Raw genomic sequence first — 56,014 nt, 5'->3', positions numbered from 1 at the left:
CAGCCTCCGCTGCGCCGGGCGGGGCTGCCTGCAACGCTCCCTGGCCACCACACTGCTGTGCCGCCTCGGCGGCACCTGGCCGACCTGGTGCACCGGTGTACGCACCAGCCCCTTCCGCGCCCACGCCTGGGTGGAAGCCGACGGCGCCCCCATCGGCGAACTCGAACCCACCGGCTACTACCACCTCACACTCAGCGTCCCCCCGCGCCCGCGATGACCCCGGTCGCGGCCGGTGTCGCTCGATCCGATCGACCGGTCCCGCCGGGCACGCGAGAACGAAACACATCCGGTGCCTCCGAGTCGTCCCCGAGGCAACGGGTCCACCCACGTTCATGCCCACCCGCGGCCGACGCCGCCCCCGCTTCGACCCCGCGGCGTTGCTCACCGACGACGCGTGGGAACGCTCCGCCTGGGACACCACCGCGCTCGACGTCGACGCCCTGGACGACGTCCACCCCCGATTCGCGATCTCCCTGCGCGTCCCCGACGTCCACCACCTCCTCGAACCCGACCGAGGCCACGGCCGCACACTCTGGCTGGGCGACACCGCCGGCACCTCCTGGGCCGTCGTCCGCACCCCCCGACCGGGTGAGCGCCGACGTCGACCGGTTCGGGCCTCGCGACCTGACGCGGGAGGTCCACGACGCCCTGGTGGCGTGGGAACAGGTCCAACGGCCCAGGCTCTGGGACTTCCACGCCACCGTCACCCCCCACGAAACCACCCACCGGGTCGGCCGCACCGACCGACCCTTCGCCCGAGACCCCGACCCGAACGGCCGATAGAACCACCGACGCGGTGCAGCGGCGGCGGAGGCCGCGAAGTCGGTGGCGGTCCCGACTCACCGGGCGGGCGGTGGGGCCGGTCGCTTCGCCCGTTGCCGTCGTCCTGTCGGGAATCCGCCTCCTACGTCCCGAACGCCGATCGGCGGCGAGGTGGCGGTTCGTTCATCGTTGTGTCGTGGCGCGGTTCGATGCCGCGGGCGCGGTTTTCTGCGGGCTGTGTCGAACGAGCCCGGCAGTACCTGGGGCGCCTGGTGCGCACCGCCGCCGAGGGCACCCCGCAACTCCTGCTGCGCTACCGCTCCGTCCACGCCCAGATCACCCACCTGACCGCCCCCGACCGTGACGGAACCGGCCCCCGCCACGGTCGGAAGGGCCCCACCGAACCCGGGAAGCCGTCCACGAGCGCCCCCACGACACTGCGGTGGACCGGAACGCCCCGCTCCGACGGGTCGGGCTGTCCCATGTCATCGAACCTTGAGCGATGTCGTCGAACCTCGACGGGCGCGGTTTCGTGTCATCGAAGGCTGATCACGCCTGAGTAGAGGCTTGCCGGGCGCCTCGAGCGCAGGCCGGAACTGTCGTGGCCGTGGAGTTGAGGAAGGGAATGTACGACCAGGCGGCACGGTGAATGCCCCTGCCGCAATGTCGCGGCAGGGGCATTCAAGGCCGGCGGGATTCGGATGCTCTGGTCCTCGAAGACCTGCGTCGAGGGCTACCTCGCCGGATTCGTGGAGCCGAGTACCCGGTTGCGACACATCAGCATTCGTAGGCGTATTCCGCCCGGCCCTTGGTCGAGTTCCAGGTGAATGTGGTGGACCTGCCGGCCCCGACGCTCTGGCAGGCAGGGTCCCAATCCCAATCGCCGGAGACGGTGAGGTTGGCCGTGTGGTTGCATATGTTCTTCACCTGTGCCCTGCCGTTGGCGTTGCTGGTCAACGAGGCACAGCCGGAGAACGACGCAACAGAAGCGGTTCCGGACGGCGCGGCGGATGCCCCAGGGCCTGCCGCCACCGCGGAGGCTGCGCCGCTCGCGGCGAGAGTTCCCGCCGCGATGGTCATGGCCAGGGGCGTCAGGATTTTGCGAGCACGCGACATCTGTGTGGTGTCCTTTCGACGTGATCCTGTGGCGGATCTCCGATGGAGATGGTGACTGCTTCCGGGCTGGTCATGACGCCCGTCTCGGTCGGGGCGCCGCTCTCACGCCCCGGCCGACGCGGTCTACCGTGCGGCTGCGGCCACTGGCGGTTCGGGCCGCAGCGGGAGCCGGCAGGCGAACAGCGGTTCCACCGTGCGAAACACATGTTTTGTGGGTTTCCCCTCTCCTCGGGTCGATCCCTTCACCGTGCCCGCCGGCGTGCGTGGCGGCACGAGGTCGGCCTTCCGGGCCGTGCTGTTCGCCTCGGAACAGATCGTGGCAGCGAGGCCCTCCGGGGCCGAAACCCTTTCGGCCGTCGCCGAAGTGCCTGTCGCAAAAGCGCCTTGGCGCGGTCCGAGGCGGGCGGAAAGGATGACCTTCGGATCACCCGGGAGGACATCGCGTGCTGCGCATCAAGCTCACGTCGGAAGACTTGGTCAGGACTCGGATCGCCGCCACCTGGGGCCCACTCGGCGAGACGTTCTTCTCCCTGACCACCCTGCAACAAAGCCAGGGAGAAGCTCTGTTCGGTGAGTGGCGCCGGAGAGTGCACGCCGGGTCGGCCGCTCGAACGCATCCGGCTTCCGCCCTCTTCCACGAGGCGTTCCTGGATCTGTTCACCGTCACGGGAGCCTCGACCTCGATCGAGGAAGGGCTCGACGCGATGCGTGCGGCCCGAGCGGACCACCTGCACACCGAACTCGCCGGAGCGGTCGAGGCCCGCGCCCACTACTCGCGCTGCACGGGACCGTGGGCTGGCACCGCCTGGGGCGACATCGCGCACGACCGCGCGGACCGCAAGGAGCTGGTGGCCTACCTCCAGGACGCCCACCGCGCTGCCGTGGCCCCCCACTGGCCGCGCGTCCTGTCACGATTACGGGCCGAGCAGGCCGGTCACGCCCGCACACTCGCCGAGCACGGAGTCGAGGGGATGCTCGCCGGGCTGCCACCCGGATTCCGCTGGCAGGCCCCCACTTTGGAGATCGGCCGCGGAGCACTCACCGGTACCGTCGAACCGGCCGGCCGAGGTCTGCTGCTGGTCCCCTCCGCCTTCTGCCGGACCAGGCCCATCACCTACACCAGCCCCACCGACGACCAGGCACCCGTCCTGCTGTTCATACCCGTCGTCCGCAACGTCACCGACGCCGCCGCCCTGCTGACGACACGGGAAAGCGGACTCGACAAAGCCCTGTCCGCCCTCTTGGGCCGCACTCGCGCGCACACTCTGAACGCCATCGGCGACGGCCCCTGCACCACCGGACAACTCGCCGAGCGAATCTCCGCATCCCTGCCCACGGCCGGCGAGCAGGCCACCGTACTCCGCCAAGCCGGCCTCGTCGCCACCACCCGACACGGCAGCGCCGTACTACACACGCTCACCCTCCTCGGAATCGCACTGCTCGACGGCCACCACTTTCAGGAGCCGACCCCCGAAACCTCCCAACGGACGCCACACCGCACAGCCGGAGGTCGATCCCCTCGAACTGGGGGGCCTTTCCACGCAGTTCCCGGAACGCCGCCGCGGCGAGGGTGAGCACCCGCCGGTCCATCGGCGGCGCCCGCTGCTCCGGCACCACCACAACGTCGACAGCCGCCCCCGTTTTCCCCTTGACCAGCGTCCTGCCAGTCGAGTCGCCCCGACGGGTAGCCGTGGCCTTCGGCCTGTTCATGGTCGGCCTGGACAGTTCGGTCGTGGCGATCGCCAACCCGGAGATCGGCCGCGACCTGAACGCCTCGACCGCCGACCTGCAATGGGTCACCAACTCCTATCTCCTGGCTCTGGCCGCCGCGCTGATCCTGGGCGGCAAGCTCGGCGACCGCTTCGGTCGCCGGACGTTCTACCTGGTGGGCGTGGTCGGCTTCACCCTCGCGTCGGTGGCGATCGGGCCGGCCGGCTCGATCGAAGGCGTGATCGCGTTCCGAGCGGCGCAAGGGTTCTTCGGCGCGCTGCTGATGCCCAACACCCTCGGCCTGCTGCGCGCCGTCTTCCCGCCCAAGAAGTTCGGTATGGCGGTGGGCATCTGGGCGATGGTCTCGTCGGTTTCCACCGCGATCGGCCCGATCGTGGGCGGACTGCTCGTGGAACACGTCAACTGGGAGTCCGTGTTCTACATCAACGCCCCGATCGGCGTGGCCGCCGTCGCCTTCGGCCTCGTGGTGCTACCGCAGAGCAAGAACCCCACCGGACACCACCGGTTCGACATCCCCGGCGTGCTGATCCTCGCGCTCGGACTGCTGCTGCTCGTCTTCGGCGTCGTCAAGGGCGAAACCTGGGGCTGGAGCGATGCCTCGACCATCGGCGTGATCGGAGCGGGGGTCGTCGTGTTGCTCGTGTTCGGGTGGTACGAGACGCGCATCGCGCACCCGCTGCTGCCGATGCGGCTGTTCCGCAACCGGGCATTGACGATCGGCACCATCGTCACCGCCGTGAACTTCTTCGTCCTGCTCGGCGTGATCTTCTTCGTCATGCTGTATCTGCAGAACGTGCGGGGCTTCACCCCGGTCGAAGCCGGCGTACGGACCCTGCCGCTCAGCCTCTCCTCGGTCGTGGCCGCCCCGCTCGGCGCGGCGATGACCGAACGCCTCGGCGCCCGGGTGAGCATGCCGACCGGCATGCTGCTCCAAGCCGCCGCCGCGTTGGGCATCCTCGCGTGGGACGTCGACTCCTCGTTCACGGTGATGTGGCCGCCGTTCATCGCGCTCGGCCTCGGCGTCGGCATGGTCATGGCGGCCTCCTCGGACGCGATCGTGGGCAACGCCCCCGTCCAGGACGGCGGCGTGGCCGGTGGCTTGCAGGCCACGGCCCTACAGGTCGGCGGCGCCCTGGGCACGTCCGTGCTCATGTCCGTCATCGGCAGTCGTGCCGGTTCGACGATGAGCGACGAGTTCACCTCCGCCGGAGTCCCGGCGTCGACCACCGAGGCCATGCTCGCCGCCAAGGACGCCGTGGCAATGGGCGTGGCACCCGTCTCCCCCGACATGCCCGCCCAGTTGCGTACCCAGATCATCGAGGGCAGCGGCCAGGCTGTTTTCGACAGGTTGTTTCGGAGCCACTCGGGCAACGTGATCGGGAGCCAGGTTGCTCCGTTCGTGGTGGGCGTGGACTGTTGTTCAGGTCCGGTTCGGGCAACGAGTTTGAGAGCCATCCCTTTCGGGTGACTTCGGGTGTGCCGGGATCGCGGTCGGCGTAGAGGCCCTCGGGTCCGCAATAGCGTGAGTGGGCCGGGCCCTCGCGCGGCCGTGTCCCTGACAGGCGTGGTGCGCGAGGGCCCGGTGGTACGCAGGTGGCAGCGCCTGTTCCGCTGCGAAGGCCATGCTCTAGCGGAGGCGGGCCAGCAAGTGGGCGTCGAGGAAGCCCCGCTCAGAGGCCGGGTCGTGGAGCAGCCGGGCGAACGTGACGAGCCCGGCCCGGGCCAGCAGCTCGGCGAACCGGTCCGCCGGCCAGCTATAGGCGGGTGTCACCTTGTGGTCGAAGCGGACCGGCTCGGGTCCGTCGGTCGCGAAGAACGAGGCCAGGAGCAGGCCCCCTGGTGCCAGGACACGCGCCTGCTCGGCGAGCAGCGCGGGTAGTTCTTCGGGAGGGGTGTGGATCATCGAGTAGTGGGCCAGCACGCCGCCGAGCGCGCCGTCCTCGACCGGCAGGGCCTCCATCCGCGCCTCGTCGAACCGCAGCGCCGGATGGGCCCGCCGGGCGTGGTCGACCATGGCCGGGGAGAGGTCGAGCCCGAAGGCGTCCAGCCCCAGGTCATGCAGCATGGCCGTCAGATGTCCGGGCCCGCAGCCGACATCGGCCACCCGCGGGTTCCCCGTCCCACGCACCAGCTCGGCGAAGATGCCGATCATGTTCCGCGAGAACGGCTGCGTCTCCAGCCGATCAGCGAACAACGACGCATACAGCTCCACGACCCCGTCGTAGGCCGACCTGGTCTCCTCCTGATACTCCACCACGGGAAGGAAGCTAACACCCGCCGTTCGCAGCTGTTCTCCCGCCCTGTGCCGAATACCGCGCCGCGGCGGATGCCGGCGACGCGATGGTCAAGTACTTGAATTGCTGAGGCAGGTTCAGAGCCGCCCGTTCCGGGCTGCTTCGGCGGCGTGTTCGGCTTCGGTGGCCCGCAGACGGAACGACTCGGATCCGGTCTGGACGAGGATGCCCTTGAACGTGAGCCGGTCCGCGATGGCCGCGCAGAGCCTCGGATCGGTGAAGGTGCGGTCCCACTCGGTGAAAGACGCGTTGCTCGCGACCGCGGTGGACTTGCGTTCCTCACGCTCGGTGAAGATCTGGAACAGCAGCTTCGCGCCCTTCTCATCAAGATTCAGGTAGCCGAACTCGTCCAAGCACAGGAGATCGACCTTGCTGTAGCGGGCGATCACCGACGAGAGCCGACGGGCCTGTTCGGCCTCGGCCAGCTCGTTCACCAGCGCGGAGGTGGTGGTGTAGCGGACCGACAGCCCGGCCTCGGCGGCCGCGGTCCCGGCGCCGATCAGCAGGTGCGACTTACCGGTCCCGGAGTCGCCGATCAGCACCAGCGGGCGGCCCTCGCGGACCCAGGACGGGTCGGTGATCAGGCCGACGACCTCGGGCGGGACGTTCGGGTTCCAGGTCGGGTCGTACTCCTCCATCCGCTTCTGCCTCGGGAACTTCGCCGCCCGGACCATGCGCTGCTTGCGGCGGGTGTCGCGGTCCACGCACTCGACCTGCAAAAGGTCGGCGAGGAACTGCTTGTAGGAGTACTTCTCCCGCGCGGCGGTCCCCGCCAGTTCCTCGAACCTGGCGCGGATGGTCGGCAGCCGCAGCTCGCGGCATGCCTCGTCGATGACCTGGTCCTCCCACTCCGAATCCGGGAGCGGGACCCGCGAGGGCGGGACGTGCCGGTCGAACACCTCCACAGCCACCTCCCGTGCCGCGTCGGCGGCGTGCTCGGCGGTGGCCGGCCCGGAGGGGGTGGGGCTCATGCGCTGCTGCCTCTCTGCTGGTGCTCGCCGTGCTGGTCACGACGGTCGGAGTGGGGAAGGGCCAGCCGCAGCAGCCGGTCGTACTTGGCCATGTCCGGCAGCGGCCTCGTGTCCGGCGGCAGCCGCCGCCCGTGCAGGACGATCACCCGCCCGCCGTCCGCCTCACCCGGCGGAAGCGCGGTGGCGTCGTCGGCGGGGCCCTCGGCGAACTTGCGGGCCTCGATCGCGACCAGGTCCGCGCTGACCGACCCGATCCGCACTGCGGTCCGCAGCGCGGCCGCCATCGCGTCGGCGGGCAGCTGCCGGTGCAAAAGCAGCACCTCGATGAGCATCCGGGTGCCCTCGCGCTCCCCGCACTTGGCTTTCGCCGCGGCCCAGAACTCCTCGTGCGCGGAGGTGAACACCCCTTCCGCGCGGGCCTGGGCCAGCGCGGCGGCCCCGGCGAACGCGCCGGGCTTGACCAGCAGGATCTCCAGGTAGTAGTCGAGGATGTCGTGGTAGGAGTAGCGGCGCGTCAGCCTGGGGTGCCGCGCGACGACCTCGCGCTTGTCGAACACCCACAGCTCGTTCGCCCGCAACCGGACCCGGACCTTGGAGCCGATGAACCGGGCCGGAACGGAGTAATACGCCTGCCGCACCGTGATCCGGCCGTTGCGGTGGACCACCGGCGTCAGGTCCGTGCCGGTCTCGAAGTCGTCCGCGGGCAGCGGCCGCAGCAGCTCGCGCTCCCGCTCGAAGTCGAACCCGATCGAGGTCGGCCGGCCGTGGACGTGCCGCGCGTCCTCGGCCAGGTCGATCGCCGCCAGCCGCTCGTTCAGCTCCGACAACGACTCGACCGCGGGCGGCGGAACGAGGTGCTTGCGGCGGAACCGGCCGCCCTCGTGCTCAACCCCGCCCTTCTCGTGCGCGCCCTCCTCGCCCGGGATGCAGTAGAACGGCTCGAAGGAGAACCACGACCGGAAGGACGCCCACCGCGAGGTCTCCGTCCGCGACCGCCCGAAACACACCGCCTTGACCGCGGGCTTGAGGTTGTCGTACCGGATGTGGACCGCCGGGCAGCCGCCCAGCGCCTCGAACGCCTCCACGTGCCCTTCCAGGAACGCCTCCTGGGACGGGGTCGCGAACACGCGGTGCACCGCCTTGCCGCTGTAGGACATGCGCAGTGTGAACAACACGCACTTGCGGCGCTCCCCGGCCAGGTCCAGCCACACGTCCGCGAAGTCGACCTCCGCCTCCTCGCCCGGTCGCTTCTCCTGCGGGACCGTCCCCTCCAGGTGCCGGCGCCCCTCCAACGCCTCGGCCTGAATCACCGGCCGCCGGAACCGCATGTAGTTGCGGATCGTCGAGTAGGACGCCAGCTCGAAGTCGTGCTCCGCCGCGAGGCGCTGCACCACCCGGTCGACCGTGTGCCGCTGCTTGCGCGGCCCGTCCAGGTCCGCCCGCAGCATCGCGTCGATGAACGCCTTCACCGGCTCCAGCACGCTCACCCGCGGCGGCGGGCTCTTCCGCTTCGGCGGCACCGGCGACACCAACGCGGCAGCCACCGTGTTCCGCGACACCCCGTACTTCTGGGCCAACTCCCGCTGCGACACACCCGGATCCACCCGGCGATCCCGCCTGATCCGCTCGTACAACCACTCACGCGACTTGCGCATCGGTCTCCTGACACGACCATGAACACAAACAGCGCAAGCCTGACCCCGCCGAACGGACCAACTTCCCCATTACGCCGAAAGCGGCATGTCTCACACGATCAGACCACGTGGCTCCGAAACTCGTTGCCCGAACTCTGGCCCTCGATCTGACTGCCGGGATGGCTCTCTAACAACCTGCCGAAAACAGGCCAGGCCTTCATGAACGGCGTACACACCGCGGCGATCATCGCCGCGGTCGTGTGCCTGGCCGGCGCCGCCCTCGCCGCCGGGCGGGCCTCGGCCGGCGCGACCCGAACCGAGCCCCGGCCGCCCCGGCCATGTACCGACCCACCGACCGTCCCGGCCCGCCTGCGGGGCGGGACGGCGGCGTGCATTCCGACGTGCAGGAAGTGATCGTGGTGGCTGTGTACAGCGGCGTTTGCACGCATGCGTCGTCGCGAGACGGCTGCCCGGAACCCGAAACTCGGGGCCGGTCAGCCCGCCCGGTCCTTCGACAGTCTCGGGAACCCGGTACGGCGGGCCGCCACCGCCACGCCCGTACCCGCCAGGATCAGGGCGAGCGCAATCCATGGCACCGCCGCGATCCCGACCGTCGCCAGGATCCGACCGCCGACGATCGCACCCGTACCTATGCCGATGTTGAAGCCGGAGTTCAGCACGGCGTCGGCGACTTCCGGCGTCGCGGGGGCCGCGCGTACCACCGCCGCGTGCAGGAGTGTGGGGAGTGCCCCGAACGCCAGGCCCCAGGCCGCGACCGCCGCAACCGCCGCGACCGTGTGCCGGCCGGCGAGGGCGAGCGCGAGGACACCGGCGGTCAGCACACCCAAAGTGGTCAGCAGGGCGCCGCGTGGGCGACGGTCGACCGATGCCGCCGCGGCTCCGACGCCCACCGCGCCGGCCGCACCGTAGGCGAGCAATACCCATCCGACCGTGGACTCGCCGAGGCCGGCGCGCTCCAGCAGTCGCACGATGTAGCTGTACGCGGCGAAATGCCCCAGCATCACGACCGTCGTGGTGCCCGCGACGACCACCACGCCGGGTGTCCGGAGCACGTCGATCACGCGTGCCCGCGCGATCGATCGGTCACCGGGCAACGCGGGCAGGGTGCGGGCCGCGAGTACCGCGAGGAGGAGGGCCGACACGGCCAGGCCCGCGAAAGCTGTTCTCCAGCCGACCGCGGTCCCGACGGCCGTGCCCAGCGGTATGCCGATCGTCAAAGCCGCCGCTTGGCCCGCGAAGACGATCGCCACCGCGCGGCCGACCCGGTCGGGGGCGACCATGCGGACCGCGTACGCCGCCGCCATCGACCAGAACACGCCCGCGAGCAGCCCTCCGACGGCCCGGGCCACGAGGGTGAGCGGATAACTCCCGGAAATCGCCGTTGCCGCGTTGACCACCACGAACCCGACCAACGTACCGATCATCAGCGAGCGCCGCGGCCGGCGCCGGGTGGCCGCGGTCAGTGGTATCGCGCCGAGCGCCATCGCGTACGCGAACGCGCTCACCAGGAACCCGGCCGCGACTTCGGACACACCCAGGTCACGGGCCGTCGTCGGAAGGAGCCCGGACGGTAGCATCTCGGTCGTCAAGGCGACGAACACCGCCGCCGACAGGGTGAGCAGCCCACCCAGCGGCCATCTGGGCTCCGAGGCGGTCGACATGGCCGAATCGGTGGGCGTTGCCGGATTGTTCGAAGCAGTGGCCGCGACGGGCGCGGTCGTCGAGGGTTGCACTTCACTGGACATGGTCGGAACGCTAGGAGTCTCACATCGGTGTGAAGGTCAAATCCGGCGACGTGGGGTGGTGCGGATGAGGATCGGCGAGTTGTCGCGACGCACCGGCGTCAGCGCGCGGCTGCTGCGCTATTACGAGGAGCAGGGCCTGCTCCGGCCGGCCCGCAGCGAGAACGGCTACCGCGACTATCCGGACAACGCCATAGCGTGCGTCCAACAGATCCGGGGGCTGATCGACGCGGGGCTGTCGACGCGCGCGTTGCGCTCGGTCATCCCGTGTCTGCAGGGCGCGCTGACCCTGCCGCCTTCGCCCGGGCCGGAACTCGTGGCGCTCCTTGACAACGAATTGGCGCAGCTCGAAGAACGCATAGCCTGCCTGACCCACAACCGCGACGCGATCCGGGACTACCTGACCACATCCCGGTGACGTCCGGGTCGCTCGACGTCGTGCGTTGCGACGCGACCACGGCGGGTTCCGCGATCGGGTTTCGCGATCGGGTTCCGTCGGCCGGGCGCGCGCCCGAGCCTCGGGCCCGCCGTGTGGACGCGGTCCTCTCGGGGTGACCGCGGGGCGCGGGCCGCGCCCCGGGGTCGCCCCGCCCGCAGTGCCTTCTGGTCGACACTGCCGAGAGCGGTGAGCGGCAGGGTCTCGCGAAGGCCGATGTGTTCCGGCGTCCAGACGCCGCCCTTGGCCCGGCGTACGTGGTCGGCGAGTTCGGTGGCAAAGACGACGAGTTCCGCCGGTGCCCCCAGGGTGTGGCTCCTCTGACGAAATGACCTCGGCGTGCGGCTCCGGCACCGGTCGCGGCGTGGCGAGCGGGTACGGCGACCGCCCCGCGCAGCGTACCCGTGCGCCCCGGCCCGGCCGTGCCCGGGCAACGTGGTCGGTCGCGCAGGGCACCGCAGTCCGGGTGGACCGAGGCGTTCGCCGGACCGGGTCAGGGCGTCCGCGCGGCGAGAGTCCGACCGGTCGGGACACCACGCCCCGCGTCACCAGGGTCAGGACGGCGAGAAGTCGTGCAAGTCCTCGTCCCACCAGTCGGGTTCCGTGTCACCCTCGTCCGCCTCGACCGGGTCGCGCATCCCGTCCTCGGAAGACCGTCCACGCGGTCCATGCTCGGACGCGCGATGACGGCCGGCCGCAAACCACCTGCGGCCTATCGGAATCTCGTCCGTCGGAACCCAAATCGTGTCCGGCACTGGTTGCACCGGACCCGCGGAACGTTCGCCGCCACGACGGTGTCGGGACGTTCGGGTCCCGAGCAACCGGCCGGCGTCGGCAGCGAGGCGCTGTCCAGTGGCGGGTTGCCGCGGTGTGCGGGCCCATGGAGGAGAGGCTTTTCCCGGCCCGGTGGAGCACCGAGTGGCCGTCGGGGGTCCACAGCTCGTCCCCGACGTGTGTGGTCAGGGTGTCGGTATCGGTGCGGGGCGCCGGATGGCAACGCTGTTCCGGCCCATGACGACTCCTACCGCGGTGAGACCGGTGCCTCCCGGCCTCATCACCGACTGCCTGTTCGCCGGACGAGGTCGTTGGCACCATGAGTCCTGTCGGCCCCGCTGGGCTGCGTGATCGTGCGACCGAAAGCATCGTAGAGCTTCCGCTGTCGACCAGACGGGCGGCGCGTGTAGGACACGGAGGCAATCTGAACGAGGCCGGCTGCGCAGCCGGGATACATAGCATGTATGGATGCTCGATCTTCGCCAGTTTCAGGTTCTCCGCGCCATCGCCTCGAGCGGTTCGTTGGCCGGGGCCGCCCGCGAACTCCACTACGGACAACCGACCATCAGCTACCACCTCGCAGCGCTGGAGGCGCACTTGGGGGCCAAGCTGGTGGAGCGCGGTCCCACCGGGGCGATCCTGACGGACCTCGGCACGACGGTTCTGGAGCATGCGGGCGCTGTCCTCGACCGGATCGAAGCGGTCGAGGCGGATGTCGAGGCCCGGATGAAACACGGCGTGTCGACGCTGCGCATCGGCGCCTTCCACTCCGCGGCCTCGCGGTTGCTCCCCCGGGCCGTACGGGACGCCGCGATCGGTTCGGGTGTGCGCGTCGAGTTGATCGAGGCCGAACCACTCGATCTGGTCGCACAGGTACGAGCCGGGTCGCTGCACTGCGCCGTGATCTACGACATCGGTGGAGCCGAGGCACGATACGGCGCCGACATACGGGCCGAAACCCTGTTCGACGATCCGTACCGGGTGTTGCTCCCCGCGTCGCACCCTCAGGCCCGGTCGGTGGGTCCTGTCGATATCGAACTGCTCGCCGACGACGGGTGGATCGTCTCTCGCGGCTCGTACGACCCCAGCGACCAGACTCTCTTCGCGACGTGCCAGTCCCTTGGGTTCCGCCCCCGGACGGTGCTCAGGACCGATGATTACGGTGTGGTCCACGGGTTCGTCGCAGCCGGCACCGCCGTCGCTCTCGTACCCGAACTCGCCGTGGAGGAGGGGTACGACGTCGTCGTCCGCCCCGCCGTGCAGGTCCTCGGCTCTCGCAGCGTCCGGTTCCTCACCCCCCAAGGCCCACGGCCTGCTCTGGTGGAGCGGGTACGAGAGGAACTGCACCGCGTGGCATCGATCCGAAGGGTGCCCTGACCGAACCGCCCCACCGGGCAGCCGAACAACCGGCGGGTGACGCGCAGCCTCCATAGACCATATGGAGCGCTGTCGAAAGCTCCTCCATACCTTGTGGTGGCGCAAGGCTGTGAGGATTTGGGCCTGGCGCGGTGGGCGCCGCGACGGGTGGGCGGGTCGGGCAAAGCGTGGTGTGCGCACCCGCTTTGGCGTACCCGTTCGCCGATCGACGGACCTGCTCCCCGCTCCGCACGGCGCCGCACCGCAACAAGTCGGCCCGGCGGCCCGTTCCGCATGATGCAAAGGACTCCCCCATGACCCGCTATGGCGCGATGTACGGCCCCGACGTCACATTCCTCGGCGTCCCTCCCTGCAACCTGGACGAACGCTCCACGTGGGATGACGCCCAGGTGGTCATCCTCGGCGCACCCTACGACGGCGGCACCTCGTACCGTTCCGGCGCCCGCTTCGGGCCCAAGGCCATTCGGCAGGCCTGCTACCTCGAACACGACGGCAGCCGGCCCTCCCTCGCGCTGGGCGTGGACGGACTTCTCGACCTGCGCGTCATGGACGCCGGCGACGTCATGATGTTCAGCGGCAACGCACAGGAGGCACACGCCGCGTTGGAACGGGCCGTGAACACCGTCTCGGCCGCCGGCAAGACGCCCCTCATACTCGGCGGCGACCACTCGATCGCCCTCCCGAACGTCACCGGCGTCGCACGCGCGGTCGGCTGGGGCCGGGTCTCGGTCGTCCACTTCGACGCACACGCCGACACCGGCGACATCTGCCACGGTTCCCTCATCGCCCACGGCCAGCCGATGCGCCGCCTGCTCGAATCGGGCGCGGCCCGCAGCGACCGTTTCCTGCAGTTGGGCCTGCGCGGCTACTGGCCCGGCCCCGACACTCTGGAGTGGATGGCCGAACAGGGCATGCGCTCCTACGAGATGACCGAGATCGTGGAACGCGGCCTGGAAACCTGCCTGGCCGAGGCGTCGCGCACGGCACTGGACGACTGCGACGGCGTCTACCTCTCGGTGGACGTCGATGTCGTCGACCCCGGCATGGCCCCCGGGACCGGGACTCCGGAGCCCGGCGGCCTGACCTCGCGCCAACTCCTGGACAGCGTTCGCCGCCTGGCCTACGAACTACCCATCGTCGGTGTCGAGGTCGTCGAGGTCGCCCCCGGCCACGACCACGCCGACATCACCGCGATGCTCGGCAGCCGCATCGTCCTCGAAGCGCTGTCCGGCATCGCCCGCCGACAGGCCGAGCAGAACGGCCGCCTGAAGACGTGGGACCGCAGGCGCCCCCTCCTCGAGCAGTACGACTCCGCCCACCGCGACTCGAACCGCCGGCACCGCGGAGCGGCGCGCGGGTGAACCGATCCGTCACACCGTGGTCGGCCCCACCGGGCCCGCAGCCGGCGCGCTCGGGGGCACCCGCCCATGGTGGTTCCGCGCCGTCTCCGCGACGACGCCGGGCGAAATCACCAGTCCGCACGCCGATGGCGCGCCCGTCGTCACGCAACCGGTCCCGTGCCGCCGCGGACACCCCACGCCCCGCCTTCACGACCCCGCACGCCCCGCTCGTCGTCACCTCCGCCCGAAACCGTCCGAGAGGAACCGAGACCTTGGGCAAGAGGAGAAGAAGCAGGGCCCGACAACCGACTCGGGGACGTCATCGAGAAGCTGAAGGCGGCCGGCACGGCAATCCTCCTGACCACACATCGGCTCGACGAGGTCGAACGCCTCTGCGGACGCGTGGCCATCCTGGTCGCGGGGAAGATCGTCGCCCGCGCACCGCCGCGTGAGATCCGTCGGCAAGTCAGCGGTCTGAGTCGCCGGGTGCTGCACGAAGTCAGCTACCCTGTCGGCAAGTTCGCCGCCGCCTTGTCGGATGCGCTCACCTGCGAGCTCCGGCGGAGCGGGCGCCTGATCCACCTTGGGAGACGGGTCGAGGAAAAACGGCGCGGCGACCGTCGCCTCATCGCCGCGCACTTCGGGGTCCGGCCGGCGCGGGCGGCCATGTCGGCGCTGTCGCCGCCTGCGGCCAGGGCGCTTCGGCGGCTCGGGCCGCGGCCGGGACGTTGCCCGGTGCGCCTCCGGCGCCGCAGCCGCGCCCGGGACGGCGGCGGTGTGCGGGCGGTACACGGCGTTCGTGTCGATCACTGGCGACAGCCCCGACTCCCCCGATCCGGGCCTGGCGCCCGGGAGTTTCACAACCGACCTGCGGAGACGGTCCGCAACGACGCCCGCAGGGACGAACGCATGGGCGCAGAGCAGCAGCACCACCACCACCGCCCGCCCCGTCCCCGGCAGGTCTTCGAGACCGCCTCGGGCGCCCGGCTGGTCCCCCGCGTCCTGGACAAACGATCGAGACGAAGGCGTTGGTGCCCAGCGCGGACCTGAAGGCGACCACCCCCGGGAGCATCGCACTCCTGGGCGGGGAGGAGCCCTTCCGGGAGATCCCATTGTGGGGAGACAGTGAAGATCTCTCCTGAACCTCGCCCGTTGCGTCGGAGCGCTACGCGGCGGCACTCGACACGGTCGACTGGGCCGAGCCGACGGCGTGCCCGGCGGCCGCGGGCTCCTTCACCCGTCGGCGTCCGTCATGAACCGGCGAGCCTCGGCCAGGTAGTCTCCGGCGTCCAGTTCCTCGAAGATGTCGGCCGCTTCCCGCAGGCGGCTTTTCGCGAGCGTCCGCCGTCCCTGTCCGAGCAGGGCCTTGCCCTGTCCGAGAAGTGCCTCGCCCTCCCCGAAGCGATCACCGCTGCGGCGAGCGATCTCGCGCGCCTTGACGTCGCAGACCTCCGCCGCCTCGAATCGGCCCAGGTCGAGGTGCCGTGAACCGGTGACGACGTACGCCAGGGCGAGGCGGTGGCCGTCGCCGCGCCGTTCGCGGATCGCCACCACTTCGAGCATCACTTCCAGGGCCTCCGCATTGCGGCCGAGCCGGGACAGGCAGGCCGCCATGGCGTTGAGAGCGGACGCCTCGCGGTCGGTGTTGCCTTCGCGTCGGGCCAACTCCAAAGCGAGGACGGAGTGTTCGAGGCCCAGTCGGGGGCGGTCGGTGCGGCCGTAGAAGATGACGAGGTTGTTGAGCACCGCGGCCTCTCCGTCGCGGTCCCCGAGGCGGCGCCGCGCGGCAAGGGCCTCGGTGAACATCGCCTCCGCCTCCCTCGTCCGGCCCAGTTCGGTGGCTGTCGCGCCCAGGCGGTTCCGGAGCCAGGCCTGTGCGGCGAGATCGCCGGTATGCCGGACCGCAGACAGGGCTTCGGTGAGCAGGGCTTCGCACTGGAGCCAGTTCTGGTTCACGGCCCGCAACACCGAGGCGGCGGCCGGAATCCGCCACGCGGCGTCGAGCCGGCCGGTAGCGATGGCGACGGTCGCCGCCGCGAGAAGATTGGCGTGCTCGACCTCCAACCAGGCGACGGCGTCGCTGCGTTCGGTGAACTGCGTCGCGGGAGCCTGAAGGGTCGAACAGGAGGCGGGCGGCAGGCCCAGCGAGGGCAGGAGGGTGGTCGCGGCGGCCTCGACCGTTTGGGCGTACCAGGTCAGCAGCCGATCCGTGGCCGGGACACGCTCGGCCGGCGGGAGCCGGTCGGCGGCCGTCTCCAGCGCGTAGGCACGCAGAATGTCGTGGAGTTCGAACCGTCCCGGTGAACGCTGCAGCAGGAGGTATTCGTCGCACAGGGCTTCCAGCGTGCCGCGTGCCGCACGCGGACCGACGTCGGCCAGGGCCGCAGCCGCCTCCGTCGTCACGTCGGTGCCGGGCTGGATCCCCAGCAGCAGGAACATCAACCGTCTGTGCGGGGGTAGGGCGTCGAAGGACAGGTCGAACACCCGCCGCAACGAACGCAGGCCGACCGTCATCGCGTCCAGGCCCCCTCGGTTCAGGTGTTCCACCAGGTCGAAAACGGTCCAGGAAGGACGGGCCCGCAGCCGCGCCGCGGCTATCGTCAACGCCAGGGGGAGGTTGCCGCAGGCTCGGGCGACCTTCGCGGCCGCGACGCGGTCGCTCTCGATCCGTTCCCCGCCCGCGACGGCCGTCAGCAGATCGACCGCATCGGCGTCGCCGAGGACGTCGAGCCGATGGATCTTCGCACCGTCCAGGCCCGTGAGACTGCGCCTGCTGGTGATCAGGACCAGGCAGCCGGAGTGGGCCGGGATCAGCTCCCTGACCTGTTCCTCGTCCCCGGCGTTGTCGAGGATGAGGACGGAGGCCCTGTCCCTCATTCGGTCTCGGAACATCGCCGCTCGCTCGCCCGTCTCGGATGGTACCTGGGCACCCGGTACTCCGAGTTGTCGAAGGAACGCCGCCAGAACCTCCGACGGGTCCGCGGGCTCGTGCTCGGGGTCGAACCCGTGCAGGTTCACGTAGAGCTGGACGTCGGTGAAGTGTCCTGACCGGACCAGGTGATGTGCGGCGTGAACGGCGAGTTGGGTCTTGCCCACACCGCCCATGCCCTCGATCGCGGAGATCACCACCGTGGTGGCCCGCGAGCCCGGACCGGTCGTGGTGGCGATCAGATCGGCGAGTTCCTTCTCGCGTCCGGTGAACACGGCCAGGTCCGCCGGGAGTTGGTGCAACACCCCGATGGGTCCGCCCGTCTTCGCGTCCCGATGGACTCTGATGCCGCTCTCGCGCCAGCGCCCGGCTTCGTCTTCGCTCACGCCCAGAGCCCGCACGATCGCCGTGACGAGGTCGAGGTCCAGGCGACGGCGCCCGGGTCTGAAGACGTCCGCGAGCGTGGAGAGCGAGAGCACGCGTGCGGGCCTCATCAGCGGCCCGACCCGTCTCGCGAGCGTGCGGTACGAGGGCATCCCCGCCCACGCCCGCAGGTCTGCCAACAACTCGACGAACTGCCCCAGATCTGCGGCGCCCTCCGGATCCGGCATCCCGCCCCGCTGCCCACTCATGACGTTCGCACCCCCGTGAATCCGTGCATCGGGCAACCCGAGTCTAGGAGCGGGGTGTACGGATTCGTACGGGAAACGTGACTCCGTCGGGCGCGGGCGACAGCCTGGCTGTGCCGCCACTTCGGCGGCGGAGGCGGAGAAGACGACCGCCGCCTCGATTCCGGGGGAATCATGGCTCGTTCGCCGGCGATGACGCTCCACCCGTGCAGCCATGCCACGCCACACACCACATCACGTTGCGCGTGCCACCCGCGGTGCCATCCGGATCCGTACATCGCACGGCGCGGCGCGACTTCAGTCTCCTTCACCTTCATGGAAGAAGAGGTGCACCGTGTTCCGAAAGATGATCACCACCCTGGCCGTCGCCGCCGCCACCGCGGCCGGCGTGGTATCCGCGGCCCCGGCCCAGGCGGCCGACCGCTGCAGCCCGACAACCCGCTACGGCGAGCGCATCTGCGTCACCGGCGTCATCTACAACCGTGCGGACGACGTCAGTTCGGTCCTGTTCACGCTCACCGGGCCCTGGACCGACTACCGGGTCTCCGCGAACGGAAAATCCGCGCTCTACTACCCCGGAAACAACGCGCTCGGTGTGAACGGCCATCTGACCACGAGCGTCTGCGTGTCCGAGGCCACCACCCATTGGTTGGCCTGCGTGTGAGTGCCGTCGCCGGCCGCGAGTGACGACCGGGCTGGGGTCCGCCCACCGAGCCCCGGCCCGGTCGCCTGCTCACGTCCCCACCCCTCCGACGTGTGCGCTTTCGTGCCCGCCATCCGACTGCCGAGAGTGAGGGGCCCCGCGTTTCCCGCCCCCATGGCTTCGGCCCGCAGCGCGCCGATCATGAACCGCCCCGGGCGAGCCCGACCCGCCTGCACCGTGAGACACGGTATGTGGCGTGCGCCGTGCCCCGGTATGCCCGGCCGGTCGCCGGGATCGGGCACCGTTCGCGTGTCTAGAGCGTCAGCGGCAAGGTCATGACCGACATCGGCGTGATCATCTCGAACAGGCCGCACGCCGTATACACCGCCGTGCGCCACCGGCGGGCGGGGCCCAGGCCCAAGTCGGCACGCGCCAGTCGGGCGACCCGGATCCGCGAGGCGTCCATGCCCGCGACGACGTGCTCCCTGAGAAATCCGAGGTCACGTTCGTCCCGCAGGGTTACCCGAGTACCGGCCGCGTCCCGCAGAATGACGTCGACGGTGGTGCCCGCCGCGCCGGGATACAGGCGTGCGCCGCGGATCAGGCGCAGGTCCGCGAGGTCGATCGTCCTGGTCCCCGTCCAGGTCCGGGTGCTCAGATAGCGGTCGTTCGGCCCGTGCAGACGCATCGGTTTCCGGGCCACGTTCGCGCCGCGCAGAAAGACGTAACACCCCATGCCGCCGGCAATGTCGGCCAGGGGTATCCAACCGTCCGCTGTCGTCCGGTCCTGGAACGGGGCGGTGCCGAAGGCGAACGCGGCTGCGGCCGCGACGACCGGGAAGACGGTCCAGCGGGCCCGCGTCATCGACGACCGGGCCGGACGCGACTGCTGGGTCGTCACCGGCACGAGGGATTCCGCCATGTCCGCCATGGCGCGACGCCAACTCACCGCCCCACGTGGCGAAACACGGGATCCCCTCGCCCCGGACCGCAGGTACCCGGGTGTTCGGGGTGGTGCGGAGTCGTTCGGCGATGGTGCGGGCGTGTTCGGTCGCCTGGACGCGGGCCTCGGCGAGGAGGCGGTGGGCGAGCGGCCTGAGTTCCGTCGTCGCCGGGTTGACGTCCGCCGCGGCGAGTTCGGCCCGGGCGGTGAGCAGGTCCAGGCCCCAGACGTCGGCGAGCATGCGATGCACGTACGGCGTGGCATGGTCCCAGCCGGCGCGCGGGGTCCCGGGGGCGTAGCCGCCGCCCCGGGCTTCGACCAGCAGCGCCGGGCGGCCCGGCCGGCCGGGCGTCGTGGCCCGGGGACGACCCCCGGCACCGGGGCGGGCCCGGCGATGTTCGCTCTCCCACGCGCGGGTCCGATCGGCGAACGTCCGGTCTCCCGTGGTACCGCCGACACTTCGGACGCCATCCTGGGGCCGGTGCCCCGTTCCGTCGTCGACTCGGGAGAAACGCATGACCAGCCGCTACCGCAGCATCGTGGACGTCTACGTGCTCCTTCGGAGAGCCGACGGACGCATCCTGCTCATGGAACGCGCCAACACCGGCTACGCGGACGGCCGGCTCTGCCCACCCAGCGGACACCTCGAAGCCGGGGAATCCGTGATCGCCGGCGCGATCCGCGAGGCCGCCGAGGAAGTCGGCGTCGAACTCGACGAAGCCGCCGTCGACTTCGTGCACGTCGTCCACCACCGCAACGGCGACGAAGAACCACGCATCGGCTTCTTCTTCCTTGCGGACGACTGGCGCGGCCGGCCGATCAACCGTGAACCGCACAAGTGCGCGCGGCTTCTGTGGGCCGACCCGACCGACCCACCCGCCGACACCGTTCCCTACACGGCCGCCGCGCTGGCGCAGATCGCCCGGCGGAAGCCGTTCTCCCTCGACGGTTGGGGCGACCCACCGGCCGGGCCCTGATCCCTTCCACCACGCGCCCGTCGCGGAAGGAGATCGACACATGGAGCAAGACGACTTCGTCGTCGTGGGCTCCTCGGCATTTCGGCGTCGAGGTCGACGACGGTGCAGCGGGTGAAATCGCAGACCGGCCGGCTCGGCGGCGATCATCCATCGTGTCGCGGGATTTCCGTAGCGGGCGACCGTCCAGCCCAGCGGGGCAACCGCACGCGCTCCCATAGCGCTCGCCCAGGAGTACCGCCGGGATCGTCCCGATTCGGGGGCATCCCCGCGCCCGTGCTGGGGCAGCCTGCCTCTCGGCGTCGCGGGCGCGTCCGACGGCCGTGATCCTCGGCCGGCGCCGCGTCCGCCGCCGCGCGCGTCGATCGCCGAACCGGCACTGCGCGTGTTCCTGGATCCCTCCGACGCCCGCCACTTCACCGACAAGGCCGGCGCCCGCTTCACCGGCCTCCGCACCCAACTGCGCGTGCTCGCACCGTGGTTGGACGACGTGACCACCGGGGGACTGCGGGTGGTCACCGGTAGCCCGAGTATCGGCAAGTCCGCCTCGCTCGGCGCTCTGGCCTGTGCCGCGCACCCCGAGATCGTCGCGGTGGTACCGCACGTCCGCGAACGCCTGGACGCCCGCGACGGGTCGGGATGCCCCTCGATCAACCCTGGCCTGGCCGCGGTCCACGACGGACTGTTCACCGACCCTTTTCTCGTCCGTTGGTGTTCGGCAGAGCCTGATCGAGGAGAACCTGTGCCGCTGCCCGTGCGTGCCGGCCATAGTCCGCTTCGCCCAGCACCATTGCGCGACTGGCCGCGCCGTCCGCGAGAGTGGCCAACTGCTCGGCGAGTGCGTCGGGTTCACGACAGCCCAGCTCCGTCACCAAGGCGGCGATGAGCCGCACCATCCGCACTTTCTGGTCGCGGGCGTAGGAGTGGACCGCGCTTTCCGGGTCCGGGAACTCCACAGCGGCATCGATGAACGGACACCCACGAACCGGACCCGCGTCCGTCGTGAACTGGTCGAAGAGCATCAGGACCCGTTCCCGAGGGGTGAGGTCCTCGCGGTCCAGCACACTCTCCAAGGTGGCGCCCGTCAGCACGAGGCCCTGCAAGTGGGCGATGACCAGGTCGTTCTTGGTCCTGAAGTGCGCGTAGAGCGTCCGCTTCGACACCGGTGCCTTCTCTGCCACCTGTTCCATGCCGGTCGCGTTGATCCCCTGGGTCGCGAACAGCCGGGCGGCGGCGGCCAGAATGCGCTCCCTACCTCCACGTCCCCGCCGTTGAGGCGCAGTAGCCGTTGCACTCATACAGGAAGTGTACGTTCACGTTTACTTTAGTCAAGGGTTCCACCGGTGCGGCGGGTCGCAGGTCCCTTGCCGGCCGGGGTGGAGTGGCCTGGTTACTCGGTGTAGTCGGCAAGGTGGGCCAGGGCAGCGGTGTCGAAGGCGGCGACGGGGTGATCGGTGGGGGTTGCGGTGAGCACGAGGGCGTTGGTGTACGTGTCGGTGGCCGGGGAGTGGATCGCGAACCCACCGACCCTGTCCAAGCCGTACTGCCTCGGCCCCTCCGGGCGTCCTGGAACGGGACTCGGAAGTCGTCCCGCCGCCGCAGACATCCACAACTGCTGCGATCGCAGTAGGCGAGCCGGTCCCGGGACCGGCGGAGGTGGCTGCGGCGACCGGTCCCGTCCGGGACGAGCCGGCCGTCGCAGCCTGCCGAGGAAGCCGAATCGCCACGAGGCTTTCGACGCTCCGTCCCCGCCCGGCCCGGGCTCGGTCAGCCCAGGTGTCGCTCGAGGAACGTGATGCCTTCGTGGACCACCGGGGCGATGTCCGCCAGGCCGACGAAGCAGTGGTCCGCGTCGGGTATCGATCGCAGGGTGACCTCGCTGCCGCATGCGGCCAGTCGAGCGGCGAGTTGCGCGCTGTGTTCGTGCGGGACCACGGTGTCCTTCGTGCCGTGTTGCAGCAACAGCGGTGCGGCCACGTGGTCCGCGTAGGTGAGCGGGCTCGCCGAGCGCGCCAGCAGCGGCCATTGTTCGGGGCGCCCGCCGAGCAGCGCCTCGCAGGGATCGGGGCGGTGGGCCGCGCCCGGGGGCGGCAGTTCGTGGAGGGTGGACAGCAGGCTGGGCACGTTCGACACCCCGTACCAGTCGACCGCGGCCCGAACGGCGCTGCTGGGGCCGGTGATTCCCACGCTGCCTTCGAGGGGATGGTCCGGGTCGTCGGACGGGGTCAGCGCGAGGAGCGCGGTGAGATGGCCGCCGGCGGACTCGCCCCAGACACCGATGCGCTCGGGGTCGATGCCCAGTACGCGGGAGTAGTGGCGAAGGTAGCGGACCGCCGATTTGGCGTCGTGGAGTTGGGCCGGGAAGGGCGCTTCCAGGCTGTGTCGGTAGTCGATGGAAACCAGTGCGAGGCCGGCGTCGAGGATGCCGCCGAACAACAACTCCGGGGTGACCGTCGGCGGCGGGTAGCGCCGGTCGCCGTCCTGCCAGGCTCCGCCGTGGATCCACACCACCACCGGTGCGGGCCCATCGCCGGCGGGCACCGCGACGTCGAGCAGGCACGGACGGTACCCGGCGGTCGCCGCGTAGGTGAGGCCCTCGTACCGCCGCACGCCCGACTCGGTGACCACCGGGTCGCCGGGCGGCAGGTGGGTCGGTGGCCGCCAGTTGTTCTCCTTCGGGTCCCACGAGGTTTCGGGCCGGGTTTGGACCTGGGTTTCGGACCGGGTCTGGGTCATCGGTGCATCCGTCTTTCTGCTCGACACGACAAGTGGTCAAGGAACAAGGAGGGAACGCGAGGGAGCCGTTCGCGGCCGGCTCACGGCGATGTGGTGGCCTCGGCGCGGGGGCCGCCGATCCGGAGCGGGTCGCGGTCCGTCTGCCGTTCGCGGGCTGCGAGCAGGGCTCCGTACAGGGGTCCGTCCCGCCCGAGCCGCGCCGTGCTCACCTCGATCGTGTAGGGCCTGAATCGGCCCAGGTAGTGCGCGAGTTGGGCTCGCACCCCGTCCAGCAGGAGGGTTTCGGCCCGGGCCAGGGCGCCGCCGATCACGACCAGGTCGAGATCCAGCGGCGTACTGACGGCGGCGACGAAGGTGCCGATCGCCAGACCCGCTTCGTGCACGGCGGCCCGATGCGCGCCGTCTCCGGCGAGCGTCGCCCGCACGACGTCGTCCACGGTGTGCGGCGCGGGCTCGGCCGTGCGCAGCGCGGAGAGCAGGGCCCGCTCCCCGATCAGCGTTTCCAGGCAGCCGCGCGCGCCGCACCAACAGGCCCGGCCGTGCGGCTCGACGACGGTGTGGCCGAACTCGCCCGCCATGCCGGTCGCGCCGCGGTAGATGCGCCCGTCGAGTACCAGCGCCCCGCCGACACCGGCGTCCACCGACAGGAACAGGAAGTCGCGGCTGTCCACGGCTGCGCCCCGGTGGAGTTCGGCCAGTGCCGACAGGTTGGCGTCGTTGTCCGCGTGGACGGGTACGCCCACCACTTCGCCGATGTCGTGGGCCAGCGGCACGCTTCCCCAGTTGGTCGTCTGGTGCCATCCCTGTGGGATCAGGTCGCGGCCGGCCGCGTCGTCCTCGGGACGGCGAACCGGGCCCGGGACCGACACCACGCCCGCGACCGGGTCGATCGAGGACGGATCGCGCACCGCCAGCAGGCCCCGGGTCAGCCGGCCGATCGTCTCCAGTGCCTCGGAGTACGCACACGGGTGGGGAATCGGCGCCCGCGCGTCGAGGATTTCGTCGGTCGAGGACATCAGGCCCACCCTGATCCAGGAGCGGGCGAGGTCCACCCCCAGCACCCATGAGGAACGATGCGCGGCGAGCCGCACCACGTTGGCGCGGCGACCGTTGCGCACGCTGTGTTCCAATACCACGTGTCGATCACGGACCAACAGTTTGACGAGGTTGGACACGGTGGCCTCGGACAGGCCCGAGGCCACCGCGAGTTCCGTCTGCGACAGCGGCTTGGGGGCCAGACACTCCAACAGTCGGCCCAGGTTGCCCGCTCGCGGCGAGATTCGCGGGCCGCCGGCACCGGCCCGCGCGCCGCCCACCGCGGTCAACTTCCCACCGCCTCCCTCGAAACCCGCTCCGCGTCGATCTGCGTCCCGAGCGGGAAATGACAGGCCACCCGGTGGTGCGGACGCACCTGCACCGGCTGCGGCTCCTCGACGGCGCAGCGCTCCCGGGCGAGTGGGCAGCGGGTCCGGAAGCGGCACCCGCCGGGCGGCTCGATCGGCGAGGGCAGTTCGCCCGTGAGCAGGCCGTGGCCTTGCGTGTTCGCGCCGCGGCCGGGGACCGAGGCGAGCAGTGCGCGCGTGTAGGGATGGGCCGGGGCCGCGTACAGGTCGTCCACCGGCGCCTCCTCGCACAGTCGGCCGAGGTACATGACGGCGACCCGGTCGGATACGTGGCGGACCACCGAGAGGTCGTGGGAGATGAAGAGCATCGCCAGGTGCCGCCGGTCCCTGATGTCCAGGAGCAGGTTGAGCACCTGGGCCTGGACCGAGACGTCGAGCGCGGAGACGATCTCGTCGCACAGCAGCAGGTCCGGGACTCGGGCCAGGGCCCGGGCGATGCTCACGCGTTGGCACTGGCCGCCGGACAGCTCGTGTGGGCGCCGATCGAGCAGCGCGGTGCGCAGGCCGACCTGGTCGGCCAGTTCCCCCACCCGGTCGGCGATGCGTGCACGGTCCGTGTCGCCGGCGAGTTCGAGCGGGGTCGCGATGATGTCGCGGATCCGACGACGTGGGTTCAGGGACGCGATGGGGTCCTGGAACACCATGCCCACTCGACGGCGGTACGGGTCCAGTGCCTTGCCGCGCAGCCGGGCCACGTCTTCGCCGTCGAACTCGATGCGCCCGGAGATCGAGGATTCCAGCCGTGCGACGGCACGCGCGACGGTCGATTTGCCGCAGCCGGATTCGCCGACCAGGCCCAGGGTCTCCCCGGCCTGCACGGTGAGATCGACACCGGCGACCGCTTCGAACAGGCGGCCCGCGTTGCGATACCGCACCCGTAGGTCTCGAACCGTCAACAGGGCGCGGTCCGCGCCCGTTTCGCCGTCGGTGTCGTGCTGCGGGCGGGTGCGGTCGGGGGTGTCGATGCTGCTCATGGGGTACTCGCTTTCGATACGTCGACACCGCCGGCCCGGCCGGGGACGACATCGACCGCCGGGTGTGGCGCCGACGGCTCGGGGAGCCGGCAGGCGACCCGGTGCCCGCTCCCCGGCGGCACCACCAACGGTGGCCGGGCACTGCGACATCGGTGGTCGGCGCGTGGGCAGCGGCTCTCGAAGGCGCAGCCGTCGGCGGTGCGGGTCAGGTCCGGGGGTTCGCCGCCGATGGTCGGCAACCGTTCGGCGCGCACGGAGTGCAGTCGCGGCGCGGTGTCCAGGAGGGCCCGGGTGTACGGCATTCGGGGTGCGGTGAGCACCGCGTCGGTGGGGCCGAGTTCGGCTTGTCGCCCGGCGTACATGACCATGACGTCGTCGGCGTGATCCGCGACCAGGTCCAGGTCGTGACTGATCAGGATCATCGCCATGGCACGTTCGGCACGTTGGCGGTCGAGCAGGCGCAGGATCTGCGCCTGGACGGTGACGTCGAGTGCCGTGGTCGGCTCGTCGGCGATGAGCAGTTCGGGGTCGCAGGTCAGGGCCAGCGCGATCATCACGCGCTGGCGCATTCCGCCGGACATCTGCACGGGGTACTGCCGGGCGCGTCGGGCCGGGTCGGGAATGCCCACGGTGTCGAGCAGTTCGACCGCGCGGGCCCGGGCCGCCTTGCGGCCCAGACCCAGGTGGCGGCGCAGGGGCAGGGCCAGTTGGCGCCATACCGGCATCACCGGGTTGAGTGCGGTCATCGGGTCCTGGAAGACCATGCCGACCCGGCGACCGCGCAGCGCGCGCAGCCGTTGCTCGCTCAAGCCGGTGAGTTCGAGGTCGGCGAAGCGTGCGGTCCCGGTGCGGACGGCGATGGCGGCCGGCGGCAGCAGGCCCAGCAGGCTCCGACACAGCACACTTTTGCCGGACCCGGATTCGCCGACCACGGCCAGGGTGCGTCCGGCGGCCAGGGTGAAGCTCACGTCGTCGACGGCCCGTACGGCGCCGCGCGGCGAGTGGAGGTGGACCCGGTAGTCGCGCACGTCCAGCAACGGCTCGGGTCCGGTGTCGGCGCTCGGCTCAGGAGCGGTTCGCGGTGTGTTGTCGAGACGGTTCACAACATCGCTCCGCGGGAGTCGAAGACGGCGGTCAGTCGGTCGCCCAGGACGTTCGCGCACAGCACGACCAGCACGAGCACGGCGGTGGGCGTCAGGGTGACCACGGGGTGTTCGGCGAGGACCTGTCTGCCCTCGGAGATCATGCCGCCCCAGGTGGGAGCGGGCGGCGGGACGCTCATCCCGAGGAATCCCAGGCCGCCCTCGATCATCACGCCGAGGCCGAACATGGTCACCGCGTACGTGACGACCAGGCCGGTGATGTTGGGCAGGATCTCGCGCAACATCAACCGCGTGGCGGACATCCCCATCGCCCGGCAGGCGAGGACGAACTCGCGTTGTGCCAGGCTCAGTACCGGCGCCTGCACGACGCGTACGAAGCCGGGTACGAACAGCACGCCCACCACGAGGGTGACGCTGGTTGCCGAGGGGCCCACCGCACCGATCACCGCGAGCGCGAGCACCAGCGCGGGGAAGGCGAGCAGGACGTCCGCGAGCCGCATCACGATCGCCTGCGCCCATCCGGTGCTCAGGCCCGCGATCATGCCGAGCAGGGTGCCGACGACCGCGCCGATGGCGGTGGCGCCGAGTCCGACGGTCAGGCTCACTCTGGCCCCGTACACGATGCGCGCGAGGGTGTCCCGGCCGAGTGCGTCGGTGCCGAGTGGGTGTTCGGCGCCGAATCCGGCGGACAGCGCGGAGACGTCGGTGTGTTCGGGATTCTCCAGCGGCAGGACGGGCGCCAGCAGTGCGGCCAGCACGATCGTGCCCAAGACCACCGACGCCGCCGCGGTAGCGGCCCCCGGGCGGGCTCGACGGGTCGTCACCTTGTCCCGGTGGGTGGCCTCGGCGGTGGGCACGAGGGTGTCAACGGGCATGGCGAATCCTCGGATCCAGGAGGCCGTAGAGCACTTCGACGGCGAGGTTGACCAGGACGTAGAGCGCGGCGATCAACAGCACGACGCTCTGCAGGACGACGAAGTCCTTGGCTCGTACGGCGCCCAACGCGTAGGTGCCCAGACCGGGGATGGCGAAGAGTTGCTCGATCACCACCGCGCCCCCGATCAGCACGCCGAAGTTGAGTCCGACCAGCGTGACCAGCGGTAGCAGGGCCGGGCGCAGCGCATGCCGCAGCAGGATCTCGCGCGGGGTCAGTCCTTGGGCTCGGGCCGCCAGGATGTAGTCCTGCCGGAGGGTCTCGATCACTCCGTTGCGCAGCACCCGGAAGTACACGGCGGCCAGTCCCAGGGCGAGCGTCACCGCCGGCAACATCAGGCTGCGCAGGGTCTCGCCGGCCCCCTGCGCCAGGGGTGTGTAGCCGGTGGCCGGGGCCCAGCCGAGGCGGACGGCGAAGACGTAGACCAACAGCACGGCGATGGCGAACTGTGGTGCGGCGAGCAGGAACGAGGATGCGCCGTTGGCGATCCGGTCGGCCGGTCGGCCGCGACGGTAGGCGGCCCACAGCGCCGCCGGGACGGCGATGGCCAGGGCCAGTGCCTCGGCGAGGAGCATCAGCAGCAGGGAGGGTTCCGCACGGTCGCGCAGCGCGGCGGAGACGCTCTGGCCGTTGAGCGGCGAGGTGCCCAGATCTCCGGTGAGGGCGGCGGTGAGCCAGTCCAGGAATTGCTCGATCGCGCTGTGGTCGGCCCCGATGCGGTGGTTGAAGGCGGCGGTCTGCTCCGGGGTCGCGGTCGGCCCCAGGACTGCGGCGGCGAGGTCGCCGGGCAGGATTCGCCCCAGGACGAAGGTGACGACCGCGACCGCGGCCAGGACGATCGCCGCCTGGCCGAGTCGACCGGCGAGGTAGCGTGCGTTCATCGGCTCAGCCACACGTCGGTCATCGAGAAGATGTCCACGCCGCGCGAGTCGGCGGGCGGCAGGTGTACCCGGTCGGAGCCGATGAACATGCCCATCTTGCGCACGACGGGAATGACCGGCACCTCGCGCGCGAGAGTGCCGACGATCTCCCGCGCGGTGGACAGGGCCTGTGCGTCGTCGGCGATCGGGGCGAGCTTGGCGAACAAGGCGTCCGTGTGCGGGTTCGCATAGCCGCTGAGGTTGCTGAACCCGCCGGAGACGAAACTGGGTTGGAGTCCGGAGACCGTTGTGGTGTCCACGAAGAACGGCCCCAGGAGGACGTCGAAGTTCCTTTGCTGGATGGCCTGGTTGAGGGTGGGGCCGGCCGCGGTGACCTTCGCGTCGACACCGACGTCCTTCCACATCTGTTGCAGCAGCAGCGCCTGGGTCAGGTAGGCGGGCAGGTCGGGGGCGAGGATGTCCACCGACACGGGTTTGCCGTACTCGGCGAGCAGTCGGCGGGCCGCGGCCGGGTCGTAATCCGGCACGGCGATGCCCTGTTGTGCCGGGTTGTCGTCGGCCAGCAGGGCCAGGGCGGGCTTGGAGCCGTTTCCGTAGGCGGCCTTGTTGATCGCCTTGCGGTCGATGGCCGCGCTCAGTGCCGCGCGCACCCGCGCGTCGTCGAGGCCGGGGCGCTTGGTGTTGACGTTGAGACCCTCCGGTGCGAAGCCCTCGTTGAGTTGCACCTGTAGGTTCGCGCCGCGCGCCTGTTCGGCCAGGGTGGGGGTGGTGGCGACGGCCATGTCCAGCGTGCCGGACTGGACGGATTGCACGGCGCTTTGGGTGTCCGGGACGATCTTGATGAGGATCTTGTCCAGGTTGGCCTTTTCCGGGCGCCAGTAGGTGTCGTTGCGGACGAGGATGATGGCGCTGCCGGGGGCGACCCGTTCGAGGCGATAGGCGCCGGCGCCCACCGCCGCTCGGCCGAAGTTGTCGCCCTGGGCCCGAACGGCGGTGGGCGACGGGATCAGCGCCGCGGTCTGGGTAAGGGCCAGGACCGGGAACTTCGCCCACGGCTGGGTGAGGTGGAACACCACGGTGTGGGTGCCGGCCGTGCTCAGCGAGGCGATGTCGGTGACCACGCGCGGATCGCAGCCCAGACAGGTCTTGGTTTCCTGGAGGCGTTTGTAGTGGTCGACGACGGCTTGCGCGTCCAGCGGCGTGCCGTCGGAGAAGCGCACGTTCTCGCGCAGGGCGACGGTGAACGTGCGGTCCGCGTCGGAGGAGGTCGCGGACAGGGCCAGGACGGGGACGAGATTGCCGCGCCGATCCAGGTCGAAGAGCGGATCCATGATGGCGCGGGCCGCCGTGTAGTCGGTCATCGAGGTGAAGTTGGGCGCGGTGGGGTCCAGGGTCTGGTAATCGACCGGCATGCCCAGCAAAAGGGTGCCGCCACGGCGGGGCTCTCCGGTGGGCCCCGCCCCCGGGTGCGAGCCTGCACCGGGCCCGCCGCAGGCCGCGAGGAGCAAGGCCAGTGCGCCGGCGCCGGCCGCGATCGTGTGGCGTCTTCTCGGGTGGGTCAGGGGCGAACGGAGCATGAATTCCTCGCAGGGTCGTTCCGGGAAACCGGGATGGTCGATCGACCGGCGGCTCCGCACGGAATCGGGAAGCCGTCGGGACGGGTGCAAGAACGTCGACCGTCCGATCGGGTGTCGTTATGAATACTCGCTTTTCAGGTGTTCGACAAGAGTCGATTCTGCGGGGTTTCCCATCGAGACCGGAACGCAACATCAGGGCCGGTGAATTCGTTGCCTGAATTCAACGAGTGAATTCATCGATCGCACATCGGATCGCCGATTCTCGTGAAATGTGCAGGTCAGACATGATCCTTGGGTGAACCCGGCGAGGTTTTCCGATTTGCGCCTTGAAGTCAAGGAGCGTCTTCGACGGCTCGCATCACAAAATTGTCGACATCCGTGAATTCGTGTGTTGTGCTGGTGGTCGAGCATTCAGAGGCAACCGGAGGTTCCCGTGTACGAGATTGATTTCGAGACCTCGTCCGGAAGGATTCGGGGAACATCCGAAGGCGGGCCCATTACTTTTCCCGGGATTCCGTACGGGTCGGCGATCGGCGGCGACAACGGCCCGCGGCTCGACGTTCGCACCCCGTTTGCGACGTGCGCGGCCCGGCGTCCGGTCCTGGTCTGGTTTCGCGGCGCGACCGCCCGGCCGGCGGACTGCGCCGGGCCGACCCACCATCCGGGGTTCCCGCTTCCCGCCGACGACGTGGTCCTGGTCGCCGTCGACCGGCACGGCCGCGCGCTCCGGAACCTGCTCGGGGCGCTGGATTGGGTCCGGAAAGACATCGCCGGGTTCGGTGGGGATCCGACGAACGTGACGATCCTCGGCGGCGGGCGTAACGCCCTGCGGGTCACCGACCTGTTGGCGGCGCCGGACACCCGCGGCGCGTTCCACCGGGCGATCGTGCACGAGCGTCCCGCCTCGATCCCGCCGACCGCCTTCACAACGGACGTCCCCCTGCTGATCGGCGCGCGCACCGACGATGCCGGTGCGCGCGAGTGTTCCGGCCGCAGGGCGCGCAGCGCGACGCCGCCGGTCTTCCGCTACCGGTTCGACCTGCCCGCCACCGTGGGCGGCGTCGACGCACCATTCGCGCATGGCGACGGCGATCCGTCCCCAGGTGCGATCCTGCGATCGACGGACGGCGCGGCGCGCTCGCTGGCGCAGGCGTGGATCGAGTTCGCGCACACCGGCGATCCCAACCGCCCCGGCGCGTCGCCGTGGCCGCCGTATGACGTGGATCGGCGCACGACCATGGTGTTCGGCCGACACCGCGCCGGACCCGGCCCGAAGGCACCCGGCCATGCGTGGTCGGCGGCATCCGAGGCAACCGTCCCACCCGCGTCGGGCTCGGCTCCGCACGGACGGCTCTGCTTGGCTTGACGCACCGGGGCGGGCCCACAAACATGACCGCATGACGGCGCACCGAGGCGGCCCACAGGCGGCCATGCGGGCCGCGAACCTGCGGCGCCTCCTGGCTTGTCTGGAGCGTGGTCCGCTCTCCCAGGTCGAGTTGGCCCAGGCCGCCGGACTGTCCGAGGCGACGGTATCCAACCTGGTGCGGCTCCTCCTCGCGGAGCGGCGGGTGGTTCTGGCACCGGGCGTGCGCAACGGGCGGCGGACCAAGGTGGTTCGGCTCGGTGGTCACCGCTCGGCGTGGGTGCTCGGCCTGGATCTGGGCAGGTCCTCGATCCGGGTCGGCGTGATGTCGCCGACCGACGAGGTGTGGCAGATCGAGGGCCCCATCCCACCGTCGTGTCCGTATTCGGACGCGTTGGCCGTCGCCGGGCGGCTGTTCGAACGGCTGCTGGTGGAGCGCGAACTCACCCGAGCCGATCTGGTTTCGGCGGTCGTCTCCGTCCCCGGCCTGGTCCGCTCCGCACAGCACCGGGCGGCCCACGGGTTGATCTCGCAGGGATTCCATCAGTTCGCGGGCTGGGGCAGCGTCCCGCTGTCCCACGACCTGTCCGAGGTGCTGGACTTCCCGGTCCGGGTCGAGAACGACGCGAATCTCGCCGCGCTTGCCGAGCATCGCCTGGGGGCGGCCCGTGGCAGCGGCGACTTCATGTACGTACTGGCCGAGGCGGGTATCGGCGGCGCGCTGGTTCTGGACGGACGGGTGTACCGGGGGGCCACGGGCGTGGCCGGGGAGTTCGGCCACACGCTCGTCGATCCCGACGGCGTCGCGTGCTGGTGCGGATCGCACGGTTGCCTGGAGACCCTGGTCAACGAGGAGGCGTTGGTGGCTCGACTGCGTGCCGCGAACCCCGCGCCGACCGATCTGGCGGGCGTGGTGCGGGGCGCGCTGTCGGGGGAAGCCGCACACCGAGCGGCCGTACACGCCGCGGGGCGGGCGATCGGGACGGTCGTGGTCGGGGTCACCACGCCGCTGGATCTCGATCTGGTGGTCGGCGGCGGTCGGCTGGCCGGCGCGGGCAACCTCCTCCTGGACGGGGTACGGGCCCGGCTGACCGAGTTCGTGAACGTGATGCGCCCCTACACGATCGAGGTCGCCCGGTCCGGTCTCGGTCCCGACGGCCCGTTGCGCGGCGCGCTGTCGGTCGCCCGGGAGCGGCACGTTTCCGGCGCACTCGCCGGCCCGGACGACCTTGCGCCCGCCCGGCGCCGGTAGCGAACGACGACTCGTGGGCCGGGTTCGAACCGTGCCTTCGGCCTCTGTCGGGTCGTGCCGGAAGCCTCGGTGGCCGGCGAGAGATCGCCACCGAGGCTTCCGGTCACGCGCGGGATCGGGCTTTGGTCAGGGCCGCGCCGCAGCGCCCTGCGGGCGGTGCCCGCTCAGAAGTACCAGCCGACGGGTTCGTGGCCGCGGTCGACGATGTCGCTGAATCGGCCGCCGAGGAAGCCGAGGGGCTCCCCCGCTCGTTCGCACACGTCGAGCACCCGTGCGATCACCACGACGTGGTCGCCGGCCGTGAAGTGGCGCTCCACATCGCACTCCGGATGCGCGAACGCGTCGGGAATGACCGGCACCCGGTGCCGTCCGCTGACCACGTCCAAGCCGGCGAAGTGGTCCTCGCCCCGACGCGCGAAGCGCAGCGCGAGGTGTTCCTGGCGAGCGGACAGGATGTTTCGAGTTTGAACAGTTTCACCCGCTCCTCGGCCGGGGCGTTCGGGCTTCGGATCTAGCGGTCGATGTCGGCGCGCGTCTCGGGGTTGATCATGTCCGCGACGCTGGACGGGAGTTGGAGCACCCCACCACCGGGTCGGCGGGCCGGCGCAGGACCGAGAGCGGTCCTTCCTGGTAGAGCCGCCCGTCCACCAGGAGCGGGCGACGAGCGACTCCCAGTCGACCCCGGCCAGGTCGGGGCCGAGTTCGACGACGGCGGCGCCGACCGGCTTGGGGCAGGCGGCTTCATCCCCGGCGGTGTAGCCGGCGACGATCAGGCGGGGCTGGGATATCTCCAACTGCTCTCGCGTGCCCACGACTTCCAGTCGCAGGCTAAGCGTGCGGACGCTCACTTGGGCAGTTCCTCCGTGTCGGGTTCGATCCAACGGGCCGCGGCAGGGAACACGCCGGACGGACGACGGTCGGCCAACACCGGGAACTCGGCCCGGACCTCGTCCACGACCGCCGGGTCGACATCGCAGAACGTCACGCCCTCGTCGGTCCCGGCCTCGACGAGCACATCGCCCCATGGGCCGACCACGCGGCTGTGTCCGGCAAGTTCGACGCCGTCGGCCTGGACCCCGACCGCATTGCAGGCGATCAGCAGGATCTGCTCCTCGACGGCCCGGCAGGTGGTGAACAGTCGCCAGTGCTCGCGGCGGGCGGCGGGCCACGCGGCGGGGACGACGACCGATTGCGCGCCGAGGTCCACCAGGTCGCGCCACATCTCCGGGAACCGCAGGTCGTAACAGGTGGTCGCGCCGAAGCGGCCGAACTCGGTGTCCACGACGTCCAGCCGCTCACCCGGCGTCAGCAACTCCGCCTCCCGCGAGGCGTATCCGAAGACGTGGATCTTGCGGTAGGTATGGCGAATCACGCCGTCCGGGGAGAGCAGGATCGCCGTGTTGAACAGTCGTCCCTCCCGGTCGCGTTCGACGATGCTGCCGAGGTGCACGTGGGCGTTCAACGCGCGGGCCCAGGCGCGGCCGGCGCTCACGGTGGCACCGCTCAACGATTCGGCCCGGTCGGCGTAGGCGTCGAACGCGAAGTAGCCGGCGGCCCACAACTCGGGCAGCACGACCAGATCGGCGCCGCGCGCGTCGGCCACCATGCGCCCCACCCGTGCCCTGCGCGCATCGGGCGCCTCGTCCGCCCCACTGGCCACCTGGACCAGGGCGATCCTCACGACTGCCCCACCACGGACGGGGCGCCGGCGACGCCGGACCAGTGCGCGGGCGCGGGCAGGTGCAGCGCGACCAGCGTGCTGGACAGGTGGGTCGCCAGCGACTCCCCCACCCGGTCGGCGTCGCCGGTGCGCAGCGCGGCCACGATGGCGGCGTGCTCGGTCAGGACCGTACGGGTCCGCGTCGCCTCGTTCGCCACGGCACACAGGCCCATCCGCACCTGCCGCTCGCGCAACGACTCGTAGAAGTCGGCGAGCACCGGGTTCCCGCCCTGCCGCACGATCGCGCGATGAAACGCGCGGTCGCAATCGATGAAGCCGACCGGATCGTCGATCAGGGCCTCCTGCTCGCCCAGCAAGCGATCGAGTTCGTCGAAGAACTCCGGCGCGGCCGAAACCACCCTGCGCACGCACCAGTCCTCGATCAACTCGCGCGCCTCCATCACCGCCCGCACGTCGGCGTCCGAGACGGGCGGTACGAACGCACCCTTCTTCGGCATGATCTGCACGAAGCCCTCGGCCTCCAACCGCAGCAACGCTTCGCGCACCGGCGTCCGCGAGGTGCCCGCGGCGAGCGCCACCTCGGATTCGGTCAGGAACGTCCCGCCATCTCGCGGCAACTCCGAGATGTGCCGTTTCAACCAGCGGTACGTCACGTCCTGCGCGGTGCCGCCCTGGCTGTCCTGCTCGCGTACGCTACTCATGAACAACATGTATACAAGCTGACGACCAGACGTACAAGAACAGCATGCAAACACGTCCACCGGCACGCCGGGGTGGGCGAACTCGTCGCGGGCTGCCGGCAGGGCATGCGCCTGACCGGCGGCGGGGGCGAGGTCGCGGGCTGCCGCGGGCTTGGCCGTGTTGTCGGCCAGGTCGCGGCGCAGGAGGGTCAGTCGGTTGCGGAGCAGGGCCTGTTCACGGTCGACCACGCCCAGTTCGGCCGCCACCGCGTCGAGACACCATCGGGCGTGGTGGAGGTCGGTGACGTCCGGTCTCCGTACTGCCACTTCGACGCCCCGGTCGGCGGCCTCGGCGCGCAGACGGTCGGCCTTGGCGGTGTCCCGCATCGTCGGCACGACGCGGATGCCCTCGGCGGCCAGGCCGATTGCGGTGTGCAGGCCGATGCCGCTGGATGTCCCCGTCACGAGTGCGGCTTCGTTGCCCATCGTGGACTCGTGTCCGACTTGGCTTCGTCTCGGGTCGTTTCGTTGGCGGTGATGGGTTCAGCAGGTTCGGCGTGCGTACTTGCCGTTCGGCGGGGCGCTGACGTCGTGGTCGCGGCGGATGATCGAGATGCGGGAGGCGAAGGACTTGCAGGCGGAGGCGAATCCGGCGTCGTCGTACTCGACGTCGACGACCCGGTTGCCGTACGCCGAGGCGTACTGGTCGCACTCGTCGGTCGCGCCGCACTGCTCGGCGACGGCGAAGTCGAATCCGATCGCCTGGTGCCGGTCGAGCAGTTCGGTGGCGTTCTTCTGGCCGATGGCCAAGCCGTCGCGGTGGGCACGTTGGGCCAACAGGGAGGCGAAGGCGATATTGTCCGCCGGTTTGAGCAGCCCGCCGGAACGGCCGTAGGAATCGAGGTTGTCGGGTTCGACCGCCTGGAACCCCTTGGCCGCGCAGCCGTCGATCCAGGGGTATTCGACCTGGGCGAGTCTGTCCCGCTTGGCGTCGGTGGACACGTCCAGCAGGGGCTCGTGCCAGTCCTTGTCGAGGACCAGGGCGCCGGAGGAGTCGCGGAGCAGCAGGTCGGGGTGGTTGCTCTGCCACCAGGCGGTGCTGCCGGGCTGGGCCTGGAAGGCGTTGATGTAACAGATGTTGTACAGGCCGGCCGCCGGGTCCGCGCCGCTGTCGCGTGAGACGATGCGCACGCCCGCGGCCGGTTGGTAGGCGCCGCCGATTTGGTAGTCCCATTGCGCGCCGATCGGCGGGAGGACCGGTTCGGCACCGCCGGCCGGAGGTTGTGCGGTCGGTGCGGCGGTGCCGGGGGTGGTGGGGGTGGGGCCCTGGGCAGTCGGGGTGTTGTCCTCGTCCTCGTCCGAGCCCGATGAGGAGCATGCCGCCGTCAGGAGGAGGGTCGTCAGGGCAAGAGCCACGATCCGGGTGGCTGCGGTTGTGCGCATGGGAGTTCCAGCGTGTCTGTGGGTACGTCCCCGCCTCGGACACCGATGGGTCCTGGCGACTGGGTCCGGGCTTGCGGCCGCGCCGTCCTACCGGATGGGTGTACCTCTGGCGTCGGGGTGCAACGCGCTTTTACGCTACACCAATCGAATTGCCGGCCGGCCGGTTGCGGCGCGAGCGGTGCTCAGCGGCCGTCGAACAGGGCGACGGTGTCCGTGCCGGCGAAGCCGGGTGTTTCCGCTTCCGCGACCATGAGGGCGGCGATTCCGGCGCGTGGCGCCATCGGCGGGATCCTTCGAGGCTTGAACTCCGCGGCGCGTACGAGTCGCGGGCGCTCACGACGACGTCGGCACTCTCGACGGCGGTGGCGACACTGCCGGCGTCGGTCGCGTCGGCCCGGACCACTCGCAGGTTCGCGGCGGCGGGCGTCTCGATCTGTTCGGGCCGGCGGGGGCCAGGCCATGACGTCGTGCCCGCGTTCCAACGCGTGTGCGAGGACAAGGCGGCCGGTCTGTCCGGTGGAGCCGAGTACTGCGATCTTCATGTTGACCTCCGGTGGTGCCGGGAGGGGGAACAGGGTTGCGCGGCACGGTGGTTGGCGGTCCCAGGCGGCGGCTCGGTACGGTTCGGCGAGGACGGCGACGGCGACGGCCTGGGCGTGCGGGGCGGGAGCGGAGGCCAGGAAGCCGCCGCCCCCGCCAACGCCACGGCGCTACAGTTCGTCCGCCGGCCGGCCCTCGTCGCGGCCGTTCCGCGAATCGTCGGCGGTCCCGCGCTGGACGACCCGGGTCTGCGCGGCCTGCCCCTGCCGCCGCCGCTGACCACGCCCGCCGTCTCGATCCATCTCGCGTGGCACCAGCGCTACGACAACGACCCGGCCCACGCCTGGCTGCGCGCAGAGGTCCGCAGCGGCCCGCACCATGCCTGCAACCCGGACGACGACGCCGCGTCGGGACCGGCGGGTGGCCCGATCCCGGACTGAACGAGGCCGGCCGCCCCCGGTGGCCCCGCCGGCCGAAGTCACCTACGCCGTCCGCCGGTTACCGGGTCGCCGCCGTTGCCGCGTTTCGGATCCAACTGCGGAATTCGATCGCCAGGTGTTCGCAATGCCCCTCGATCATCGAGTCCGGAGCCGCAGACGGGTAGACCACGCGGACCACCACGTCCGCGCCGTCGGCGGTGTCCCTTGCCTGATGCAGGCAGTACGCGAAGGGGGTGCCGTCGTCCAGGCTCAACAGCGCGTTCATCAGCGTCACCGGGAAGGACCCGTCGAGGAACGCGGCGACCGACGGGGGCAGCTCGCCGGCCACCGACACCTTGAACCGGGTGAGGTGACCACCGATCGTCTCCACCATGCCGCCCGTGTAGTTCGGCGGCTCGACGTAGTGCTCGGGATGGGCGTCGAGGAGCAACGTCTTGTCCCGGAAGCGCCCGGTGCCGGCCTGTGACCGGAACCAGTCGGCCAGGTCGGTGCCACCGAGGCCGCGCACGGTGAACTCGGTGCGCGACTCGCGGAAGGTGCCGCCCGAAGCCTCGACGAGCCCCTTGTGAAAGCGATCCCCGGCGGCTATCTCCTCGGCGAGGAGATCCATCATCACCCGGCCGCCGGCCACGGTCTTGAGCTTCCTCAGGGCGCGGCGTGCGGCCTCGAGCTCCCACCGGTCCACGGCGGACTCGTCGAAGGTGCGGCCCATGGTGTGCACGTCGACCGTCACCTTGTCGGGCGACTGTGCGGGGGTATTGGTGCGCATCGTGTTGCCTCTCATGATTCGGCGGACCGCGGCGGTCGCGTCGAAGCAACCGGCATACGGGGTGTGTCGACCCGTGTGGCGCAGCCTTGGCCACGAGCCAAAGATGCACTCATGCATCTTGCAAGCGAGGAGCCCGGACCCAAGCGCCGTCGACACGGCGCCGAACTGAAGACCGCGGTGCTGGACGCCGCGTGGGACGAACTGAGGGAACACGGGTATGCCGCGCTCACGTTCGCCGCAGTCGCGCAACGCGCCGGCACCAGCCGGCCGGTCGTCAACCGCCACTGGGCCGCTCGGGAAACGCTCGTTCGGGACGCGATCATCCGCGCGAGCGACCGGTTCTCACTCGTCGACCCCGACACCGGGTCCCTCGGCGAGGACACCATCGCACTCCTCGAACAACTCAACGGCGCCTTCACCGTGTTCGCCGTGACGATGACCGCGCACTTGGCCGCCTATTTCGAAGAGACCGGGACCACCCCCGCCGAGCTGCGCACCTCTGTGATCGACCAGAGGTGGTCGGTGATCGAGTCCGTGACCCGGCGAGCCATCGAACGGGGTGAGATCGACGGTTCGAAACTGACCCCACGCATCGCGCGGTTGCCCTACGACCTGCTCAGACACGAAGTGCTGATGAACCTGGAACCGATGTCGTCCCCCGACATCCGAGAGATCGTCGAAACCATCTTCATCCCACTGATCACCTGACCCACCCGCCACCCATGGCTACCGCGAGAGTTGCAGAACCAACGAGGCACTACCGCGAGGGTTTCGGCAGGGAATCGAACCAGTGACGGACGACGTCGTCCCGGTCCACTCATACCGTGTTCGTAGGCGCCGCCCACCGGCTGGTGCCATCGGCTCGTAGCAACGTGCCGGAACGTCACCGTGGTCACGAGAGGGGAACATTTTCATGCGCATGCGACGTGCACTGGTAGCAGCGGCCCTGGGGGGCGTGCTCGCTCTCGGAGGCGCGGCCACCACCGCCCAGGCAGCCGCGCCGGCACCGGTATCGAAGGTCTCGGCCGGCAAAACCAACGTCGAATTGAAGGCCGGTTGGCACTTCTACCGCGCCTACTGGACCAAGGCGGCATGTCTGGTAGAGGGCGACGCTCTCGGCGGCGTCACCAAGTGCCAATACCAGCGGGGCAACGACGGCAAGATGAAGTGGTTCCTGTACCGCTGGTACTAGAGAAGCCATGGGAAGGCCGCCGCAGAGCCCCGATCACGCCCGACCCGAAGACCGCACCCCCGGAGCGTGAGACCGCCCCCCCGACCACCCGCCCCGACCGCGCCCGATGTCCGAACGGCCTGATCGCCACGCGGAGACCCTGAGGCGCCGTCCCACCCGCCTCACTCGCACCGGCGTCGCCGCGCTGCGCCCCCACCAACGCGACGCGCTCGCCGCGATCGTCCGCGAACTGGAGAACCCGGACGGCGACGCGCCCGGCGCCACGCCCCACGGCGGGCGCCGGGCCACCGCGGTGATGGCCTGCGGGACCGGAAAGACGCGGGTGGCGACCGGGGCGGCCGTGGTTCAAGGCGGCATGGAGCGAGCCGTAGGGCCCGCCGCGGCGCTGTCCCGCACAACGATCCAACGGTCGAAGTCCTCGCGCGGCTGGTTGGGATCAACGGGCTTGAGCCGGATGTGTGCGCGCCGATCGATCCACCAGATCTCGAACTCGCCGGACATGGATCTGTCACGCTCCACTGAGGGAGAGCGCTCCCAGGACCCGCACAGCGTCGGGACAAGCGGGCCGGCGCGTCACCGTGACCATGATCGAGATCAGGTGACCCGCCTTCGACCGCGCCCGACTGGAGACCCGGCATTCGAATGAACTCCGACCGCAAGCGCGGGACGCCGAGTGTCGCGGGCCACCGAAGCGATCGAATAATTACCGTTCCGGTCATGGGTGATTCGAGGACGGTGACGGCATCAGGGGCGCTGATTCGGGACGACGCGGATCGCGTTCTGCTGGTGCGCCCGACGTACAAACCGGGTTGGGAGATTCCGGGGGGCGCAGCCGAGAATGGGGAATCACCCCTTGAGGCGTGTCTCCGGGAACTCCGCGAGGAATTGGCCTTGGCGCCACCGGTGCCCCTGCGCCTACTCGTAGCGGACTGGGTGCCGGCCGGCGACCGTCCCGGCGGAATGCGGTGGATCTTCGATGCCGGAGTGCTGACGCCCGAACTGATCGGCGCGCTACGCCTTCCCCCCGCCGAGTTGAGCGGCTACGAGTTCGTGTCGGCGGACCAGGTGCCGGACTATATGCCACCACGACGGGCGCGCAGGGTGGAGACGGCTCTGAACGCGCTCAAGCGGGGGTGCCCGGTGTATCTGGAAGCGGGCGAGGAACCGGGGCTCTAGGGTCGTCGCGCGCGTCAGGGGAACCACGCGTTCGCGGAGGTCGGCGCACAGGCCGATGTGGCGATAGGGCGCGGTGGCGTCCGGGAGATCGCTCAGGCGCTGCCGGACGCGGAAGGAGTGCAGGCCGGCCGCGGCGTCGACGGCGGCATGGCCGGTCGCGCAAACCGCCGCAGCTCGTCCCGGAAATCGGGGATGGGCGAGCGAGTACCGGCCGAGCATCCGGGCCACGGGCGGCAATTTGGTCCGTGCCGGCGTCGCGCGATTCGCGGTGGCGGCATACGGGCGGCCACCGTCGTCATCGGACTCGGGCTCCTCGCGCAGATCGGCGCGGTGGGCGCCGGCTGAGCGGGAACGGGCCAGGTCTCGGGAGTTGACGGTGTGGGGCTTTGGGTGGGTGTCGCGGGCGACGGTGCGGCGCATGCGTGGTCGGGATCGGTGGCATGCTCTGACGTCGGCTGATCCGCTGCCGGCGTTGAGACGCTCGCGTAACTGTCCCGTTTCCGAAGCAAGTTCCAGGCTGCCTGACCCGGCGCGGCGACGCGTTGTTCGAACTCGCGAATGCGGTGTTGTGCGTGGACGGGCCGGTCAGGACGCTGGTCGGACTCTCCCTTGCATCCGAGTACCGGCGCGGACACGGAGCGTTGTACGACGCCGTGAACCACGGCCGGATCGACGTAGTACGCCTGCGGAAAGCGCTCGCGCGCCTGCCGCTGACCGGGTCGCGGACGGCCGGATCGTCCTCGGTCGACGTCGGCCCGTGGCTGCGGCCCAACGAATCGGTGGACACGGACGCCGCGCTCGAGTGGGCCCTGTCCGACGGGCGCCCCGGCTTGGGCAAACGCGCCGCCGCCACCCGCCCCGCCGCCGCGCAGGAGCCGGAGGAGCCGGCCGGGTCCGCCGAGTCGGAGCTGCCGGCGGCGGGCCCTGCGTCGCCGGGCGGGGGTGCGGGGATCCGGGGCCGACGGAACGGTTCGGGCCCTCGTTCCAGTTCTTGGCTCAGGCTCGGATTTCGGCTTCGAGGGCCCTTGGACGTTCCTGTATGCGCGGCGGCGGATCATCTGGTCGGTGCGGCGATTCGATCGTTGTCGACTCAGCCTTCCTACCGGCTGATTCGAAATCAGATGTCGAGGACGATCCGTTTGGTGCAGGCGCGCGAGACGCAGATCATGATGTACTCGCCGCTTTCTTTCTCCTCTTCCGTGAGAACGTGATCGCGGTGATCGGGCTTGCCCTCCACCACGAGCGTCTCGCAAGCCCCGCATATCCCTTCGGAGCAGGAGCTCAGCGTGTTCACGCCGGCGTCGTCGAGTGCCTTGAGGATGCTCCCGTCGGCGGGCACGGTCACCGTGATACCGCTGCGCTTGGCCAGGACCTCGAACGGTACGTCGCCGGCCACGGGCACGGCGGGCGGAGCCGAGAAGCGTTCCAGGTGGAGCGCGCCCTGCGGCCAGGAGGAGGCTCGCTCCTCGACGGCGTCGAGGAGCGAGCCCGGGCCACAGGTGTAGATCGCGGTGTCTTGGCAGGGGTCACCGAGTGCCGTGTCGAGGTCCATCGGCCCGGCCTCGTCGGCGGGATGCACGTGCACCCGCGAGGAGTCGAGCTCGTCGAGGAACGCCATCGAGGCCCGGCTGCGGCCGCCGTACGTGAGCTTCCAGTCCAGTCCTCGGTACTCCGCGTCCCGAATCATCGGTATCAGCGGGGTGATGCCGATGCCGCCGGCCACGAAGCGGATGCGCGAAGGCGGGTCGAACGGGAAGTGGTTGCGAGGACCCGCCACGTCGATCAGTGCGCCGACGCGCAACCGGTCGTGGATGAACCGGGAACCGCCTCGGCCATCGGCCTCCCGCAGGACGCCGATGCGGTAGGACTTCCGGTCGTCCGGGTCACCGCACAGCGAATACTGCCGGACCGAGCCGTCGCCGACCGTCAGGTCGATGTGTGCCCCCGGTTGCCATCCGGGCAGGTCCTGCCCGATGGGATCCACCAGGATGAGGGAGACGACCCCCGCGGCCTCCCATCGGATCTGTCTCACCAACAACTGCATGATTCTTTCCTCCATTTCCCTGCTCAGAAGGTCACACCGATGGGATCGAGCCGCCGTCGACACGCAATGCGGTGCCGGTGATACAGCCCGCGCGAACTTGCCGATAAGGCAACCGCCGCGGCGTACTCGGGGGGATCTCCGCAGCGGCCCGGCGGGATGGAGACGATCCTCGCCCGGGCGGCAGCGTCTGCGGAGATGCCCTCACGCTCCGCGCGGGAAGCATCCCGCCGGGGGATACGGGGAGTGTCGATCCGGCCCGGCACCACGACGTCGGCGGTGACGCCGTGGGGAGCCGCTTCCCGCGCGCGAGCCTTGTTCCATCCGATCAGGGTCGACCGGAGCGCGTTCGGGAGCCTGCGGTCGAGGGCCGCGTAACTACGCCGCCGGACAGGTCCCGCGGTGTCGCCACAGAGGTGGTCGGATGCGGTGGTTCAGGCGAGGAGGAACTCGGTGACGACCGAGTCGTGTTCCTCGGGCTTCTCCCACTGCGGCCAGTGGCCGGCGTCCGCGATGCAGGCGTACTGCGCGTCGGGGATGAGCGAGGCGAGCTTGCGGCCGAACTCCGGACCGGTGCCGGGGTTGTGGTCGCTCCAGAGCACCAGGGTCGACTGTCGGATCCGGCCGAGCATCTGCGGGGTGATGCGGTGTGGAGAGTCGGACCGGAAGCTGTTCTGCATGACGTTCGTAAGGCCCTCGCGGGTTTCGGGGCGCTGGTAGAAGAACTGCCGCAGCGTGACGAGTTCCTCGGTGACGCGGTCCGGCTCGGCCATCAGCCACTCGAGCCGTTTGCGGACCGTCTCGCGGGTCGGGTTGCCGATCGCGGCGAGCGAGCGCGCCCGAAGGGCGTCGCCGGCCGCGAGCCGCTCCGGCGTGACGCGCCCATCCTCGACCTCGGCGCCGGCGGTCGTGTTGAGGATGATCTTTCCGACGCGGTCGGGGTAGTGCAGTGCCGCCCACATGCTCACCCAGCCACCCAAGGACTCGCCTTCGAGGTGGGCGGTGTCGGCACCGATCGAGTCCATCAGGTCGATGAGCTGTTCGGCGTAGGTCGGCACCATCTCGGTGGTGAACGGTCGGCCCGAGGAGAAGCCGTGCCACAGCAGGTCGATGGCGATGACGTGGAAATGCTTGCTCAACCGCATGATGTTGCGGCTGTATGCCTCGGCGTGGCCGCCGTTCCCGTGCATGAGGATGAGCGGCTCCCCCTCGCCGGCCTCGATGACACGGGTCTTGAACTCCTTGCCTCGGTACCCGATCGAGGCACCGACCAGGTCGTTCCACATGCTGTTCACGGACATCGGTCCGCCTCTCTTGCTGCGAGAACTCGACGATCGACCCGTCGAGTCGGTCAGTAACGCTGGTGTCCCCACACCTTGTCGCCGGTGTGGTTGGTGGAAATGTGCGTCGCGGGGTCGATCAGCAGACCGCCTGCGCCGTACTCGAGCCTGAAGCCGGACGGCGTCTCGAGGTAGGAAGAGATCATCCGGTCGTTGACGTGCCGACCGAGTCCGACCACCGGCTTGGCACCCGAGGCGTATACGCGATCCAGCGCTCGGCCGACCATGTCGATGTGCGTCGGCTCGAGCATCAGGTGGCTGACCGAGGGCGCCGCAGGGTCACCCTGGATCAGGGCGAGGCTGTGATGGCGCTCGTTGACGTGCAGAAAGTTGATCAGCCGCGGGGGCGCGATCAGGTAGTCACTGAGCCCGAATCCGAGGACGTCGCGGTAGAACTCGTTGCAGGCATCGAACTCGACGGTGCGGAGCACGATGTGCCCCACCCCGAGCGTGCCGGCGACGAACTCCACTCCCGCGGGTGAGTGGAACGGATCCGGATCGGCGCTCGGGCCCCAGTAGAACTCCACCCGGTTGCCGTCCGGATCGTGGCTGCTGTAAAGCTCCGCGACCCCACGGTGTCGAGCCACCTGCGGCGTCTCCTCGACCACGTCGAAGCCGTGCGTCGTGAGATGGTCGACCAGCGCCGCGAGTGCGTCATGTGACGCGGTCTCCCAGCCGAGGTACGCGAGTCCCTCCTCGGCGCCTGCCGCGACGGCGATCCGCCACGAGCGCTCGTCCATGCGAAGGCGCAGTTCCGTCTCGGCCGCGTCGGCCGTGGATACGTCTTGGAGTCCGAGAATGCCTGTGCCGAATGTTCGCCAGTCCTCGAGTCGGGCGCTGGTGAATCCGACGTAACCGAGCGCGCGAATATATCGGTCCTGTTTCATGACGGGTCCCCTATCCAACGATCAGACGATGTCGGTCATGTCATAGGGCTGCACGTCGGCGTCGAGAACCACCGCGTGGCGGAGGATCTCGAAGCCCTCGCCCTTCCCGGCCAGGAGGTCGTCGTACGTGCCGGCGGCGTGGACCCGGGAGTGTCCGTCGAGGCCGGTGCGAACCAACACCACACTCGCCTTCACGTTGAGAGTGCCGTCGCTCTCGACGAAGACGCGCAGGTTGCCGATCAGATGGACTCGGGGCTTCCGCTGCATGCGCCAGTACCCGGACACGTAGGCCGCACGGACCTGAAGCGCGACGATCCCGCGCTCCTTCGTCAGGTACAGGCCCGTGTCGGTGTTCTCCCGATCCGTCACGGAGTACTCGGCGTTCTTGTGGAAAAGCCCCAGCCAGTCGCGGTAACGGTCCTCGTCCAGGCACGCCGCCCAATCGGCGTAGAAGGCACGCACCCGTTCCAGCAGGGCCGGGTCGTATGTGCGAGTGCCACTGGTCGGCGCCGTCGGCGGCTGCAGCACCTCATGCTCGAATACTTGCTGCTCACTCATGGACGAACCCCTTTTCCAACACGATGGGCTCTTCGTTGATGTAGGAATTCCAGAGCTTGTGGAAGCACCGCAGCGAGTACTCGTCGAACTTGTCGCCGACCTTGCCCGGCTTGAGACCGCGGCCCATGTGGGAGGTCTCGAGGCTGGTGCCCTGCAGTCCGCTCTGAGCGCGTACCGCCGCCTCGAGGTCGTCGGCGGTGATCTTGCCCCAGGAGCCCTGGGAATCGGCGCCGGTCTCCAGGCGGCGCCGGCGCTCCGCCGCCGACTCGCCGACCTTGCCCAGGACGATGAGTTCCACGACCGTGCTGTCCAGACCGAGGGGAGTCGCAACCTCCAGGAAGATGCTGCTGCCGTCGGCGTCGTACTGCAGGTCGAAGTTCGGGAAGACCGCGAAGATCGTGTTGCCGTGACGGACGTCCCGCTCCCACGCCGCGAGTCGGGCTTCCTGTTCCTGGGCGGTATGGCCGCGACTGGCGGAGTCCTCGACCGTCAGCGTGAGGTTCTCACCCAGTTCGGCGGACAGGCCGGCGGCGTACTTCTCGATGTTGAAGCCGCCGTACGCCGGGAACGTCAGCATCGAGTGGCCGCTGGCCAGCTCGTAATTCTTGCCGGGTTGCATGCCGCCGCGGCCGTCGGCAATCATGCGGTGCAGGAACTGCGGGTGATAGTTGTCCCGGAAGTTGTCGGTCCACAGCTTCCAATTGCCCGGGTAGTCCCATCGGGCACGACCGATGACCTCGGTGCCGTCCATGAATTCCCGGAGGTACCGCGCCGCCTCGCCCAGATAATCCTCGAAGTTCTCGACGGCCGGGTCGATGGCGGCGAAAACGAGTCCGGCGAACTCCGCGACCTTGACCGGTGTCAAGCCGTACTCGGATTTGTCGAGGCCCTCACCATAGGCCCGCGGGAACGGCACCCCGACGAGGTCGCCTTTGTCGCTGAAAGTCCAGGCGTGATACATGCACTTCACCGAACCCGGGCACGTGCCCTTGGCGCCGAGGAGTACCTCGACGCCGCGGTGGGTGCATGCGTTGTGGAAACCGCGAATGACCCCGTCGGTGCCGCGCCACACCGCAACCGGTTCTCCGGCGATCCTGGCCGTCCGGTAGCTGCCCGCCTCGGGGAGCTCGGAGGTATGGCAAATGAGCTGCCAGGTACGCCGGAAGATCTTGACCCGCTCCTCCTCGTAGAGGCCGGGATCGGTGTAGTTCCTCCGGGGCACGAGCATGGGCGAGGTGCGCGTGTGCTCGTCGACGGGTGGCGTCGGATGTTCTGCCTGCGCGGTCATGGGTTTGTCTCCCTTCGAGACAGTCGCATCGGGCTGTCACACATGTCCGAACCTCGCCGGGGCATCCGCGAGCGACGGTCCGGCCTCGAGCTCGAATGCGAGGTGGTTCGGCCGAGAACGAACTGCGGAGCGTGCGTCGAGCAGTTCGAGATCGTGGTGGGTGTTGCCGTTCTTGTAAGAGAACCCGCGTTCGCCTTGGCGATGGTGCACGCCCGCACCCGCGATATCGCGATTGAAAGCGCTGACGTTCACGAGATTCACCCGGAGCAGGTCGACGTGTCCGAGCCGCCGCGCACGAAAATGCGACGAACGGTCCAGGCTGTGCCCGAGGGTTTCTGCGATTGATGTCATGTGTGCTCACTTCAAGATCTCGCTCGGCGAAGACGGTGCTGTTTCCTTGCGCCGAGGATCCGGGACGGATTCGATCGTTCTGTGGTCGCGTAGACCGCGGTCGGTGCCCGGATCTCGTGTGCAGACAGATCTCGTCAGTTCAGGCGCCGAGGCGGTTGTGGTGCCGCACCGGAATCACCGGAAACTGGGTGGCTTTAGTGTGGCGGGAATTGCCCGCCGCGTGGCAGAGCCGGTCGATACGCGGTCCAAGTAACGCGTACTGGCAGTACGTGTTCGGCCATCGCGGGCGTACAGTTTCGGACCATGGCAGCCGAAGACAGTGACCTGGGAGGTTTCCTCCGCTCCCGCCGTGCACGCGTGAACCCGACAAGCTTCAACGGTGCGACCGGCATCGGGCGGCGAGTACCCGGGCTCCGACGGGAAGAGGTGGCCGCGCTCGCCGGCATCAGCGTCGAGTACTACGCCCGCCTGGAACGCGGTCAGAAAGTGCGTGTCTCCGAGGCCGTCCTGGGCGCCATCGCGCGCGCCCTCGGCCTCAACGATCTCGAGGCCACGCACCTCCACGACCTCGCGCACTCCGTGGAGAAGATTCCGACGGCCGCCAGGGCACAGGATCACCACGGCGATGCCGTACGCCCGGCACTACAGGTGATCACCGATGCGCTCGGTCCGCTGCCGGCGTGGATCACCAACTACCGCATGGACTTCCTTGCCGGGAACCGCGAGGCCCGCGCGGTCTACGCGCCCCTGTTCACCAACCCCGAAGACAAGGGCAACCGGGCACGCTTCATCTTCCTCAACCCGGTCAGCCGAGCCTTCGAGTGCCGATGGGAGCGTGTCGCCGACGAGACAGTGGGAGCGCTCCGGTGGTACGCCACACGTCATCCCGACGATCTCGAACTCTCCAAGCTCATCCTCGATCTCAACTTGCGCAGCCCGGAGTTCAGGTCCCGCTGGGACGATCACAACATCGTCCACCATCGCTCGGGAGACGTGCATGTGAACCATCCGGCCATCGGTGACCTCAAGCTCCCCTACGAGCGCCTCGACGTCACACACGACCCGGGCTTGAGCCTGTTCATCCACGTGGTGGAAGCCGGTTCGACCCTCGCGCGAAGGCTCGCCGCCTTGGTTGCCGACGGCTTCCCGGCATCCCCGGGAGTGTAGGTCGCGGACAGGCACGGCATCGGGTCCTCACCTCGATGCACGGGACGTCTTCGCGCGGATCACTCTCTCGGCGTCGCGACATCGAGTCGGGCCGACGCGCGACGCCCCCGCCGAGGCCGCATTTCACACGGAGGATTCGACACCGCCTCGCTCGAATCCGCCGCCCGGCACGCCCTGCACCAGGGAAAGTTGATCATCGTCGCGAGCGGAAACGCCGGACGGGGAAGGGTGCGGATCGGACGGTTGGCGCGGAACTGGCGGCGGCGCGACTTGGGTTCGATCGTGGGTTGCTCCGCATCGGGGGTCTCCCGGTTGGAGTCGGGCGCGCGTTCGGACGTGGACGTGGCGGTGTTGCGCGGGTCGGCCGGCGCCGTGGACATGCCGGCGGGGTGCCGGGTGCGGTACTGGGAGTGAGCGCGCCGATACCGGTTGGGGTGGCCCGGACCGCCGTGCGGCGGGACGAGGAGGGCGATCGGATGCGCCGACGCTGCCCGCCGACCGCCTCACTCGCGGCCGTCCCCGCGACCGTGCTCGGCGGGGTCGATCAGGCGCTCGCGTCCATCGCCGTCCGCTCTTCCCCACGACCGGGAGCGGATGTTCTCGTCGGGTTGGCGCAGGCTCGCGGGCTGTACGACAGATCACGCCCGACTGGGCGTGGCCCTGCCGGAGTTGGTCGCGGCCGGGCAGGCCCACGCCGACAGCGCGGCCGACCCGGACGCGTTCGCCCGTCCGGCCGCGTGCCACGACCTCGCCACCGAGACCCTCTCCAAGATCGGCCGGTACCAGCGGGCGCGGACCGTCGCCGATCGGGCGACCGTGTACGCCCACCACAGCGGATCGCCGCCGACGGCCGCCTCGTCGGCACGGTTGCTCGGAGTGTTGCGTCACCAGGGACAGGAGGCCACGGCGCATCACGCCACGCCGGACACGGCCACGCGCGGGGAGACCACCGGGTTGACCACACCGCAACAGGCCGCCGCCTACGCGCAGATGCGGTGCACCGCCGCCTATACGTGTGCCGGGGTCGGGGACCGGGCGAACGCCCTGGAGCTGATGGCCGACGCATCCCACACCCCGGCGCGACGTCGGCCCCGGGCGGGCGCCCTCGCACACGCCGCGGTCCCGTCCCGGCGCGGCCACGCCGTCGCCCGGGCCCGGCGGCCGGGCAGCCCAGCGGGGCACACCGACACACGGCGTCGCATCCGCGGGGACGACAGGCACGGCCGTGGCCCGCCGCCCCCACGAAGCACAAGGAGTCCCCGTGATGGAAACCCTGAGTGTCGTACATGCCGGAATGACCACACCGGGCGAGAAGACATCCCTCCCCGCAGCGGACCGACCCGACGATGACCACCCACCGCGCGGACATCGAACGGGACGCGCTGCGGGCGCTGGACACCAACACCGAGCCGTACCTGGCGATCATCACCCACGTCGTCGGCCGATCCATCCCGGTCGGGTGGTGTCGGCGCGCCCGACGCGGCCTCGCCCGCGAACACCGCGTCCAGCCGCTCGCGGTGACGCGGGCGATCCCGTCACGCAGGTTCTTGTAGTCCTGCACGGTGGTCACGGTGTCACCGCGCGATGTCCCGGAAGTCCCCGGTAACGTCCGTCCGTCGGCGCGTGTACCTTGCGAACACCGTTGCGCACCTTCGGTTTCGCGCTCCGGGGCCGTGCGGGCCGTCAGGCGGACAGGGTCAGGGCGATGTCGACGATCATGTCCTCCTGGCCGCCCACCAAACCTCGCCGGCCGCACTCCATGAGGAGGTCGCGCACGTCCACGCCGTAGCGCGCGGAGGCGGCTTCGGCATGGCGCAGGAAGGACGAGTAGACGCCCGCGTAGCCCAGGGTGAGGGTTTCGCGATCGACCCGGACCGGGCGGTCCTGGAGCGGACGGACCAGGTCGTCGGCCGCGTCCTGGAGGGCGAACAGGTCACAGCCGTGGGCGAAGCCGGACAGGTCGGCGACCGCGATGAACGCCTCCAGCGGGCAGTTTCCGGCGCCCGCACCGTGCCCGGCCAGCGAGGCGTCCACGCGGAAGCAGCCGTTCTCCACCGCGACCACCGAATTTGCCACCGAGAGCGAGAGGTTCTCGTGGGCGTGGATCCCGATCTCGGTCTCCGGCCGCAGCACGTCCCGATACGCCCGCACCCGGGCGGCGACGTCGTTCATGGTGAGCCGGCCGCCGGAGTCGGTGACGTAGACGCAGTGCGCGCCGTACGACTCCATCAGCCGGGCCTGTTCGGCAAGTGCCTCCGGCGGGGCCATGTGCGAGAGCATCAGGAATCCGGAGACGTCCATGCCGAGTTCGCGCGCCGCGGCGATGTGCTGCGCGGAGATGTCGGCCTCGGTGCAGTGCGTGGCGACGCGGACCGAGCGGACCCCCAGGTCGTAGGCGCGTCGCAGGTCGTGGATGGTGCCGACGCCGGGCAGCAGCAGGGTGGTCAGTCGGGCGCGCTCCAGCACGGAGGCGGCGGCTTCGATCCAGGCCCAGTCGCTGTGTGAGCCGGGGCCGTAGTTGAGCGAGCCGCCGGCGAGGCCGTCGCCGTGCGCCACTTCGATGGCGTCCACACCGGCCCGGTCGAGGGCGGCGACGATTCGCGCGACGTCCGCGGGGGTGATCCGGTGCCGGACGGCGTGCATGCCGTCCCGCAGGGTGACGTCCTGGACGAGGATCGGGGTGCTCACGAGGCGGCCTCCACGTGCCGGCGGGTGGTGCCGCGGCCGTTGTCGGCGTCCGGGCCGCGGGCCGCGTCGCGGGCCGCCATCCGTTCGCCGACGCGGAGCGCGGCCGAGGTCATGATGTCGAGGTTTCCGGCGTAGGCGGGCAGGTAGTGGGCGGCGCCCTCGACCTCCAGGAATACCGAGACCTGGTGGGTGGGGCGGTCCGTGCCAAAAGCCAGCAGGGTCTCCACCGGTAGGTCGGCGGGGACGGGGGTCACCTGGACCTCCTGCTTGAGCCGGTAGCCGGGCACGTACTCGGCGACGGCGGCGACCATCGTGGCCACCGACTCCCGGATCTCCTCCACCGTGTCGGGGCCGGGCGCGTGGACCAGCGCCAGAACGGTGTCGCGCATGATCAGCGGGGGCTCGGCGGGGTTGAGGACGATGATCGCCTTGCCGCGCCGGGCGCCGCCGACCTCGACGATCGCGGCCGAGGTGGTCTCGGTGAACTCGTCGATGTTGGCGCGCGTGCCCGGTCCGGCGGACTTCGAGGCGATGGAGGCCACGATCTCGGCGTAGGCGACCGGGGCCACTGCGCCGATCGCCGCGACCACCGGAATGGTGGCCTGGCCGCCGCAGGTGACCATGTTGACGTTGTCGGCGTCGAGATGCTGTTCGAGGTTGACCGCAGGGACGACGTACGGTCCCAGCGCCGCGGGCGTGAGGTCGATCAGCCGCTTGCCGTACGGCCGCAGCCGGGCCGCGTTGTGGACGTGCGCCTTGGCCGAGGTGGCGTCGAAGACGATCCCGATCTCGTCGAATCCGGGCATCGCGATCAGCCCCTCGACCCCGTCGTGGGTGGTCGGTACGCCGAGCCGGCGGGCGCGGGCCAGGCCGTCGGAGTCGGCGTCGATGCCGACCATCGCACCCATCTCCAGGTGTTCGGCGGTGCGCAGCACCTTGATCATCAAATCGGTGCCGATGTTGCCCGATCCGATGACGGCGACCTTGGTCCTGGTCATGAACCCTCCTCGTCGAAGTCCGGGCCGAAGTCGATCGCGACCGCGCCGAGCCCGGTGATGTCGGCGCGGACGTTGTCCCCGGGCGCCACGGGGTGCATCGGCCCCAGCGCTCCGGAGAGCACGAGTTGCCCGGCGCGCAGCGGATCGCCGAGGTCGCGGGCCTGCCGGGCCAGCCAGGCCACCGCCTCGATCGGGTCGCCCAGGCAGGCGGCGCCGGTGCCGGCGGAGACCACCTCTCCCCCGGCCGTCATGGTCATCCGCACCTCGCGCGGCACGAGTTCGTCGAGGCTCTTGCGGACCGCGCCCAGGACGTACGCGCCCGACGAGGCGTTGTCGGCCACGGTGTCGGCGAAGCGGATGTCCCAGTCGCGCACCCGGCTGCCGCAGATCTCCAGGGCCGCGACCGCGTAGTCGATGGCATCACGCACCTGGTCGAGGTCGAGCGGCCCGTCGGCGAGATCGGCGCCCAGTACGAACGCCACCTCCGCCTCGACCCGGGGTTGCAGCACCGTGCGGTACGGGATCACCTGGCCGTCGGCGTGGCCCATGTCGTCGAAGAGCACTCCGAAGTCGGGCCGGTCGACGCCCAGTTGCCGCTGGACGGCGGTGGAGGTGAGGCCGATCTTGCGGCCGACGACCCGGGCGCCGCGGGCCAGCCGGTCGGCGACGACGCGACGCTGGACGCCGTACGCCGCGGCCAGGTCGCCCGGACCGATCAGGTCGCGGACCGGGGCGCAGGGAATGCCGGTCTCGGCGGCCTCGAGCAGCCGTTCGGCGGCGACTCGCACCGCGTCTTCGTCGTAGGGGGAAGTACTGGTCATGGCGGCATCGTCGCGGCCGCCGAGAGGCCACCACAATCGAAGCGTCTCGCTCAGCGATACACTGGGCGGATGCCCGCCGCCCCCGACCGCAACAGCGTCCTGAGCAAGGCGACCGCCATCCTGGAGGCGTTCACCGTCCACGACCGCGCCGTCCCGCTCGCGGAGTTGGTGCGCCGTACGGGCCTGCACAAGGCCACCGTGCACCGGCTCACCGGGGAGTTGGTGGCGCTGCGACTGCTGGACCGGCTGCCGGGGGGCTATCGGCTCAGCGGCGCCTTGTTCGAGCTCGGCATGCGGGCATCGGTCGAACGCGGATTGCTCGAATTGGCCATGCCGTTCCTCCAGGACCTGTACGAACGCACCCACGAGATCGTCCACCTCGGCGTGCGCGAGGGCACCGACGTCGTGTACATCGCCAAGATCGGCGGACATCGCCAGGCGCGCAGCCCCTCCCGGGTCGGCGGCCGGATGCCGATGCACTGCACCGCGATCGGCAAGGCGCTGCTCGCGTACGGCGACGACGACCTGCGGCGCACCGTGCTCGCCGGGCCGCCGGAGCGGCGCACCCCGCACACCGTGGTCGCGCCGGGGCTGCTGCGCCGGCAGTTGCACGCCGTGCTGGAAAACGGCGTCGCGTTCGAGTACGAGGAGTCCGCAGTCGGCCTGGTGTGCGTGGCCGCGCCCGTCCTGGGCCCGGACGACGAACCCATCGCGGCGATCAGCGTGGCCGGGCCCAGCCCCCGCTTCCGCCCCGAGACCCACATTGCCGCGCTGCGCGCTGCGGCAACCGCCTTGGGCGGCGTCCTCGCGCGCCGGGGCGCGCTGTCCTGACCCGTACCTGCCCGCAATCCGCCCGGGACGGCGGACCGTACGGAATTCGGACGGTCCGCCCCGGGCGGATGGGACGCGCTCGGGGACCCTTGGGCCCGGCTGGTGTTCAGACGTTCCGGACGAAGCCCGCGACGCGCCGGTCGAATTGGGACACCAGCGGCGGGGTGGTGGCGATCGTGCGCCGGTATGGCGAGCCGTGGATCAAGGTCTCGCCCGGCCGAAGCAGGAGGAGCCCGAGTACGTGGCCGCGATCAAATCCGAGATCGAGCGGCGTTGGGGAACGATCGATCAACCCGGGAGAACCTGCCGCGTGCCGTACTGCGCCGCTGGCTGCTGGTGCTGTTCGGGCTGGGGAAGAACATGGGCATCGAACGGGTGGCGGTGACCGGCAGGCACGGCGAGTCGGAGTCGACGCTGCGGCGGGTGCGGCACGTGTTCGTCAACCGGGCGAACCTGTGCGCGGGGTTGGTGAGGCTGGTGAACGCCACGTTCGCCGTCCGGAACGAGTCGTGGTGGGGCACCGGGGCCGCGGGGGTGTCCGACCGCCGCAGGTTCGGGTCCTGGTCCTCGAACCTGATGACCCGGTGGCACCAGCTGTACTACGGCCCCGGGGTGCTCATCCACTGGCACGTCGAGCGCAAGTCGGTGTGCGTGTACTCGCAGCTCGGCACGGTCACGCCGTGACGGTGACCGGGTATCACCACGCTCATCGGCAGCGGAATCAAAAGGGCCGTCGATCAACTGATTGCTGCCGCTCCGATCCCGGCCCGGGGACCCCACCCCCGCTGCGTTGCCAATCGACCGTCGATTTCGGACTGGACGGCAATGAGCGCAACAAGGCGGAGCGCCGCCGGCTCCTTGGGCCAGGGGCGCCGTTCTTCGATGGAGACCACGGGGTCTCGCCTATCGACGCTGCTGCTGCGCGATGGAGGCCCAGTCGTCCTCGCCGTGTCCGGCGGCGATGGCTTGCTCGAAGACCCCACGCAGCAGCTCACCCGTGGGCAGCGGGACGTCGTGTTCCTGCGCCGCAGCAAGGGCGAGGTGGAGGTCCTTGCGACCGAGGACGGTCGTGAACCCGGCCGGCCGGTAGCGGCGCTCGGCGATCAGCGCGCCATAGGAGGAGTACACCGGACCCGGGAACAGCGTCGAGGTCAGCAGCTCCACGAGGTGCCCGGAATCCACCCCGGTGCTCTCGGCGAGACTGATCGCCTCACCGAGGGATTGGATCGAACAGGCAATGAGGTAGTTGCCGAGGATCTTGACGAGGTTGGCCTGTTCCGGCTGGTCACCGAGGCGCCAGGTGCGGGAGCCGATCACGTTGAAGAACGGCTGCACCCGGTCGATCAGGGCGGGGGCGCCCGCGGCGAGAACATTGAGGGCCCCGGCTTCGGCGACGGGCACCCTGCCGAAAACCGGGGCCGCGACATAGCCGACACCGTGCTCGGCATGGATTTCGGCGGCACGACGGGCCAAGCGCGTACTCACCGTTGCCAGGTTGACGTGAACAGTGCCGGCCGGAGTGTCGGCGAGGACGCCGGGGTCGAGAAGGGTCTGGGCAACGGCCTGGTCGTTCGAGAGAACCGAGAAGACCACCGGTGCCTGGAGCGCATCGGAGACGGAAGCTGCTCGTCGGGCACCGGCGGCGACCAGCTCGTCCGCGGGCCCGTCGGAGCGGTTCCATACGGTGACCTCGTGGCCGGCCCGCAAGAGGTTGCGTGCGATGGGACGTCCCATCGCACCGAGGCCGATGACGGCGACGTCGCTCATGCGAATCTCCCCTTCGTTGAACCGCCTGAGACGGTTCAGATTCTGGCATGGGGATACGATCGTGTCGAACCGGCTGAGACGGTTCACTGGAGTGTTGATGGTCACGATGGAGGTCCGACATGAGCAAGGAAGCGCGGCGAGCCTTCCGGCTGGACAACGAGGTCCTGGCGTTCCGCTTCACCGCGACGGTCAGCGATCGCGCGAGCGACACTCCCGTGGAACGACTGCACGACCCCGCCCGGTTGGGGCTGTGGCTGGACGTCAACGGACTTGGCACAGGCAGCGAACTCACCTCGGCCGAACTGAGCCGGGCCCTTGAACTCCGTGAGACCATCTACCGAATCGGCGCCGCAACCGCACAGCGAACCAGCCCTGACGCCTCCGACATCGACACGATCAACGCCTCGGCCGCCGCTGGACACGCCACCATCGCCCTTGAAGGTGGCAACGCCCACTGGCGCCTGACCGAGACGGCTCTCGTCGCCGATGCCCTGGGCGTCTTGGCCAATGATGCGATCCAGGCCATCGGAGGCCCCCATCGCAGCCACATCAAGACCTGCGAGGGCTCCGGGTGTGCCGGCCTCTTCCTCGACACCAGCCGTGGAGCGAACCGCCGCTGGTGCTCCATGAACACCTGCGGCAACAAAGTCAAGAAGTCCCGCCTCGCCGCACGCTAAAGGTTGTCCCACAAGTGATCTTCGAGTTGCGGATGCGGTCGGCATCTGCGCGAACTCGTCGGCTATCCGGCGAGAGCGAGGTTGTGCAAGCGGGCGATGCCGAGCATGGCGTGGTGGACGCCGTCGCCTTTGAGACGGCA

52 protein-coding genes and 2 pseudogenes (1 of these 54 cut by a window edge) are annotated in these 56,014 nt (G+C 70.2%); 22 read left to right on the top strand and 32 right to left on the bottom strand.

What is annotated here, in order from left to right; genetic code table 11:
- On the top strand, positions 1-217 hold the 3' portion of the coding sequence (locus ABZ374_RS22000) for a lasso peptide biosynthesis B2 protein (RefSeq protein WP_360313544.1). Its footprint begins 203 nt before the window's first position; 217 of the gene's 420 nt are visible here — the last part of the coding sequence; the start codon falls outside the window, past its left edge; the stop codon is at positions 215-217.
- A gap of 371 nt (positions 218-588) precedes the next feature.
- Complete coding sequence (locus tag ABZ374_RS21995) at positions 589-783, top strand: hypothetical protein (RefSeq protein ID WP_360313542.1); 195 nt, start codon at positions 589-591, stop codon at positions 781-783.
- A 756-nt stretch (positions 784-1,539) separates the two neighbouring features.
- Here the strand turns inward: ABZ374_RS21995 and ABZ374_RS21990 are convergent.
- Entirely contained in the window at positions 1,540-1,878 is a 339-nt protein-coding gene (locus ABZ374_RS21990) for a hypothetical protein (RefSeq protein ID WP_360313540.1), read from the bottom strand.
- Positions 1,879-2,321: 443 nt separating this feature from the next.
- Between ABZ374_RS21990 and ABZ374_RS21985 the strand changes: the two genes are divergently transcribed.
- On the top strand, positions 2,322-3,452 hold the full coding sequence (locus tag ABZ374_RS21985; RefSeq protein WP_360313538.1) for a winged helix-turn-helix domain-containing protein: 1,131 nt from the start codon (positions 2,322-2,324) through the stop codon (positions 3,450-3,452).
- Between the two features lie 74 nt (positions 3,453-3,526).
- On the top strand, positions 3,527-5,077 hold the full coding sequence (locus ABZ374_RS21980; RefSeq protein WP_360313536.1) for an MFS transporter: 1,551 nt from the start codon (positions 3,527-3,529) through the stop codon (positions 5,075-5,077).
- A gap of 159 nt (positions 5,078-5,236) precedes the next feature.
- Here the strand turns inward: ABZ374_RS21980 and ABZ374_RS21975 are convergent, their stop codons facing one another.
- The 4 genes from ABZ374_RS21975 to ABZ374_RS21960 form a co-directional block, all read right to left on the bottom strand.
- Complete coding sequence (locus tag ABZ374_RS21975; RefSeq protein ID WP_360313534.1) at positions 5,237-5,866, bottom strand: class I SAM-dependent methyltransferase; 630 nt, start codon at positions 5,864-5,866, stop codon at positions 5,237-5,239.
- A gap of 114 nt (positions 5,867-5,980) precedes the next feature.
- Positions 5,981-6,874 (bottom strand): IS21-like element helper ATPase IstB, encoded by an 894-nt coding sequence (gene istB, locus ABZ374_RS21970; protein WP_360313532.1) that lies wholly within the window; start codon positions 6,872-6,874, stop codon positions 5,981-5,983.
- Positions 6,871-8,529: an IS21 family transposase gene (istA, locus tag ABZ374_RS21965; protein WP_360313530.1), complete on the bottom strand. Its 1,659-nt coding sequence runs from the start codon at positions 8,527-8,529 to the stop codon at positions 6,871-6,873. Before istA ends, istB begins: the two co-directional genes overlap by 4 nt.
- Positions 8,530-9,002: 473 nt before the next feature.
- Positions 9,003-10,190, bottom strand: a complete 1,188-nt coding sequence (locus ABZ374_RS21960; protein ID WP_360313528.1) for an MFS transporter — start codon at positions 10,188-10,190, stop codon at positions 9,003-9,005.
- 148 nt (positions 10,191-10,338) lie between these two features.
- Between ABZ374_RS21960 and ABZ374_RS21955 the strand changes: the two genes are divergently transcribed.
- The 3 genes from ABZ374_RS21955 to speB all read left to right on the top strand — a co-directional run bounded on the left by ABZ374_RS21955 (position 10,339) and on the right by speB (position 14,219).
- Positions 10,339-10,689: a MerR family transcriptional regulator gene (locus tag ABZ374_RS21955; protein WP_360313526.1), complete on the top strand. Its 351-nt coding sequence runs from the start codon at positions 10,339-10,341 to the stop codon at positions 10,687-10,689.
- A 1,260-nt stretch (positions 10,690-11,949) separates the two neighbouring features.
- The gene (locus ABZ374_RS21950; protein ID WP_360313524.1) at positions 11,950-12,858 is read left to right on the top strand and encodes a LysR family transcriptional regulator; all 909 of its coding nucleotides are present in this window, start codon (positions 11,950-11,952) and stop codon (positions 12,856-12,858) included.
- Positions 12,859-13,151: 293 nt separating this feature from the next.
- Positions 13,152-14,219, top strand: a complete 1,068-nt coding sequence (gene speB, locus ABZ374_RS21945) for an agmatinase (protein ID WP_360313522.1) — start codon at positions 13,152-13,154, stop codon at positions 14,217-14,219.
- A gap of 1,212 nt (positions 14,220-15,431) precedes the next feature.
- On the opposite strand, the gene ABZ374_RS21940 is transcribed toward speB, so the two are convergent.
- Complete coding sequence (locus tag ABZ374_RS21940) at positions 15,432-17,759, bottom strand: tetratricopeptide repeat protein (protein WP_360313520.1); 2,328 nt, start codon at positions 17,757-17,759, stop codon at positions 15,432-15,434.
- A 331-nt stretch (positions 17,760-18,090) separates the two neighbouring features.
- Between ABZ374_RS21940 and ABZ374_RS21935 the strand changes: the two genes are divergently transcribed.
- A complete protein-coding gene (locus ABZ374_RS21935) occupies positions 18,091-18,420 on the top strand; it encodes a hypothetical protein (RefSeq protein WP_360313518.1) in 330 nt (109 codons plus the stop codon).
- 292 nt (positions 18,421-18,712) lie between these two features.
- Here ABZ374_RS21935 and ABZ374_RS21930 read toward each other — a convergent pair whose 3' ends face one another.
- The gene (locus ABZ374_RS21930; protein WP_360313516.1) at positions 18,713-19,321 is read right to left on the bottom strand and encodes a hypothetical protein; all 609 of its coding nucleotides are present in this window, start codon (positions 19,319-19,321) and stop codon (positions 18,713-18,715) included.
- A 536-nt stretch (positions 19,322-19,857) separates the two neighbouring features.
- Between ABZ374_RS21930 and ABZ374_RS21925 the strand changes: the two genes are divergently transcribed.
- Positions 19,858-20,319 (top strand): NUDIX domain-containing protein, encoded by a 462-nt coding sequence (locus ABZ374_RS21925; RefSeq protein ID WP_360313514.1) that lies wholly within the window; start codon positions 19,858-19,860, stop codon positions 20,317-20,319.
- Positions 20,320-21,002: 683 nt separating this feature from the next.
- On the opposite strand, the gene ABZ374_RS21920 is transcribed toward ABZ374_RS21925, so the two are convergent.
- From ABZ374_RS21920 to ABZ374_RS21880, 9 genes are all read right to left on the bottom strand, one after another.
- Positions 21,003-21,614, bottom strand: a complete 612-nt coding sequence (locus ABZ374_RS21920; protein WP_360313512.1) for a TetR family transcriptional regulator — start codon at positions 21,612-21,614, stop codon at positions 21,003-21,005.
- 92 nt (positions 21,615-21,706) lie between these two features.
- Entirely contained in the window at positions 21,707-21,853 is a 147-nt protein-coding gene (locus tag ABZ374_RS21915) for a hypothetical protein (protein ID WP_360313510.1), read from the bottom strand.
- A 230-nt stretch (positions 21,854-22,083) separates the two neighbouring features.
- The gene (locus ABZ374_RS21910; RefSeq protein WP_360313508.1) at positions 22,084-23,052 is read right to left on the bottom strand and encodes an alpha/beta hydrolase; all 969 of its coding nucleotides are present in this window, start codon (positions 23,050-23,052) and stop codon (positions 22,084-22,086) included.
- An 80-nt stretch (positions 23,053-23,132) separates the two neighbouring features.
- Entirely contained in the window at positions 23,133-24,368 is a 1,236-nt protein-coding gene (locus tag ABZ374_RS21905; RefSeq protein WP_360313660.1) for an ROK family transcriptional regulator, read from the bottom strand.
- Positions 24,369-24,373: 5 nt separating this feature from the next.
- A complete protein-coding gene (locus ABZ374_RS21900; RefSeq protein ID WP_360313506.1) occupies positions 24,374-25,429 on the bottom strand; it encodes an ABC transporter ATP-binding protein in 1,056 nt (351 codons plus the stop codon).
- Positions 25,426-26,532 carry an ABC transporter ATP-binding protein gene (locus ABZ374_RS21895; RefSeq protein WP_360313504.1) on the bottom strand — a complete coding sequence of 369 codons (1,107 nt, stop codon included), beginning with the start codon at positions 26,530-26,532 and terminating at the stop codon, positions 25,426-25,428. Before ABZ374_RS21895 ends, ABZ374_RS21900 begins: the two co-directional genes overlap by 4 nt.
- The gene (locus ABZ374_RS21890) at positions 26,529-27,407 is read right to left on the bottom strand and encodes an ABC transporter permease (RefSeq protein WP_360313502.1); all 879 of its coding nucleotides are present in this window, start codon (positions 27,405-27,407) and stop codon (positions 26,529-26,531) included. Before ABZ374_RS21890 ends, ABZ374_RS21895 begins: the two co-directional genes overlap by 4 nt.
- Positions 27,397-28,347 carry an ABC transporter permease gene (locus tag ABZ374_RS21885; RefSeq protein WP_360313500.1) on the bottom strand — a complete coding sequence of 317 codons (951 nt, stop codon included), beginning with the start codon at positions 28,345-28,347 and terminating at the stop codon, positions 27,397-27,399. The genes ABZ374_RS21890 and ABZ374_RS21885 overlap by 11 nt, the downstream gene beginning before the upstream one ends.
- Positions 28,344-29,759, bottom strand: a complete 1,416-nt coding sequence (locus ABZ374_RS21880) for an ABC transporter substrate-binding protein (RefSeq protein ID WP_360313498.1) — start codon at positions 29,757-29,759, stop codon at positions 28,344-28,346. Before ABZ374_RS21880 ends, ABZ374_RS21885 begins: the two co-directional genes overlap by 4 nt.
- 598 nt (positions 29,760-30,357) lie before the next feature.
- Between ABZ374_RS21880 and ABZ374_RS21875 the strand changes: the two genes are divergently transcribed.
- Positions 30,358-31,290: a carboxylesterase family protein gene (locus ABZ374_RS21875; protein WP_360313496.1), complete on the top strand. Its 933-nt coding sequence runs from the start codon at positions 30,358-30,360 to the stop codon at positions 31,288-31,290.
- Between the two features lie 31 nt (positions 31,291-31,321).
- Complete coding sequence (locus tag ABZ374_RS21870) at positions 31,322-32,539, top strand: ROK family transcriptional regulator (RefSeq protein ID WP_360313494.1); 1,218 nt, start codon at positions 31,322-31,324, stop codon at positions 32,537-32,539.
- A gap of 164 nt (positions 32,540-32,703) precedes the next feature.
- On the opposite strand, the gene ABZ374_RS21865 is transcribed toward ABZ374_RS21870, so the two are convergent.
- The 4 genes from ABZ374_RS21865 to ABZ374_RS21850 are packed head-to-tail and all read right to left on the bottom strand — an operon-like array spanning position 32,704 to position 36,343.
- Positions 32,704-33,387 carry a flavin reductase family protein gene (locus ABZ374_RS21865; protein ID WP_360313492.1) on the bottom strand — a complete coding sequence of 228 codons (684 nt, stop codon included), beginning with the start codon at positions 33,385-33,387 and terminating at the stop codon, positions 32,704-32,706.
- Positions 33,384-34,220 (bottom strand): carbon-nitrogen family hydrolase, encoded by an 837-nt coding sequence (locus ABZ374_RS21860; RefSeq protein ID WP_360313490.1) that lies wholly within the window; start codon positions 34,218-34,220, stop codon positions 33,384-33,386. Before ABZ374_RS21860 ends, ABZ374_RS21865 begins: the two co-directional genes overlap by 4 nt.
- Entirely contained in the window at positions 34,217-35,386 is a 1,170-nt protein-coding gene (locus ABZ374_RS21855) for an SDR family NAD(P)-dependent oxidoreductase (protein WP_360313488.1), read from the bottom strand. Before ABZ374_RS21855 ends, ABZ374_RS21860 begins: the two co-directional genes overlap by 4 nt.
- A gap of 57 nt (positions 35,387-35,443) precedes the next feature.
- Positions 35,444-36,343: an endo alpha-1,4 polygalactosaminidase gene (locus ABZ374_RS21850; RefSeq protein WP_360313486.1), complete on the bottom strand. Its 900-nt coding sequence runs from the start codon at positions 36,341-36,343 to the stop codon at positions 35,444-35,446.
- 593 nt (positions 36,344-36,936) lie between these two features.
- Here ABZ374_RS21850 and ABZ374_RS21845 point away from each other — a divergent pair.
- On the top strand, positions 36,937-37,323 hold the full coding sequence (locus ABZ374_RS21845) for a LysR substrate-binding domain-containing protein (protein WP_360313484.1): 387 nt from the start codon (positions 36,937-36,939) through the stop codon (positions 37,321-37,323).
- Between the two features lie 58 nt (positions 37,324-37,381).
- On the opposite strand, the gene ABZ374_RS21840 is transcribed toward ABZ374_RS21845, so the two are convergent.
- The gene (locus ABZ374_RS21840; RefSeq protein WP_360313482.1) at positions 37,382-38,092 is read right to left on the bottom strand and encodes a hypothetical protein; all 711 of its coding nucleotides are present in this window, start codon (positions 38,090-38,092) and stop codon (positions 37,382-37,384) included.
- A 111-nt stretch (positions 38,093-38,203) separates the two neighbouring features.
- Here ABZ374_RS21840 and ABZ374_RS21835 point away from each other — a divergent pair, with 111 nt between their 5' ends.
- From ABZ374_RS21835 to ABZ374_RS21825, 3 genes and pseudogenes are all read left to right on the top strand, one after another.
- Positions 38,204-38,800 carry a TetR/AcrR family transcriptional regulator gene (locus ABZ374_RS21835; RefSeq protein WP_360313480.1) on the top strand — a complete coding sequence of 199 codons (597 nt, stop codon included), beginning with the start codon at positions 38,204-38,206 and terminating at the stop codon, positions 38,798-38,800.
- Between the two features lie 247 nt (positions 38,801-39,047).
- The gene (locus ABZ374_RS21830; protein ID WP_360313478.1) at positions 39,048-39,284 is read left to right on the top strand and encodes a hypothetical protein; all 237 of its coding nucleotides are present in this window, start codon (positions 39,048-39,050) and stop codon (positions 39,282-39,284) included.
- Positions 39,285-39,390: 106 nt separating this feature from the next.
- Positions 39,391-39,609 (top strand): annotated as a pseudogene (locus ABZ374_RS21825) (DEAD/DEAH box helicase family protein); the annotation flags it as partial.
- A gap of 20 nt (positions 39,610-39,629) precedes the next feature.
- Here ABZ374_RS21825 and ABZ374_RS21820 read toward each other — a convergent pair.
- Positions 39,630-39,785 carry a hypothetical protein gene (locus ABZ374_RS21820; protein WP_360313674.1) on the bottom strand — a complete coding sequence of 52 codons (156 nt, stop codon included), beginning with the start codon at positions 39,783-39,785 and terminating at the stop codon, positions 39,630-39,632.
- 216 nt (positions 39,786-40,001) lie between these two features.
- On the opposite strand from ABZ374_RS21820, the gene ABZ374_RS21815 reads away from it, so the two are divergent.
- Together ABZ374_RS21815 and ABZ374_RS21810 are read left to right on the top strand one after the other, a co-directional pair.
- Positions 40,002-40,460: an NUDIX hydrolase gene (locus tag ABZ374_RS21815; RefSeq protein ID WP_360313476.1), complete on the top strand. Its 459-nt coding sequence runs from the start codon at positions 40,002-40,004 to the stop codon at positions 40,458-40,460.
- A gap of 489 nt (positions 40,461-40,949) precedes the next feature.
- A pseudogene (locus ABZ374_RS21810) lies at positions 40,950-41,173 on the top strand (transposase); the annotation flags it as partial.
- Between the two features lie 404 nt (positions 41,174-41,577).
- On the opposite strand, the gene ABZ374_RS21805 reads toward ABZ374_RS21810, so the two are convergent.
- The 6 genes from ABZ374_RS21805 to ABZ374_RS21780 form a co-directional block, all read right to left on the bottom strand.
- Complete coding sequence (locus ABZ374_RS21805) at positions 41,578-42,504, bottom strand: PDR/VanB family oxidoreductase (RefSeq protein ID WP_360313474.1); 927 nt, start codon at positions 42,502-42,504, stop codon at positions 41,578-41,580.
- A gap of 431 nt (positions 42,505-42,935) precedes the next feature.
- Entirely contained in the window at positions 42,936-43,802 is an 867-nt protein-coding gene (locus ABZ374_RS21800) for an alpha/beta hydrolase (protein WP_360313472.1), read from the bottom strand.
- Between the two features lie 50 nt (positions 43,803-43,852).
- Positions 43,853-44,728: a VOC family protein gene (locus ABZ374_RS21795; protein ID WP_360313470.1), complete on the bottom strand. Its 876-nt coding sequence runs from the start codon at positions 44,726-44,728 to the stop codon at positions 43,853-43,855.
- A 21-nt stretch (positions 44,729-44,749) separates the two neighbouring features.
- A complete protein-coding gene (locus ABZ374_RS21790; protein WP_360313468.1) occupies positions 44,750-45,286 on the bottom strand; it encodes an aromatic-ring-hydroxylating dioxygenase subunit beta in 537 nt (178 codons plus the stop codon).
- Positions 45,279-46,574, bottom strand: coding sequence for a Rieske 2Fe-2S domain-containing protein (locus tag ABZ374_RS21785; protein WP_360313466.1), 1,296 nt, complete (start codon positions 46,572-46,574; stop codon positions 45,279-45,281). The genes ABZ374_RS21790 and ABZ374_RS21785 overlap by 8 nt, the downstream gene beginning before the upstream one ends.
- A 36-nt stretch (positions 46,575-46,610) precedes the next feature.
- Positions 46,611-46,925, bottom strand: a complete 315-nt coding sequence (locus tag ABZ374_RS21780; RefSeq protein WP_360313464.1) for a hypothetical protein — start codon at positions 46,923-46,925, stop codon at positions 46,611-46,613.
- 303 nt (positions 46,926-47,228) lie between these two features.
- On the opposite strand from ABZ374_RS21780, the gene ABZ374_RS21775 reads away from it, so the two are divergent.
- Both ABZ374_RS21775 and ABZ374_RS21770 read left to right on the top strand, forming a co-directional pair.
- On the top strand, positions 47,229-48,092 hold the full coding sequence (locus ABZ374_RS21775) for a helix-turn-helix transcriptional regulator (RefSeq protein WP_360313463.1): 864 nt from the start codon (positions 47,229-47,231) through the stop codon (positions 48,090-48,092).
- A 1,346-nt stretch (positions 48,093-49,438) separates the two neighbouring features.
- On the top strand, positions 49,439-49,645 hold the full coding sequence (locus tag ABZ374_RS21770) for a hypothetical protein (RefSeq protein ID WP_360313461.1): 207 nt from the start codon (positions 49,439-49,441) through the stop codon (positions 49,643-49,645).
- A gap of 130 nt (positions 49,646-49,775) precedes the next feature.
- On the opposite strand, the gene dmpG is transcribed toward ABZ374_RS21770, so the two are convergent.
- The 3 genes from dmpG to ABZ374_RS21755 are packed head-to-tail and all read right to left on the bottom strand — an operon-like array spanning position 49,776 to position 52,599.
- The gene (gene dmpG, locus ABZ374_RS21765; RefSeq protein WP_360313459.1) at positions 49,776-50,780 is read right to left on the bottom strand and encodes a 4-hydroxy-2-oxovalerate aldolase; all 1,005 of its coding nucleotides are present in this window, start codon (positions 50,778-50,780) and stop codon (positions 49,776-49,778) included.
- Positions 50,777-51,778, bottom strand: coding sequence for an acetaldehyde dehydrogenase (acetylating) (locus ABZ374_RS21760; protein WP_360313457.1), 1,002 nt, complete (start codon positions 51,776-51,778; stop codon positions 50,777-50,779). The genes dmpG and ABZ374_RS21760 overlap by 4 nt, the downstream gene beginning before the upstream one ends.
- Positions 51,775-52,599: a fumarylacetoacetate hydrolase family protein gene (locus tag ABZ374_RS21755; RefSeq protein WP_360313455.1), complete on the bottom strand. Its 825-nt coding sequence runs from the start codon at positions 52,597-52,599 to the stop codon at positions 51,775-51,777. Before ABZ374_RS21755 ends, ABZ374_RS21760 begins: the two co-directional genes overlap by 4 nt.
- A gap of 69 nt (positions 52,600-52,668) precedes the next feature.
- On the opposite strand from ABZ374_RS21755, the gene ABZ374_RS21750 reads away from it, so the two are divergent.
- A complete protein-coding gene (locus ABZ374_RS21750; protein WP_360313453.1) occupies positions 52,669-53,430 on the top strand; it encodes an IclR family transcriptional regulator in 762 nt (253 codons plus the stop codon).
- A gap of 273 nt (positions 53,431-53,703) precedes the next feature.
- Positions 53,704-54,114 carry a Tn3 family transposase gene (locus tag ABZ374_RS21745; RefSeq protein WP_360313451.1) on the top strand — a complete coding sequence of 137 codons (411 nt, stop codon included), beginning with the start codon at positions 53,704-53,706 and terminating at the stop codon, positions 54,112-54,114.
- A 219-nt stretch (positions 54,115-54,333) separates the two neighbouring features.
- Here ABZ374_RS21745 and ABZ374_RS21740 read toward each other — a convergent pair whose 3' ends face one another.
- A complete protein-coding gene (locus ABZ374_RS21740; RefSeq protein ID WP_360313449.1) occupies positions 54,334-55,302 on the bottom strand; it encodes an NAD(P)-dependent oxidoreductase in 969 nt (322 codons plus the stop codon).
- A 14-nt stretch (positions 55,303-55,316) separates the two neighbouring features.
- On the opposite strand from ABZ374_RS21740, the gene ABZ374_RS21735 reads away from it, so the two are divergent.
- On the top strand, positions 55,317-55,874 hold the full coding sequence (locus ABZ374_RS21735; protein ID WP_360313447.1) for an ABATE domain-containing protein: 558 nt from the start codon (positions 55,317-55,319) through the stop codon (positions 55,872-55,874).
- Positions 55,875-56,014 lie beyond the last annotated feature (140 nt).

It is taken from the genome of Embleya sp. NPDC005971 (assembly GCF_040629175.1).
Classification (GTDB): domain Bacteria; phylum Actinomycetota; class Actinomycetes; order Streptomycetales; family Streptomycetaceae; genus Embleya.
This window is presented reverse-complemented; position numbering and strand designations above follow the sequence as displayed.

Bases quoted from the DNA above. Each gene is read 5' to 3' on its own strand.
- ABZ374_RS21785 (WP_360313466.1), bottom strand. From the start codon at position 46,574: ATGACCGCGCAGGCAGAACATCCGACGCCACCCGTCGACGAGCACACG.
- ABZ374_RS21820 (WP_360313674.1), bottom strand. From the start codon at position 39,785: ATGTCCGGCGAGTTCGAGATCTGGTGGATCGATCGGCGCGCACACATC.
- ABZ374_RS21940 (WP_360313520.1), bottom strand. From the start codon at position 17,759: ATGAGTGGGCAGCGGGGCGGGATGCCGGATCCGGAGGGCGCCGCAGAT.
- ABZ374_RS21955 (WP_360313526.1), top strand. From the start codon at position 10,339: ATGAGGATCGGCGAGTTGTCGCGACGCACCGGCGTCAGCGCGCGGCTG.
- ABZ374_RS21835 (WP_360313480.1), top strand. From the start codon at position 38,204: ATGCATCTTGCAAGCGAGGAGCCCGGACCCAAGCGCCGTCGACACGGC.
- ABZ374_RS21750 (WP_360313453.1), top strand. From the start codon at position 52,669: ATGCCCGCCGCCCCCGACCGCAACAGCGTCCTGAGCAAGGCGACCGCC.
- ABZ374_RS21930 (WP_360313516.1), bottom strand. From the start codon at position 19,321: ATGGCGGAATCCCTCGTGCCGGTGACGACCCAGCAGTCGCGTCCGGCC.
- ABZ374_RS21900 (WP_360313506.1), bottom strand. From the start codon at position 25,429: ATGAGCAGCATCGACACCCCCGACCGCACCCGCCCGCAGCACGACACC.
- ABZ374_RS21770 (WP_360313461.1), top strand. From the start codon at position 49,439: ATGACCACCCACCGCGCGGACATCGAACGGGACGCGCTGCGGGCGCTG.
- ABZ374_RS21855 (WP_360313488.1), bottom strand. From the start codon at position 35,386: ATGGGCAACGAAGCCGCACTCGTGACGGGGACATCCAGCGGCATCGGC.
- ABZ374_RS21925 (WP_360313514.1), top strand. From the start codon at position 19,858: ATGACCAGCCGCTACCGCAGCATCGTGGACGTCTACGTGCTCCTTCGG.
- ABZ374_RS21760 (WP_360313457.1), bottom strand. From the start codon at position 51,778: ATGACCAGGACCAAGGTCGCCGTCATCGGATCGGGCAACATCGGCACC.
- speB (WP_360313522.1), top strand. From the start codon at position 13,152: ATGACCCGCTATGGCGCGATGTACGGCCCCGACGTCACATTCCTCGGC.
- ABZ374_RS21920 (WP_360313512.1), bottom strand. From the start codon at position 21,614: ATGAGTGCAACGGCTACTGCGCCTCAACGGCGGGGACGTGGAGGTAGG.
- ABZ374_RS21910 (WP_360313508.1), bottom strand. From the start codon at position 23,052: ATGACCCAGACCCGGTCCGAAACCCAGGTCCAAACCCGGCCCGAAACC.
- ABZ374_RS21815 (WP_360313476.1), top strand. From the start codon at position 40,002: ATGGGTGATTCGAGGACGGTGACGGCATCAGGGGCGCTGATTCGGGAC.
- ABZ374_RS21990 (WP_360313540.1), bottom strand. From the start codon at position 1,878: ATGTCGCGTGCTCGCAAAATCCTGACGCCCCTGGCCATGACCATCGCG.
- ABZ374_RS21960 (WP_360313528.1), bottom strand. From the start codon at position 10,190: ATGTCGACCGCCTCGGAGCCCAGATGGCCGCTGGGTGGGCTGCTCACC.
- ABZ374_RS21800 (WP_360313472.1), bottom strand. From the start codon at position 43,802: ATGTCCGTGAACAGCATGTGGAACGACCTGGTCGGTGCCTCGATCGGG.
- ABZ374_RS21885 (WP_360313500.1), bottom strand. From the start codon at position 28,347: ATGAACGCACGCTACCTCGCCGGTCGACTCGGCCAGGCGGCGATCGTC.
- ABZ374_RS21805 (WP_360313474.1), bottom strand. From the start codon at position 42,504: ATGCAGTTGTTGGTGAGACAGATCCGATGGGAGGCCGCGGGGGTCGTC.
- istB (WP_360313532.1), bottom strand. From the start codon at position 6,874: ATGAGCCCCACCCCCTCCGGGCCGGCCACCGCCGAGCACGCCGCCGAC.
- ABZ374_RS21755 (WP_360313455.1), bottom strand. From the start codon at position 52,599: ATGACCAGTACTTCCCCCTACGACGAAGACGCGGTGCGAGTCGCCGCC.
- ABZ374_RS21850 (WP_360313486.1), bottom strand. From the start codon at position 36,343: ATGCGCACAACCGCAGCCACCCGGATCGTGGCTCTTGCCCTGACGACC.
- ABZ374_RS21775 (WP_360313463.1), top strand. From the start codon at position 47,229: ATGGCAGCCGAAGACAGTGACCTGGGAGGTTTCCTCCGCTCCCGCCGT.
- ABZ374_RS21790 (WP_360313468.1), bottom strand. From the start codon at position 45,286: ATGAGTGAGCAGCAAGTATTCGAGCATGAGGTGCTGCAGCCGCCGACG.
- ABZ374_RS21735 (WP_360313447.1), top strand. From the start codon at position 55,317: ATGAGCAAGGAAGCGCGGCGAGCCTTCCGGCTGGACAACGAGGTCCTG.
- istA (WP_360313530.1), bottom strand. From the start codon at position 8,529: ATGCGCAAGTCGCGTGAGTGGTTGTACGAGCGGATCAGGCGGGATCGC.
- ABZ374_RS21780 (WP_360313464.1), bottom strand. From the start codon at position 46,925: ATGACATCAATCGCAGAAACCCTCGGGCACAGCCTGGACCGTTCGTCG.
- ABZ374_RS21840 (WP_360313482.1), bottom strand. From the start codon at position 38,092: ATGCGCACCAATACCCCCGCACAGTCGCCCGACAAGGTGACGGTCGAC.
- ABZ374_RS21880 (WP_360313498.1), bottom strand. From the start codon at position 29,759: ATGCCGGTCGATTACCAGACCCTGGACCCCACCGCGCCCAACTTCACC.
- ABZ374_RS21795 (WP_360313470.1), bottom strand. From the start codon at position 44,728: ATGAAACAGGACCGATATATTCGCGCGCTCGGTTACGTCGGATTCACC.
- ABZ374_RS21950 (WP_360313524.1), top strand. From the start codon at position 11,950: ATGCTCGATCTTCGCCAGTTTCAGGTTCTCCGCGCCATCGCCTCGAGC.
- ABZ374_RS21890 (WP_360313502.1), bottom strand. From the start codon at position 27,407: ATGCCCGTTGACACCCTCGTGCCCACCGCCGAGGCCACCCACCGGGAC.
- ABZ374_RS21870 (WP_360313494.1), top strand. From the start codon at position 31,322: ATGACGGCGCACCGAGGCGGCCCACAGGCGGCCATGCGGGCCGCGAAC.